The organism is Paracoccus sp. NSM (genome assembly GCF_052379855.1).
GTDB lineage: Bacteria > Pseudomonadota > Alphaproteobacteria > Rhodobacterales > Rhodobacteraceae > Paracoccus.
In genome coordinates this window covers 557,510-613,141 of the sequence record NZ_JBQTCG010000001.1, presented here as the reverse complement: position 1 = coordinate 613,141, position 55,632 = coordinate 557,510, and the positions used below count along the sequence as shown (strand labels likewise).

The 55,632-nt window shown below is 67.9% G+C and carries 54 protein-coding genes, 1 tRNA gene and 1 pseudogene (1 of these 56 running past the window's edge); 29 read left to right on the top strand and 27 right to left on the bottom strand.

The window, feature by feature from the left end:
- On the top strand, positions 1–917 hold the 3' portion of the coding sequence (locus ACTZWU_RS02955) for a lytic transglycosylase domain-containing protein (protein WP_444735894.1). It extends 28 nt beyond the left edge of the window; the window shows 917 of its 945 coding nt (coding positions 29–945); its start codon lies beyond the left edge, outside the window; the stop codon is at positions 915–917.
- A 6-nt stretch (positions 918–923) separates the two neighbouring features.
- On the opposite strand, the gene ACTZWU_RS02950 is transcribed toward ACTZWU_RS02955, so the two are convergent.
- Positions 924–3,116, bottom strand: a complete 2,193-nt coding sequence (locus ACTZWU_RS02950) for a primosomal protein N' (protein ID WP_444735846.1) — start codon at positions 3,114–3,116, stop codon at positions 924–926.
- 114 nt (positions 3,117–3,230) lie between these two features.
- Between ACTZWU_RS02950 and fsa the strand changes: the two genes are divergently transcribed.
- The 5 genes from fsa (at position 3,231) to ACTZWU_RS02925 (ending at position 7,049) form a co-directional block, all read left to right on the top strand.
- Entirely contained in the window at positions 3,231–3,884 is a 654-nt protein-coding gene (fsa, locus tag ACTZWU_RS02945; RefSeq protein ID WP_304616637.1) for a fructose-6-phosphate aldolase, read from the top strand.
- Between the two features lie 17 nt (positions 3,885–3,901).
- A complete protein-coding gene (locus ACTZWU_RS02940) occupies positions 3,902–4,603 on the top strand; it encodes a DUF484 family protein (RefSeq protein ID WP_444735845.1) in 702 nt (233 codons plus the stop codon).
- A complete protein-coding gene (locus ACTZWU_RS02935; protein ID WP_444735844.1) occupies positions 4,600–5,538 on the top strand; it encodes a tyrosine recombinase XerC in 939 nt (312 codons plus the stop codon). The genes ACTZWU_RS02940 and ACTZWU_RS02935 overlap by 4 nt, the downstream gene beginning before the upstream one ends.
- A gap of 66 nt (positions 5,539–5,604) precedes the next feature.
- A complete protein-coding gene (gene msrA, locus ACTZWU_RS02930; protein ID WP_444735843.1) occupies positions 5,605–6,180 on the top strand; it encodes a peptide-methionine (S)-S-oxide reductase MsrA in 576 nt (191 codons plus the stop codon).
- Entirely contained in the window at positions 6,180–7,049 is an 870-nt protein-coding gene (locus tag ACTZWU_RS02925; RefSeq protein ID WP_444735842.1) for a 50S ribosomal protein L11 methyltransferase, read from the top strand. The genes msrA and ACTZWU_RS02925 overlap by 1 nt, the downstream gene beginning before the upstream one ends.
- Before the next feature lie 87 nt (positions 7,050–7,136).
- Here the strand turns inward: ACTZWU_RS02925 and ACTZWU_RS02920 are convergent, their stop codons facing one another.
- Positions 7,137–7,466, bottom strand: coding sequence for a DUF1127 domain-containing protein (locus ACTZWU_RS02920; protein ID WP_444735841.1), 330 nt, complete (start codon positions 7,464–7,466; stop codon positions 7,137–7,139).
- A gap of 40 nt (positions 7,467–7,506) precedes the next feature.
- The gene (locus ACTZWU_RS02915; protein ID WP_444735840.1) at positions 7,507–8,232 is read right to left on the bottom strand and encodes a 16S rRNA (uracil(1498)-N(3))-methyltransferase; all 726 of its coding nucleotides are present in this window, start codon (positions 8,230–8,232) and stop codon (positions 7,507–7,509) included.
- Positions 8,233–8,246: 14 nt separating this feature from the next.
- On the opposite strand from ACTZWU_RS02915, the gene ubiA reads away from it, so the two are divergent.
- The 3 genes from ubiA (at position 8,247) to ACTZWU_RS02900 (ending at position 11,715) form a co-directional block, all read left to right on the top strand.
- A complete protein-coding gene (gene ubiA, locus ACTZWU_RS02910; protein WP_444735839.1) occupies positions 8,247–9,185 on the top strand; it encodes a 4-hydroxybenzoate octaprenyltransferase in 939 nt (312 codons plus the stop codon).
- 62 nt (positions 9,186–9,247) lie between these two features.
- Positions 9,248–11,389 (top strand): OmpA family protein, encoded by a 2,142-nt coding sequence (locus tag ACTZWU_RS02905; RefSeq protein ID WP_444735838.1) that lies wholly within the window; start codon positions 9,248–9,250, stop codon positions 11,387–11,389.
- A complete protein-coding gene (locus ACTZWU_RS02900; RefSeq protein ID WP_444735837.1) occupies positions 11,386–11,715 on the top strand; it encodes a hypothetical protein in 330 nt (109 codons plus the stop codon). Before ACTZWU_RS02905 ends, ACTZWU_RS02900 begins: the two co-directional genes overlap by 4 nt.
- A gap of 135 nt (positions 11,716–11,850) precedes the next feature.
- Here ACTZWU_RS02900 and ACTZWU_RS02895 read toward each other — a convergent pair whose 3' ends face one another.
- The 3 genes from ACTZWU_RS02895 to smpB form a co-directional block, all read right to left on the bottom strand.
- The gene (locus ACTZWU_RS02895) at positions 11,851–13,032 is read right to left on the bottom strand and encodes an amino acid aminotransferase (RefSeq protein ID WP_444735836.1); all 1,182 of its coding nucleotides are present in this window, start codon (positions 13,030–13,032) and stop codon (positions 11,851–11,853) included.
- A complete protein-coding gene (gene sseA / locus ACTZWU_RS02890; protein WP_444735835.1) occupies positions 13,032–13,886 on the bottom strand; it encodes a 3-mercaptopyruvate sulfurtransferase in 855 nt (284 codons plus the stop codon). Before sseA ends, ACTZWU_RS02895 begins: the two co-directional genes overlap by 1 nt.
- Positions 13,887–13,948: 62 nt before the next feature.
- Positions 13,949–14,422, bottom strand: coding sequence for an SsrA-binding protein SmpB (gene smpB, locus ACTZWU_RS02885; RefSeq protein ID WP_444735834.1), 474 nt, complete (start codon positions 14,420–14,422; stop codon positions 13,949–13,951).
- Positions 14,423–14,523: 101 nt separating this feature from the next.
- Between smpB and ACTZWU_RS02880 the strand changes: the two genes are divergently transcribed.
- From ACTZWU_RS02880 to ACTZWU_RS02865, 4 genes are all read left to right on the top strand, one after another.
- A complete protein-coding gene (locus tag ACTZWU_RS02880) occupies positions 14,524–16,170 on the top strand; it encodes a thiamine pyrophosphate-binding protein (protein WP_444735893.1) in 1,647 nt (548 codons plus the stop codon).
- Positions 16,167–17,147, top strand: a complete 981-nt coding sequence (locus ACTZWU_RS02875; RefSeq protein WP_444735833.1) for a P1 family peptidase — start codon at positions 16,167–16,169, stop codon at positions 17,145–17,147. The genes ACTZWU_RS02880 and ACTZWU_RS02875 overlap by 4 nt, the downstream gene beginning before the upstream one ends.
- Positions 17,148–17,317: 170 nt before the next feature.
- A complete protein-coding gene (locus ACTZWU_RS02870) occupies positions 17,318–18,790 on the top strand; it encodes an NAD-dependent succinate-semialdehyde dehydrogenase (protein WP_444735832.1) in 1,473 nt (490 codons plus the stop codon).
- 103 nt (positions 18,791–18,893) lie between these two features.
- On the top strand, positions 18,894–19,154 hold the full coding sequence (locus tag ACTZWU_RS02865) for a GlsB/YeaQ/YmgE family stress response membrane protein (RefSeq protein ID WP_304616623.1): 261 nt from the start codon (positions 18,894–18,896) through the stop codon (positions 19,152–19,154).
- Between the two features lie 63 nt (positions 19,155–19,217).
- On the opposite strand, the gene ACTZWU_RS02860 is transcribed toward ACTZWU_RS02865, so the two are convergent.
- Positions 19,218–19,973, bottom strand: coding sequence for a DUF1013 domain-containing protein (locus ACTZWU_RS02860; RefSeq protein ID WP_444735831.1), 756 nt, complete (start codon positions 19,971–19,973; stop codon positions 19,218–19,220).
- 187 nt (positions 19,974–20,160) lie between these two features.
- Here ACTZWU_RS02860 and ACTZWU_RS02855 point away from each other — a divergent pair, with 187 nt between their 5' ends.
- The gene (locus ACTZWU_RS02855) at positions 20,161–20,808 is read left to right on the top strand and encodes a ribonuclease T2 family protein (protein ID WP_444735830.1); all 648 of its coding nucleotides are present in this window, start codon (positions 20,161–20,163) and stop codon (positions 20,806–20,808) included.
- Between the two features lie 106 nt (positions 20,809–20,914).
- On the opposite strand, the gene ACTZWU_RS02850 is transcribed toward ACTZWU_RS02855, so the two are convergent.
- Complete coding sequence (locus tag ACTZWU_RS02850) at positions 20,915–21,907, bottom strand: NAD(P)H-quinone oxidoreductase (RefSeq protein ID WP_444735829.1); 993 nt, start codon at positions 21,905–21,907, stop codon at positions 20,915–20,917.
- 10 nt (positions 21,908–21,917) lie between these two features.
- Positions 21,918–22,571 (bottom strand): COQ9 family protein, encoded by a 654-nt coding sequence (locus tag ACTZWU_RS02845; RefSeq protein ID WP_444735828.1) that lies wholly within the window; start codon positions 22,569–22,571, stop codon positions 21,918–21,920.
- Positions 22,572–22,666: 95 nt separating this feature from the next.
- On the opposite strand from ACTZWU_RS02845, the gene rpsU reads away from it, so the two are divergent.
- A complete protein-coding gene (gene rpsU, locus ACTZWU_RS02840) occupies positions 22,667–22,873 on the top strand; it encodes a 30S ribosomal protein S21 (protein ID WP_081994671.1) in 207 nt (68 codons plus the stop codon).
- An 84-nt stretch (positions 22,874–22,957) separates the two neighbouring features.
- Here rpsU and ACTZWU_RS02835 read toward each other — a convergent pair whose 3' ends face one another.
- Positions 22,958–23,419, bottom strand: a complete 462-nt coding sequence (locus ACTZWU_RS02835) for an Lrp/AsnC family transcriptional regulator (RefSeq protein WP_219828823.1) — start codon at positions 23,417–23,419, stop codon at positions 22,958–22,960.
- Between the two features lie 130 nt (positions 23,420–23,549).
- Here ACTZWU_RS02835 and ald point away from each other — a divergent pair, with 130 nt between their 5' ends.
- Positions 23,550–24,668, top strand: a complete 1,119-nt coding sequence (gene ald / locus ACTZWU_RS02830) for an alanine dehydrogenase (RefSeq protein ID WP_444735827.1) — start codon at positions 23,550–23,552, stop codon at positions 24,666–24,668.
- A 52-nt stretch (positions 24,669–24,720) separates the two neighbouring features.
- Here the strand turns inward: ald and mscL are convergent, their stop codons facing one another.
- The 4 genes from mscL to ACTZWU_RS02810 form a co-directional block, all read right to left on the bottom strand.
- Positions 24,721–25,164: a large conductance mechanosensitive channel protein MscL gene (gene mscL / locus ACTZWU_RS02825; protein WP_444735826.1), complete on the bottom strand. Its 444-nt coding sequence runs from the start codon at positions 25,162–25,164 to the stop codon at positions 24,721–24,723.
- A 67-nt stretch (positions 25,165–25,231) separates the two neighbouring features.
- Complete coding sequence (locus ACTZWU_RS02820) at positions 25,232–26,359, bottom strand: CaiB/BaiF CoA transferase family protein (protein WP_444735825.1); 1,128 nt, start codon at positions 26,357–26,359, stop codon at positions 25,232–25,234.
- The gene (locus tag ACTZWU_RS02815; protein ID WP_444735824.1) at positions 26,356–26,982 is read right to left on the bottom strand and encodes a DsbA family protein; all 627 of its coding nucleotides are present in this window, start codon (positions 26,980–26,982) and stop codon (positions 26,356–26,358) included. Before ACTZWU_RS02815 ends, ACTZWU_RS02820 begins: the two co-directional genes overlap by 4 nt.
- 3 nt (positions 26,983–26,985) lie before the next feature.
- The gene (locus tag ACTZWU_RS02810; protein WP_444735823.1) at positions 26,986–27,528 is read right to left on the bottom strand and encodes a DUF721 domain-containing protein; all 543 of its coding nucleotides are present in this window, start codon (positions 27,526–27,528) and stop codon (positions 26,986–26,988) included.
- A gap of 85 nt (positions 27,529–27,613) precedes the next feature.
- On the opposite strand from ACTZWU_RS02810, the gene ACTZWU_RS02805 reads away from it, so the two are divergent.
- The 3 genes from ACTZWU_RS02805 (at position 27,614) to ACTZWU_RS02795 (ending at position 30,796) form a co-directional block, all read left to right on the top strand.
- Positions 27,614–28,639, top strand: coding sequence for an A/G-specific adenine glycosylase (locus tag ACTZWU_RS02805; RefSeq protein WP_444735822.1), 1,026 nt, complete (start codon positions 27,614–27,616; stop codon positions 28,637–28,639).
- Between the two features lie 35 nt (positions 28,640–28,674).
- The gene (locus ACTZWU_RS02800) at positions 28,675–29,823 is read left to right on the top strand and encodes an alkane 1-monooxygenase (RefSeq protein ID WP_444735821.1); all 1,149 of its coding nucleotides are present in this window, start codon (positions 28,675–28,677) and stop codon (positions 29,821–29,823) included.
- Between the two features lie 217 nt (positions 29,824–30,040).
- A complete protein-coding gene (locus ACTZWU_RS02795; RefSeq protein ID WP_444735820.1) occupies positions 30,041–30,796 on the top strand; it encodes a Crp/Fnr family transcriptional regulator in 756 nt (251 codons plus the stop codon).
- 67 nt (positions 30,797–30,863) lie between these two features.
- Here ACTZWU_RS02795 and ilvC read toward each other — a convergent pair whose 3' ends face one another.
- On the bottom strand, positions 30,864–31,886 hold the full coding sequence (gene ilvC, locus ACTZWU_RS02790; RefSeq protein WP_444735819.1) for a ketol-acid reductoisomerase: 1,023 nt from the start codon (positions 31,884–31,886) through the stop codon (positions 30,864–30,866).
- Positions 31,887–32,013: 127 nt separating this feature from the next.
- On the opposite strand from ilvC, the gene ACTZWU_RS02785 reads away from it, so the two are divergent.
- Together ACTZWU_RS02785 and ACTZWU_RS02780 are read left to right on the top strand one after the other, a co-directional pair.
- Positions 32,014–32,469: an Lrp/AsnC family transcriptional regulator gene (locus ACTZWU_RS02785; protein ID WP_444735892.1), complete on the top strand. Its 456-nt coding sequence runs from the start codon at positions 32,014–32,016 to the stop codon at positions 32,467–32,469.
- Complete coding sequence (locus ACTZWU_RS02780) at positions 32,466–32,924, top strand: Lrp/AsnC family transcriptional regulator (RefSeq protein WP_444735818.1); 459 nt, start codon at positions 32,466–32,468, stop codon at positions 32,922–32,924. Before ACTZWU_RS02785 ends, ACTZWU_RS02780 begins: the two co-directional genes overlap by 4 nt.
- A 12-nt stretch (positions 32,925–32,936) precedes the next feature.
- Here ACTZWU_RS02780 and ACTZWU_RS02775 read toward each other — a convergent pair whose 3' ends face one another.
- The 3 genes and pseudogenes from ACTZWU_RS02775 to mnmD all read right to left on the bottom strand — a co-directional run bounded on the left by ACTZWU_RS02775 (position 32,937) and on the right by mnmD (position 34,327).
- Positions 32,937–33,128, bottom strand: a complete 192-nt coding sequence (locus ACTZWU_RS02775) for a hypothetical protein (RefSeq protein ID WP_444735817.1) — start codon at positions 33,126–33,128, stop codon at positions 32,937–32,939.
- Between the two features lie 70 nt (positions 33,129–33,198).
- Positions 33,199–33,518: pseudogene (locus ACTZWU_RS02770) on the bottom strand (HNH endonuclease).
- A 131-nt stretch (positions 33,519–33,649) separates the two neighbouring features.
- The gene (mnmD, locus tag ACTZWU_RS02765) at positions 33,650–34,327 is read right to left on the bottom strand and encodes a tRNA (5-methylaminomethyl-2-thiouridine)(34)-methyltransferase MnmD (protein WP_444735816.1); all 678 of its coding nucleotides are present in this window, start codon (positions 34,325–34,327) and stop codon (positions 33,650–33,652) included.
- A 29-nt stretch (positions 34,328–34,356) separates the two neighbouring features.
- Between mnmD and ACTZWU_RS02760 the strand changes: the two genes are divergently transcribed.
- The 3 genes from ACTZWU_RS02760 to katG all read left to right on the top strand — a co-directional run bounded on the left by ACTZWU_RS02760 (position 34,357) and on the right by katG (position 39,039).
- Positions 34,357–35,400, top strand: coding sequence for an NAD(P)/FAD-dependent oxidoreductase (locus tag ACTZWU_RS02760; protein ID WP_444735815.1), 1,044 nt, complete (start codon positions 34,357–34,359; stop codon positions 35,398–35,400).
- Between the two features lie 57 nt (positions 35,401–35,457).
- Positions 35,458–36,732, top strand: coding sequence for a DUF4202 family protein (locus tag ACTZWU_RS02755; protein ID WP_444735814.1), 1,275 nt, complete (start codon positions 35,458–35,460; stop codon positions 36,730–36,732).
- Positions 36,733–36,867: 135 nt separating this feature from the next.
- Positions 36,868–39,039: a catalase/peroxidase HPI gene (gene katG, locus ACTZWU_RS02750; protein WP_444735813.1), complete on the top strand. Its 2,172-nt coding sequence runs from the start codon at positions 36,868–36,870 to the stop codon at positions 39,037–39,039.
- A 208-nt stretch (positions 39,040–39,247) separates the two neighbouring features.
- Here the strand turns inward: katG and ACTZWU_RS02745 are convergent.
- Positions 39,248–39,332 (bottom strand) — tRNA-Leu (locus ACTZWU_RS02745).
- A 207-nt stretch (positions 39,333–39,539) separates the two neighbouring features.
- Here ACTZWU_RS02745 and ACTZWU_RS02740 point away from each other — a divergent pair.
- From ACTZWU_RS02740 to gltB, 5 genes are all read left to right on the top strand, one after another.
- Positions 39,540–40,529 (top strand): complex I NDUFA9 subunit family protein, encoded by a 990-nt coding sequence (locus ACTZWU_RS02740; protein ID WP_444735812.1) that lies wholly within the window; start codon positions 39,540–39,542, stop codon positions 40,527–40,529.
- A gap of 3 nt (positions 40,530–40,532) precedes the next feature.
- Complete coding sequence (locus ACTZWU_RS02735; protein WP_444735811.1) at positions 40,533–41,336, top strand: undecaprenyl-diphosphate phosphatase; 804 nt, start codon at positions 40,533–40,535, stop codon at positions 41,334–41,336.
- A gap of 151 nt (positions 41,337–41,487) precedes the next feature.
- Positions 41,488–42,972: an NAD(P)-dependent oxidoreductase gene (locus ACTZWU_RS02730; protein ID WP_444735810.1), complete on the top strand. Its 1,485-nt coding sequence runs from the start codon at positions 41,488–41,490 to the stop codon at positions 42,970–42,972.
- Positions 42,973–42,984: 12 nt separating this feature from the next.
- Positions 42,985–43,782, top strand: coding sequence for a hypothetical protein (locus ACTZWU_RS02725; protein WP_444735809.1), 798 nt, complete (start codon positions 42,985–42,987; stop codon positions 43,780–43,782).
- Positions 43,783–43,784: 2 nt separating this feature from the next.
- Positions 43,785–48,317, top strand: coding sequence for a glutamate synthase large subunit (gene gltB, locus ACTZWU_RS02720; RefSeq protein WP_444735891.1), 4,533 nt, complete (start codon positions 43,785–43,787; stop codon positions 48,315–48,317).
- Positions 48,318–48,384: 67 nt separating this feature from the next.
- Here gltB and ACTZWU_RS02715 read toward each other — a convergent pair whose 3' ends face one another.
- From ACTZWU_RS02715 to ACTZWU_RS02680, 8 genes are all read right to left on the bottom strand, one after another.
- A complete protein-coding gene (locus ACTZWU_RS02715; RefSeq protein WP_444735808.1) occupies positions 48,385–49,185 on the bottom strand; it encodes a purine-nucleoside phosphorylase in 801 nt (266 codons plus the stop codon).
- The gene (locus tag ACTZWU_RS02710; protein WP_444735890.1) at positions 49,169–50,116 is read right to left on the bottom strand and encodes an ABC transporter permease; all 948 of its coding nucleotides are present in this window, start codon (positions 50,114–50,116) and stop codon (positions 49,169–49,171) included. Before ACTZWU_RS02710 ends, ACTZWU_RS02715 begins: the two co-directional genes overlap by 17 nt.
- Positions 50,117–50,193: 77 nt before the next feature.
- The gene (locus ACTZWU_RS02705; RefSeq protein WP_444735807.1) at positions 50,194–51,297 is read right to left on the bottom strand and encodes an ABC transporter permease; all 1,104 of its coding nucleotides are present in this window, start codon (positions 51,295–51,297) and stop codon (positions 50,194–50,196) included.
- On the bottom strand, positions 51,297–52,943 hold the full coding sequence (locus ACTZWU_RS02700; protein WP_444735806.1) for an ABC transporter ATP-binding protein: 1,647 nt from the start codon (positions 52,941–52,943) through the stop codon (positions 51,297–51,299). Before ACTZWU_RS02700 ends, ACTZWU_RS02705 begins: the two co-directional genes overlap by 1 nt.
- On the bottom strand, positions 52,943–53,932 hold the full coding sequence (locus ACTZWU_RS02695; protein WP_444735805.1) for a BMP family lipoprotein: 990 nt from the start codon (positions 53,930–53,932) through the stop codon (positions 52,943–52,945). Before ACTZWU_RS02695 ends, ACTZWU_RS02700 begins: the two co-directional genes overlap by 1 nt.
- Positions 53,933–54,013: 81 nt before the next feature.
- A complete protein-coding gene (locus ACTZWU_RS02690) occupies positions 54,014–54,436 on the bottom strand; it encodes a GNAT family N-acetyltransferase (RefSeq protein ID WP_444735804.1) in 423 nt (140 codons plus the stop codon).
- On the bottom strand, positions 54,433–55,053 hold the full coding sequence (gene tsaB / locus ACTZWU_RS02685; protein ID WP_444735803.1) for a tRNA (adenosine(37)-N6)-threonylcarbamoyltransferase complex dimerization subunit type 1 TsaB: 621 nt from the start codon (positions 55,051–55,053) through the stop codon (positions 54,433–54,435). The genes ACTZWU_RS02690 and tsaB overlap by 4 nt, the downstream gene beginning before the upstream one ends.
- On the bottom strand, positions 55,046–55,606 hold the full coding sequence (locus ACTZWU_RS02680) for a NifU family protein (RefSeq protein WP_444735802.1): 561 nt from the start codon (positions 55,604–55,606) through the stop codon (positions 55,046–55,048). The genes tsaB and ACTZWU_RS02680 overlap by 8 nt, the downstream gene beginning before the upstream one ends.
- Between the last annotated feature and the right edge of the window lie 26 nt (positions 55,607–55,632).

Below are 55,632 nucleotides of genomic sequence, written 5' to 3'. Positions count from 1 at the left end.
TCCTTGCGGCGTTCCTGCTGCTTGGCCCGGCCCTTGCGGCGCCGCTGGTCGCGGCCCCGGCGGTGGACGCGCATCAGGGTCTTGGCCCTGCGCGGCCCTCTGACGACCGGCGCTGCACCGATGATGGGCGCGACTGCATCCGCATCGCCCATTACGCCGCCGATGTCTGCACGCTGATCGAGCGCAACGCGGCGGAACAGGGGCTGGACCCGAACTACCTCGCCCGTCTTCTGTGGAAGGAAAGCCGCTTCGATCCGGCGGCGATCAGCCCGGCGGGCGCGCTTGGCATCGCACAGTTCATGCCGGGCACGGCGCGTCTTTACCGGCTGGACGACCCTTTCAACCCCGCCGAGGCGATCCGCAAATCGGCCTGGTATCTCGCCCGCCTGACCGAGCAATTCGGCAACAAGGGCCTTGCCGCCGTCGCCTATAATGGCGGCGAGGCGCGGGCAGCGCGCTTTGTCGCCCGCCAGTCGGGCCTGCCCTTCGAGACGCTGGATTACGTCGAATCCATCACCGGCCATTCCGCCCATCGCTGGCGCGACAACCCGCCCGCGGCCTCGGAACTGCGGCTGGCGCTGGATGCCGGCCTGCCCTTTCACACCGCCTGTCAGCGCATGGCCGAGACGCGCAAGCTGCGCGAATTCGACACCCAGCCGCGCACCTATCCCTGGGGCGTGATCCTGGCCAGCCACCCGCAGCGGTCGGGCGCGGCCCAGCAGGTCGCGCGGCTGAACCGGACGCTTGGCCCGATCCTCGATGGCGGCAAGCGCGTGGGTTATGTCCGCAAACGCATGCAGGGCATGCCGCAGCCGGTCTATACCGCGCAGGTCGGGTTCGAGGGTCGGGCCGAGGCCGTCACCTTCTGCACCCGCTTCCAGCGTCTGGGCGGGCGCTGCATCGTCCTGCCGAACTGACCGCGCCTAGAGAAAGCTCTGCGGGTCGATATCGACCGACAGCCGCAGGTTCGTCGGCAGCTTGACGCCCTCCAGCCAATCCGCGATGGCCGCCTGCAAGGGCGCCTGACGCGGCGCGCGGATCAGCATTCGCATCCGGTGCCGCCCCCTGACGCGCGCGATCGGCGCGGGCGCAGGCCCCCAAAGCTCGGCCCCGATCGCCGCCAGAGGCGCCCCGCGCCCGGCCAGAGCGCGTGCGAAATCGGTGACGATGGCCGGGTCGGGATGGGACAGGATCACCCCGGCCAGACGCCCGAAAGGCGGCATGGCGGCAGCCTGCCGCGCCTCGGCCTCGGCGTTCCAGAAGCCCTCGTCCTCGCCCGACAGGATGGCGCGGATCACGGGATGGTCGGGCTGATGGGTCTGCAACAGCGCCAGCCCCGGCGCGACGCCCGCCTGCCGCCCTGCTCGGCCCGCCACCTGCCGCATCAGCTGGAAGCTGCGTTCCGCCGCGCGCAGATCGGCGCCTTGCAGACCCAGATCGGCGTCGATCACGCCAACCAGCGTCAGCTTGGGAAAGTTGTGACCCTTGGCCACGATCTGCGTGCCGATGATGATGTCGGCGCCGCCCTCGGCGATCCGGGCGATGGTCTCTTTCAGCGCGCGGGCCGAATGGAACAGGTCCGAGGACAGGATCTCGGCGCGGGCCTGCGGAAAGCGGGCGGCGACCTCTTCGGCGATGCGCTCGACGCCGGGACCGACGGGGGCCAGCTTGCCCTCGACCCCGCAAGAGGGGCAGGCGGTCGGGATGGGCCGCGTCTCGCCGCATTGATGGCAGACGAGGCGGTTCTGGAACCGATGCTCGACCATGCGGGCGTCGCATTGGTGGCAGCCGATCTGCTCGCCGCAGGCGCGGCAGACCGTCACCGGCGCAAAGCCCCGGCGGTTCAGGAACAGCAGCGATTGTTCCCCCCGCGCCAGCCGCGTCTCGACCGCGCGGGCCAGCGTGGGCGAGATCCAGCGCCCGGCCTCCATCGCCTCGGCGCGCAGGTCGATGGCGCGCATCTCGGGCAGGTCCGCCGTGCCGTAGCGCGAGCGCAGGTCCAGCCTGCGATACTTGCCCGAGGCCGCGTTGACCCAGCTTTCCAGCGAGGGCGTGGCCGAGGCCAGCACCACCTGCGCGCCATTGATCGAGGCGCGCAGCACCGCCATGTCGCGGGCGCTGTAGAAGACGACATCCTCCTGCTTGTAGCTGCCGTCATGTTCCTCATCGACGACGATCAGGCCCAGATCGGCAAAGGGCAGGAACAGCGCCGAGCGCGCGCCGACGACCAGCCCGACCTCGCCGCGCCCCGCCATGTGCCACAACCGGCGCCGTTCGGTGCGGGTGATGCCGCTGTGCCATTCACCGGGGCGGGCGCCAAAGCGCGCCTCGACCCGGTCCAGGAATTCGGCCGACAGCGCGATCTCGGGCAGAAGGACCAGCGCCTGACGGCCTGCGCGCAGGGTTTCGGCGACGGCTTCCAGATAGACCTCGGTCTTGCCCGATCCAGTCACGCCGCGCAGCAAGGTCGTGCCGTAGCCCCCCGCCCGGATCGCGGCGCGCAAGGCATCGGCTGCGGCCTGCTGATCGGCGTCCAGCGGCTTGCCGGGCAGCATGGGGTCAAGCCGCGGATAGGGCGCATCGCGCGGGGCCTCGATCTCGGCCAGCGCGCCCTGCGCCACCAGCCCCTTGACGACCGAGACGCCCACCCCCGCCAGCCCCGCCAGCTCGGATGCCGCAAAGCTGGCCCCGCCGTGATCGGCCATGACCTGCATCACGCGCGCCCGCGCCTCGGTCTGGCGCGCGACGGGCTGGTCGCCCGGAACGATCACGCGCCGCGCGGCGGGCGGCTGGTCCAGATCGGGGGCGCGGGTCGCCATCCGCAGCATCAGGGGCGGCGGGGTCAGCGTGTAATCCGCCGCCCGCGTCAGGAATTCGCGGAACCGCGCATCGAAGGGCGCCGCATCCAGCACCCGCGCGACAGGGCGCAGCTTGGCCAGGTCGAAATCGCCGACCCCGTCGCCCCAGACCAGCCCCAGCACCCGGCGCGGCCCAAGCGGCACCAGCACAAGCTGGCCCAGCCGGACGCCGCCCTCGGGGGCGAGGTAGTCCAGCACGCCCACAGGCTCGACCGTCAGGACGGCGATGCGGGCGCGGGGCGGAAAGAACGGGAACATCTGATCCATCGCCGCGATAAAGACGGCGCAAGGCGCGGCTTGCAAGGGGGCGCCCCTTCCGGCGGGCCGGTTTCTGCGCTATCACCCTGCCGAACCGCACGAGAGGAGACGGGCATGAAATTCTTCGTCGATACTGCCGATATCGCCGCCATCCGCGAATTGCACGAACTGGGCATGGTGGATGGCGTGACCACCAACCCCTCGCTGATCCTCAAGTCGGGCCGCGACATCGCGGAAGTCACCCGCGAGATCTGCGAACTGGTCCCCGGCCCGATCTCGGCCGAGGTCGTCGCCGCGGATGCCGAGGGCATGATCCGCGAAGGCAAGCATCTGGCGCAGATCGCCAGCAACATCGTGGTGAAGGTGCCGCTGACCTGGGACGGGCTGAAAGCCTGCCGCGCGCTGTCGGATGACGGGCACATGGTCAATGTCACGCTGTGCTTCAGCCCGGCGCAGGCGATCCTGGCCGCCAAGGCCGGCGCGACCTTCATCAGCCCCTTCATCGGGCGTCTGGACGACATCCATCTGGACGGCATGGACCTGATCGCCGACATCCGCGAGATCTACGACAATTACGGCTTCGAGACCGAGATCCTGGCCGCTTCGATCCGCAGCGTGAACCACATCGTCGAGGCCGCCAAGATCGGCGCCGACGTGATCACCGCGCCGCCCTCGGTCATCAAGTCGATGGCCAACCACGTCTTGACCGACAAGGGGCTTGAGCAGTTCAATGCCGACTGGGCCAAGACCGGCCAGAAGATCGTCTGAACCGCAAAGGGGCGCGCATGAGCACCGAAACATCGGCGGGGGCGGGGCTGTCGCCCGAGCTTCGTGACCGGCTGCTGGCCGATCCGGGGGCGATCCTCGACGACCGAGAGGTGATGCGCGCCCTTCTTGACGCCGAGCGGGCGCAGCAGGGCGAGAATGTCATCGACATCCGCGCCCGCGCCATGCAGGCGCTGGAGGACCGGCTGGACAGGCTGGAGACCACCCATGACGGGGTGATCGCGGCGGCGTTCGAGAACCAGAACGGCGTGGCGATCATCCATCGGGCGGTGATCGGCCTGCTGGAAACCGTCGATCTGGACGATCTGGTCGGCAGCCTGCAATCCGACATTGCACCCATCCTGCGGATCGAGACCCTGCGCCTGCTGATAGAGGCCGAGCCGCCGATGACCCGCCTGCCCGAGGATGTCCATATCGCGCCCCCCGGCGCGGTGGACCGGATCGTCGCGGTGGGCCGTCGCGCCCCGCGCGGCGACGATATCGTGCTGCGCGCGGCCTCGCCCATCACCCAGCCCATCCACGGCCGCGCCGTCGCCTCCGAGGCGCTTCTGCCGCTGGATCTGGGCGCGCGCCGTCCGCGTGCGCTGCTGCTGATGGGCAGCGCGGATGCCGGGCGCTTTTCTCCCGCCCATGGCACCGACCTCTTGCGGTTCTTCGGGCAGGTGCTGCGGCTGGTGCTGCTGGCCCGCCTGAGGGCATGACCGAGGGGGCGCCCCTTCTGGCGCTGGCGCCCGCCACGGCGGATGCGCTGTCCCGCTGGCTGGCGACCGAGGCCGCGACCCGCGACCGGTCCCCCCATACGATCAGCGCCTATCAGGGCGATGTGATCGCCTTTCTGCATTTCCTCGGCCGCCATTGGGGCGAGGCCGCCGCCCCCGCCCATCTGGCCGCCCTAACGCAATCGGACATGCGCGCCTTTGCGGCATCCGAGCGCGCGCGGGGCTTCGGCGCGCGGTCTCTGGCGCGGCGACAATCGGCGGTGCGGGGCTTCCTGCGATGGATCTCGGACCGCGAGGGGCATGACCTTTCAGCGGCCCTGTCCGCCCGCAGCCCGAAATTCCGCCGATCCCTGCCGCGTCCGCTGACGCCCGAACAAGCGCGCGAGACGCTGGCGCAGGTCTCGGCCGACCATCCGACGCCCTGGATCGCGGCGCGCGACGTGGCGGTGCTGACGCTGCTCTGGGGTTGCGGGCTTCGCATCAGCGAGGCGATGGCCCTGGACGGGCGCGACTGGCCCTTTGGCGAGGCGCTCTTGATCCGGGGCAAGGGCAAGCGCGAAAGGCAGGTGCCGGTCCTGCCGGTGGCCCGCGATGCGGTGGCCGATTACCTGCGCCAATGCCCCTGGACCATGGCGCCCGATCAGGCGCTCTTCCGGGGCGCGCGCGGGGGGCGGCTGGATGGCGGGCAGATCGCCACGCAGATGCGTCGGGCGCGGGCGGCGCTTGGCCTGCCCTCGACCGCGACGCCCCATGCGCTGCGCCATTCCTTCGCCACGCATCTTCTGAACGCGGGCGGCGATCTGCGCACGATCCAGGAATTGCTGGGCCATGCCAGTCTTTCCACGACGCAGGTCTATACCGGGGTGGACGATGCCCGGCTGATGGCGGCCTTCCGCGCCGCCCATCCGCGCGGCTGAGCGCCGTTGAACCCGATGCCCGCCACGGGCGTTCCCGACCCGAAAGCCCAGACGAAAGGGACCACCATGACCGACCACGCGATCTTTCACCGCCCCCTTGGCGCAGCCGTGCCGCAGGGCCACGATCAGGCGATCTTCGGGATGGGCTGCTATTGGGGCGTCGAGCGGCTGTTCTGGAAGCAGAACGGCATCTGGCTGACCGAGGTGGGCTTTGCCGGGGGCATGGTCCAGAACCCGACCTATGAGCAGGTCAAGCGCGGCGATACCGGCCATGCCGAGGTCGTGCGGATCATCTATGACAGCTCGCTGATCAGCTATGACCACCTGCTGCAATTGTTCTGGGAAAACCACGACCCGACGCAGGGCGACCGGCAGGGCAACGATATCGGCAGCCAGTATCGCAGCCTGATCATGGTGTTCAACGACAGCCAGCGCGCCGCCGCCGAGGCGTCGAAAATCGACTATGGCAACCGCCTTGCGGTGCAGGGTCATGGCGCGATCACGACCGAGATCGTCGAGGCCACCCCCTTCTGGCCCGCGCATGAGGCGCATCAGCAATATCTCCACAAGAATCCCGATGGTTATTGCGGGCTGAAGGGCACCGGGGTAGAGGCCAGCATCCCCAACCCGGACCCGATCTGATGCCCACCTATACCGCGCTGACCCACCTGCCCGGCCGCGAGGCCGCCGAAGCCCTGGCCGAGGCCTGCGAGGATCTGACCCCCGAGCCCGTCGGCACCGGCATCTTCGAGATCGAGGATGGCAGCCAGCGGTGGGAGGTTGGCGCCTATTTCACCGAGGCCCCCGACGAGATCGCGCTGGCCCTGCTGGCCGCAGCGCATGGGGCGCAGCCCTTCACCGTCTCGGAGCTGCCCGAGGTGGACTGGGTCGCCCATGTCCGCCGCGAACTGACCCCGGTGCGCGCGGGGCGCTTCTATGTACATGGCAGCCACGACGCCGACAGCGTCCCCGAGGGCGTCGAGGCCCTGTGCATCGAGGCCGCGATGGCCTTCGGCACCGGGCATCACAACACGACCAAGGGCTGCCTTGAGGCACTGGACAGGCTGGCGGTCGAGGGATTCAACGCAACCCGCATCGCCGATATCGGCTGCGGCACGGCGGTTCTGGCGATGGGGGCCGCGCGCCTCTGGCCGGTGACGGTGCTCGCCAGCGACATCGACCCGGTCGCCGTCGATGTGGCGGCGGCGAATGTCATCGCGAACGGGTTGCATGGCCGCGTCGAATGCCTCGAGGCCGCGGGCTTCGATCACCCGACGCTCCATCAGGCCGCGCCCTATGATCTGGTTCTGGCCAATATCCTCAAGCAGCCGCTGATCGATCTGACCCCCGACATGGCCCGCCATGTCGCGCCGGGCGGGCGGATCGTCATGTCGGGCATCCTGACGACGCAGGCCGACGAGGTCGCCGCCGCCTATGCGGGCGCGGGCTTCGTGCAGCCGGACCGCCGCGATCTGGGCGACTGGACGACGCTGGTGATGACGCGCGGCTGATCCACGCCATCCGGCCATGAAAAAACCCCCGCTGCCGTGGCGTCGGGGGTTCGTTCGTCAGGCGCGAGGGCCTCAGGCGCGTGGGGTTCAGAGACCGCGCGCAATCCGCTCGATGTCGGCGCGGCACAGACCGATATCGTCCAGCTCGCGGTCCGACAGGCGGTTCAGTTCGCGGCGGGTCACGCGGGCTTCCTGCCAACCAGCCACCAGCGAAGTGATGCGCGCGACAATCCCCGCACCTCCGACAGCCGTATTGGCGCGGTTCGCTTCGATCATCGACATCTTGTCACCTGTTTTCAGATTGCCCTGTCTGCGGGCAGTTTTCGGATAAGCCGCAGATAATCCGTGCAGGATGCAAAGAGTAGCCGCGAAAGAGGCATCCCCGCCATGCACTTTCTGCATGTGCAAACGCAGCATGACGCCGGCACTCTGACCGATTTCGCAGCATTTTACCCGGTCAGCTACCCATCCAGTCGCCAAGCGCCGCCTGCCACAACGTCAGCGCCGCCACTGCTGCCGTATCGGCGCGCAGGATTCGCGGCCCCAGACTGACCGGCGTGACGAAGGGCAGGCCCGAAAGCCGCTTGCGTTCGGCGGCAGAGAACCCGCCCTCGGGGCCGATCAGGATGGCCCAAGGCCCGCGCGGCAACCCGGCCAGCGCCTCGGCCACGCCCACGCGCGCCTCGTCAGCCCAGAGGATGCGGCGCGACGCGTCCCACCCGTCCAAGAGCCGCGACAGGGGCGCCAGATCGGCCAGTTCGGGAACGAAGGTGCCGCCGCATTGCTCGGCCGCCTCGACGGCATGGGCCTGAAGCCGGTCCTGCCGGATGCGTTCGGAATTGGTGTGGTCGGTCTGCACGGGCAGGATGCGCGCCGCGCCCATCTCGGTCGCCTTCTCGACGATGAAATCGGTGCGCGCCTTCTTGATCGGCGCGAACAGCAACCAAAGATCCGGCGGGTCGCGCTGCGGTCCGGTCTGTTCCAGCGCGGTGACGCTGCCGCCGCGCTTGCCGGCCTCATCCAGTCGCGCCGACCATGCGCCGTCGCGGCCATTGAACACGGTGATCTCGTCCCCCGCGCGCAATCGCATGACGCCCGACAGGTAATGCGCCTGCGCCGCGTCCAGCGGCACGGCTTGTCCCTCGGACAGGGGGTGATCTATGAACAGCCTGATCCTTGCCATGATGGGGCGACGCTATGCAAAACCGGGGCGAAAGACCAGATGTCGTGGCGGATGCCCCGCCGGGCAATTGGGTGGACCGCCATGCGCCACCCGCCACGCGGCCCTGGCTGAGGCTGAGCCGCGCCGACCGGCCCATCGGCACCTGGCTGCTGCTGATCCCCTGCTGGTGGGGGATCGGGCTGGCCATGATGGCCGACGGCCCGCGCCTGTTCGACCTGTGGATCGCGGTGGCCTGCGCGATCGGCGCCTTCGTCATGCGCGGGGCGGGCTGCACCTGGAACGACATCACCGACCGCCATATCGACGCGCAGGTGGCGCGGACCCGGTCGCGGCCCCTGCCCTCGGGGCAGGTCAGCCTGCGCGGCGCGCTGATCTGGCTGGTCGCGCAATGCCTCGTGGGGCTGGCGATCCTGCTGACGCTTGGCGCGGCGGCGATCTGGATGGGGGTCGCCTCGCTGGCGCTGGTGGCGATCTACCCCTTTGCCAAGCGCTTCACCTGGTGGCCGCAGATCTTTCTGGGGCTGGCCTTCAACTGGGGCGTGATGCTGGCCTACGCGGCGCATATGGGGCGGCTGGACGCGGCGCCGATCATCGCCTGGGTCGCAGCCATCGCCTGGACGGTGTTCTACGACACGATCTATGCCCATCAGGACGCCGAGGACGACGCGCTGATCGGCGTGAAATCCACCGCGCGCCTGTTCGGCGAGAGAAGCCCGCGCATCCTTGCGGGATTCGCGCTGGCCGCGGTCGCGGTGATGGCCGTGGCCATCCTGTGGGAGGGTCGCAATCAGTTGATCGCGCTGGCCGGACTGGCGGGTTTCGGGCTGCATCTGGCGTGGCAACTGCTCAAGTTCCAGCCCGATCAGGGGGATATCTGCCTGCGCCTCTTTCGGTCGAACCGCGATGCGGGGCTGATCCTTGCGCTGTTTCTTGCCGTGGCGGGGCTGGTCTGATTGCGCCAAGCCCGCCCGGCGGCTAGACGTTGCGCGTTTGCAACAGCGATCAGAAGCCCCGTATGACATCCTTGCGCCGCCGCCTGACCACCTCGCTTGCCGCCCTTGCCGTTCTGGGTGGGGCGGGGGGGCTGTGCTGGTGGGGCGCGCAGGCCGCCGCGACCTTCATCGAGACGCGCTCGGCCGCCGAGGTGGACGAGACGCTGTCCCGCGCGGGTCTTGACTGGGTCGAGGTCAGGACCGACGGCCTGCTGGTCGAACTGGGCGGCACAGCGCCGTCTGAACTGGACCGCTTCCGCGCCACGACCGAGGCCGCCAGCGTCGTTGACCCCTCGCGCATCCGCGATGCCATGAGCGTGGCGGCGCTGGAGGCGATGACCCCGCCCGAGTTCAAGCTGGAGCTTCTGCGCGGCGATCAGGGCATCTCGTTGATCGGGCTGGTCCCGGCGGCGACGGATCGGACGGCGCTGACCCGCGGCCTGCGGCTGGAAACCGCCACGCCCCAGATCACCGACCTGATGGAAAGCGCCGATTACCCGGTACCGCCCGATTGGGACGATGCGCTGCGGCTGGGCCTGACGGCCGCTCAGGCGCTGGCCAATGCCAAGATCTCGGTCGCGCCGGGGGTGGTCCATGTCACCGCCTTGGCCGACAGCGAGCCCGACCGCAACCGGCTGGAGGGGCTGCTACGGCGTGCAACCCCGCAGGGCGTCACCCTGACGACCGAGATTTCGGCACCGCGCCCGGTGATCGCGCCCTTCCTGTTGCGCTTCGTCATCGACGAGACCGGGCCGCATTTCGACAATTGCGCCGCCGATGACGAGGCCGCGCGCCAGCGGATCCTGGACGCGGCCCGGCAGGCGGGGATGACCGGCAACGCCTCTTGCGCGCTTGGGCTGGGCGCGCCCTCGGCCGAATGGGGCGAGGCCGCGTCCCTGTCCATCGCGGCGCTGGCCGATCTGGGCGAGGGCAGCGTAACGCTGAGCGACGGCGACATCGCCCTGCGCGTCCCGGCCAGCGTCGAGCGCCCGGCCTTCGATCAGGCCGTCGCCGCGTTGCAGGCCGGACTGCCCCCGACATTCGCGCTGATCGCCAACCGCGATCAGGACGAGGGGTCCGGGCGGATCGAGTTCCAGGCCACGCTGACCGATGGCGGCACCCTGTCGATCCGGGGCGGCATCGCGGATACCCGCATGCGCGAGGCCGTGGACAGCTTTGCCCGCTCGCGCTTTGCCGTGGCGCAAAGTGCGCTGCGCAATGACGAGGCCGTGCCGGGTGGCTGGACCGTCCGCGTGATCGCCGCGCTCGAGGCGATGGACGTGCTGCATTCGGGACAGGCCCGCGTGACCCCCGATCTGGTGACGGTGACGGGGATTTCGGGGGATAGCGAGGCGACGCGGCGCGCCTCGGGGATCCTGTCGCAGCGTCTGGGCGCGGGGGCGCGTTACGAGCTTTCGATCCGCTACGACCGGCGGCTGGACGAGGCGCTCGGGCTGCCCGATGGCGATGAATGCGTGGCGCGGCTGAACCGGGTGATGCAGGAATCCGCGATCGGGTTCGAGCCCGCCCGCGCCGCGATCGCGGGTGACCCGGCGCCCACACTGGCCAAGCTGGCCGCGATCATGGCCGATTGCGCCGATTTCCAGATCGAGGCGGGCGGCCACACCGATTCGCAGGGCTCCGAGGGGTTCAACGCCGATCTGTCGCGCGCCCGCGCGCAGGCGATCCTGACCGCGATGGCCGAGACCGGCATCGACGTCACCCACATGACCGCGCGCGGCTATGGCGAAAGCCAGCCCATCGCCACGAACGAGACCGAGGAGGGCCGCGAGGCCAATCGCCGGATCGAGTTCCGCCTGCTGTCGGCCCGTCCGGTGCAGAACGCCCCCCTGCCCGAGCCCGTCACCGTCTCGGGCGTGACGCGCGACGTGACAGAGACCCCGCCCGAGCCCGAGCAGAAGGGCCCCGAGCGCCCGGCCGATCCCGAACCGCTGCTGCCCGTGATGGGGCCGCCTATGCCCCCCGCCGAGGGGTCGGGCCTGTCGGTCAGCACGCTTGGCGCCAGCGAGGAGTTCCAGACTCTGGACGAACGCGAGGAAAACATTAGGGTGCCGATCCTGACACCGGAAGCAGACACCCCCCGCCCCTCGCCCCGCCCCTCGGCCGTGCCGGGTGCGCCAGAGGACGAAGATAGCGACGCATGAACCGTTCGGAATTCGTAGCCGCCACCGCCATCATCCTGTTTGCGGCCTTCGTGCTGGGCTGGTTCGCCTGCTGGCTGCTGGGGCGGCTGACCCGTCCGGGGCAATCCGAGATCGGCGAATTGCACAAGCTGGCCGCCGCGCTTCAAGACGCCGAGGGCCGTCGCGACGCCGCCGAGGCCCGGCTGGCCGAGCGCGAGGCCGCGATGGCGGGCCGGTTGGCGGGCAGCGAGGCGGAACTGCGCGCCACGATGGAGGCCCTGCGCGACGCGCGCAGCGAGGTCGAGGAATTGCGCGACTATATCGAAAGGGCGCTGGCGCGGCGCTAGGATTGCCCGCCTGCGGCGGGCGGAGGAAGGGGACCTTCGGCCCCCTCTTGGCCTGCGGCCAATTCACCCCCGAGGATATTTGGACCAAGGCAAAGGGCCGGGTGGGCGCGTCGCGGGGACGCGCCCTGTCGGAGTTCAGATGCCTGCGTCGATGATGGCGCGCGCAAGGACCGGGACGGTGTCGCGGTTCAGGCCCGCGATGTTGAGGCGGGAGTCGCCGACCATGTAGATGGCCGCGTCGGATTTGAGTTTGGCCACCTGTTCGGAGGTCGCGCCGAGGCGCGAGAACATGCCGCGGTGGTGGGCGATGAAGTCGAAGCGATCGGTACCGCTGAGTTCGCGCAAATCGGCGGCCAGCTGGTCGCGCAGGCCCAGCATCGTGTTGCGGACATCCTCGAGTTCGGCGGCCCAGTCGGCGCGCAGCGCGTCATCGGTCAGGATCGTGCTGACGATCCGTGCGCCGTGATCGGGCGGGAACGAGAAGTTCTGGCGGTTGAGGAAGGCCATCGCGCCTTGGGACAGGTCGCGCGCCTCGGTGTTCTGCGCCAGCGCCATCAGGAGGCCGGTGCGTTCGCGGTAGATGCCGAAATTCTTCGAGCAGGAGGCCGCGATCAGCACCTCGGGCAGGCTGCGCGCAACGAGGCGGGTGGGTTCCGCATCGGCGTCGAGCCCGTCACCAAAGCCCTGATAGGCCAGGTCGATCAGCGGGATCGCACCGGTCCTGTCGAGGATCGCGATCACCTCGGACCATTGCTCCAGCGTCAGGTTCGCGCCGGTCGGGTTGTGGCAGCAGCCATGCAGCAGCACGATGTCGCCCCTGGCGGCGCGGGCAAGGTCGGCCTTCATCCCCTCGAAATCGACGCCGCGGGTGGCTGCGTCGAAATAGCGGTATTCGCTGAACGGCACGCCCATGAACTTCATGATCGACAGGTGGTTCGGCCAGGTCGGGTCCGAGACATGGACATGCACGTCCGGGTTCGCCATGCGCGCCAGTTCCAGCGCCTGACGGATCGCGCCCGTGCCGCCGACCGAGGCGACCGAGGCCAGACGGTCCGCAGGCACCGCGCCGAGGATCATGCCCGCCAGGGCGTTGCGGTAATCGGCCTCTCCGGCCAGGCCGGTATAGGCCTTGGTCGTCTGGGTTTCCCAGATGCGCTGTTCGGCAGCCTTGACCGCGCGCATGACCGGGGTGACGCCTTGCGGGTCCTTGTAGACGCCCACGCCCAGGTCGATCTTGCCCTGACGGGTATCGGCCTTGAATTCCTCGATCAGCATCAGGATCTTGTCGGGGGCTTGCGGTTTGAGGTTGGACAGCATCAGGCGTCTCCGGTTGCGATGGTCAGGTCGGGAAAGCTGCCCCATTCGGTCCAGCTTCCGTCGTAAAGCGCGTGGTTCTGGTGGCCGATCCGTTCCAGTGCCAGGAACAGGATCGCGGCGGTCACGCCGCTGCCGCAGGTGGTGATAACGGGCCGTGCCAGATCGACGCCCGCCTGCGCGAAGGTCTCGCGCAAGTCGTCAGGGGATTTCAACGTGCCGTCCTCGTTCAGAAGCCTGCCGAAGGGCAGGTTCAGCGAGCTGGGGATATGGCCCGCGCGAAGGCCGGGGCGCGGTTCGGGCGCCTCGCCGCGAAAGCGTTCGGGGGCGCGGGCATCGACGATCTGCGGATCGCCCAGCTTGGCCGCGCGGGCGACCTGCGTCACGTCGCAGACCAGATCGGGCTGGCGGCGGGGCGTCAGGTGGCGGTCACGGATCGTGGGGGGCAGGTTGTCCAGCGCCCGACCCTCGGCCCGCCATTTGCCAAGGCCTCCGTCCAGCACGGCCACATCGCGGTATCCCATCAGGCGAAAGGTCCACCAGACTCGCGCCGCGCTGCGGACGGCGCTGTCGTCATAGATCACGACCTGTTGCCCGTCGCCCACGCCAAGCGCGCGGACACGGCTGGCGAAGGTCTCGGGCGCGGGCGCCATATGCGGCAGGGCCGAGCGCGCATCGCTGATCGCGTCGATGTCGAAAAAGCGCGCGCCGGGGATATGGGCAGCCCGATATTCGGCGCGCGCGTCGCGGCCGGTGGCGGGCATGTGCCAGCTTGCGTCGATCACCCGCAGCTGCGGGTCCTCCAGCCGCGAGGCCAGCCAGTCGGTCGAGACGAGTATCCTTGGATCGTCCTGCATCGCGGCCCCCCTTTGCGCCAATGCCGCCCCGATCTACAGGGTGGCGCGCCGGGCCGCAATGGTCAGCCCTGCTTCAGCAGCCGCTGTTTCTGCCGGTTCCAGTCGCGTTTCGCGCTGGTTTCGCGCTTGTCGGCGACCTTCTTGCCCTTGGCGACGCCGATCTTCAGCTTCACCCGGCCCTTGTGGTTGAAATACATGACCAGCGGCACAAGGGTCATCCCCTCGCGCCCGATCGCCTGCCACAGCCGCGCCAGTTCCTTACGCGAGACCAGCAGCTTGCGGCGGCGCCGTTCCTCGTGGCCGAAGACGCCGGCATGGGGCAGCGCGGCGATGTAGCCGTTGATCAGCCACAATTCGCCCCCCTCGACCGAGGCATAGCTTTCGGCGATGTTCGACTGGCCGGTGCGAAGCGACTTCACCTCGGACCCGGTCAGCACGATGCCGACCTCGAGATCGCTCTCGATGAAATAGTCGAAGCGCGCGCGCCGGTTCTCGGCGATCACCTTGTAGTTCTTGCTGTCATCGGTCTTGGCCATGGGCCTTGCAGATAGGCGCGGGCGGGGCGGCTGTAAAGGGCGACCGGTTGCGCCCGCCGCCCCGATGGGCCAGCCTGCGACCAGCAAAAGGGGGGTGCATGATGCGACATGGCGGACAGATCCTGGTCGATGCGCTGCGCGCGCATGGCGTGGGCCGGGTCTTTTCGGTGCCGGGGGAAAGCTTTCTGGCGGTGCTGGACGGGCTGCATGATGCGGGCATCCGGAACGTCGTCTGCCGCCACGAGGGCGGCGCCGCGATGATGGCCGAGGCGACGGGCAAGCTGACCGGGCGGCCCGGCATCTGTTTCGTCACGCGCGGCCCCGGCGCCACCAATGCCAGCGCGGGCGTGCATGTAGCCCAGCAGGATTCGACGCCGATGATCCTGTTCATCGGCCAGATCGCGCGCGAGGACCGCGACCGCGATGCCTTTCAGGAGGTGGATTACCGCCAGATGTTCGGCGGGCTGGCGAAGTGGGTGGCCCAGATCGACCAGACGGACCGCATCCCCGAATACATCGCCCGCGCCTTCGATCTGGCGCAATCGGGCCGCCCCGGCCCCGTCGTGCTGGCCCTGCCCGAGGACATGCTGGCCGCCCGCGCCGACATACCCGACCTGCCCCCCGCGCCCCGGCCCGTGGCGGGCATCGCGCCCGCCCAGCTTGACGCGATCCGCGACGCGCTGGCGGGCGCGGAACGCCCCCTGGTCATTCCCGGCGGCGCGCTGTGGTCGCAGGACGATGCCGACCGTCTGGCCGCCTTTGCCGAAGGCTGGGGCCTGCCCGTCGCGGTGCCGTTCCGGCGGCAGGATTACATGGACAACCGCCACCCCAATTACGCGGGCGATCTGGGCGTCGGCATGAACACCCGCATGGGCGAGGCTCTGCGGCAGGCCGATTGCATCCTGTCCCTTGGCTCGCGGATGGGGGACACGCTGACGGGGGGCTACACGCTGATGCACCCCTCGGCGCAGGGGCGGCGCATCATCCATGTCAGTGCCGCGCCGGACGAGATCGGGCGCCTGTGGCGCGCCGATCCGGGCATCCCGGCCTGCCCGCGCGCCGCGCTTCGGGCGCTGGCGGACAGCCCCGCCCCGCGCCGGTGGGACGACTGGACCGCCAGCCTGCGCGCCCATTACGAGGATTGGCAGACCCCCCGCCCCACGCCGGGCGATGTGACGATGGAACAGGTCGTCTGCTGGCTGTCCGCGAACCTGCCCGAGGATGCGATCATCACCAATGGCGCGGGCAATTACGCGGCCTTTGTCCATCGCTATTTCCGCTTCAAGCGGGCGCGGACGCAGATCGCGCCGACCTCGGGGTCGATGGGCTATGGCCTGCCTGCGGGGATTGCGGCCTCGCTGGCGCATCCGGGGCGGGTCGTGGTGACGATGGCGGGCGACGGCTGCTTCCAGATGACCCTGAACGAGCTTTCGACCGCCGCCCAGCACGGCGCGACGCCCATCGTGATCGTGGCCAATAATGGCCGCTATGGCACGATCCGGATGCATCAGGAAAAGACCTATCCGGGCCGCGTCTCGGGGACGGATCTGGCCAATCCCGATTTCGCGGCGCTGGCCCGCGCCTATGGCGGCCACGGCGAACACGTCACCCGGAACGAGGATTTCGCGGGCGCTTTTGATCGCGCCCGCGCATCCGGGCGCTTTGCCGTGATCGAACTGGCGCTGGACCCCGAGGCTCTGACCAGCTTTGCCACCCTGTCGGAAATCCGCGCCAGGGCGATGGGATGAGGCCCGGCCCCCGCAACCTGATCACCGATGTCGCCGGGCTTCGCGTCGGCCATGCCGACGATGCCGGCTTGAAATCAGGGGTGACGGTGCTGACCGCCGACGCGCCCTTTGCGGCCAGCGTGCATGTGATGGGTGGCGCGCCCGGCACGCGCGAGACCGACCTTCTGGCCCCCGACAAGCTGGTGCCGGGGGTGGATGCGCTGGTCCTGTCCGGCGGCTCGGCCTTTGGGCTGGCGGCCTGCGACGGCGTGATGGAGGCGCTGCATCAGGCCGGGCGCGGCTTTGCGGTCGGATCTGCGCGGGTGCCGATCGTGCCGGGCGCCATCGTCTTTGACCTGCTGAATGGCGGCGACAAGGACTGGCGGCAGAACCCCTATCCCGCGCTTGGCCATGCCGCGTGGCGGGCGGCGGCGGCCGATTTCGCGCTTGGCAGCCACGGCGCGGGGATCGGCGCGATGACGGGCAACCTCAAGGGCGGGGTCGGCTCGGCATCAGCGGTGCTTGGCACGGGGGCGACCATCGGCGCGCTGGTGGTGGTCAACGCGCTCGGGCAGGCGAATGTCGGGGATACCCGCCAATTCTGGGCCGCCCCGTGGGAGATGGGTGACGAATTCGGCGGCCTCGGCCTGCCCGCGTCCTTTCCCGCCACCCACGAGCCGCCGCCCGCGAAACGGCTGGGCGAGGCCACGACCATCGCCATCGTCGCCACCGATGCGGCACTGGACAAGGCGGCGCTGCAACGGCTGGCGGTCGCGTCCCATGACGGCATGGCGCGCGCGCTGGTGCCCAGCCACACGCCTCTGGACGGGGATCTGGTCTTTGCGGCCTCGACCGGGGCGCGGCCCTTGGGCGATCCGCTGGACAGCTTCGCGCTTGGCCATGCGGCGGCTGCGGTTCTGGCGCGGGCGATTGCGCGGGCGGTCTTTGCCGCCCGGCCCGCGCCCGGCGATCTGCAACCCTGCTGGTGGATGGCGTGACACGGAACGGGCGGCGCGGGGAAACGCGCCGCCCTCCAGAGAGATCGCCAAGAGGGACAGCCTGGCGATTGTCACTGGAACGCAGGCCGGGCCAATTTGGTTCAACCTGCTTTGACAACCTGTCGGGCGCATGGTCATCATGCCCCCGCAAGAACCCCGATGAGGCAGCCATGACCGCGCAAGACACCGACCTGAAGGCCCTGCTGAAAGATCCCTCGCTGCTGGAAACGCGCGCCTTCGTGGCGGGCGAATGGGTCCATGCCGATGACGGCGCGACCTTCGAGGTGACGAACCCCGCCCGCAGTGACGTGATCGCCCGCGTCGCCGATCTGGGCCGGGCCGAGACCGCCCGCGCCATCGCCGCCGCCGAGGCCGCGATGAAGGATTGGGCCGCCCGCCCCGCCAAGGAACGCGCGCAGGTCATGCGCAAATGGTTCGACCTGATGATGGCCAACCAGGACGATCTGGGCGCGATCCTGACCGCCGAGATGGGCAAGCCCCTGGCCGAGGCCAAGGGCGAGATCGCCTATGGCGCCAGCTTCATCGAATGGTTCGGCGAAGAGGCCAAGCGCATCTATGGCGAGACGATCCCCGGCCACATGCGCGACAAGCGCATCTCCGTGATCCGCCAGCCCATCGGCGTGGTGGGCTCGATCACGCCCTGGAACTTCCCCAACGCGATGATCGCGCGCAAGGCCGCGCCCGCGCTGGCGGTGGGTTGCGGCTTCGTCGCGCGCCCGGCGGCGGAAACGCCGCTTTCGGCGCTGGCCATGGCGGTTCTGGGCGAACGCGCGGGCCTGCCCAAGGGCATCCTGTCGGTCGTCACCTCGTCGCGGTCCTCGGACATCGGCAAGGAATTCTGCGAGAACCCGACGGTGCGGAAACTGACCTTCACCGGCTCGACCGAGGTGGGGCGCATCCTTCTGCGCCAGGCCGCCGATCAGGTGATGAAATGCTCGATGGAGTTGGGCGGCAACGCACCCTTCATCGTCTTTGACGACGCCGATCTGGATGCCGCGGTCGAAGGCGCGATGGCCTCGAAATTCCGCAACAACGGCCAGACCTGCGTCTGCGCGAACCGCATCTATGTGCAGGCCGGGGTCTATGACGCCTTTGCGCAGAAGCTGGCCGCCGCCGTGGACAAGCTGCGCGTGGGCGACGGGCTTGAGGAGGGCGTCACCACCGGCCCGCTGATCAACGAGGATGCTGTCGAAAAGGTCGAGGACCATATCCGCGACGTGCTGGATGGCGGCGGCGCGGTCGTCACCGGCGGCAAGCGGATCAAGGGCCTGTTCTTCGAGCCGACCGTGATGACGGGCGTGAAGGACGACATGAAGGTCTCGACCGAAGAAACCTTCGGCCCCCTCGCCCCCCTGTTCAGGTTCGAGACCGAGGACGAGGTGATTGCCAAGGCGAACGACACGATCTTTGGCCTGGCCTCGTATTTCTACGCCCGCGACATCGGCCGCATCACCCGCGTGCAGGAGGCGCTGGAATACGGCATCGTGGGCGTGAACACGGGCATCATCTCGACCGAGGTCGCGCCCTTCGGGGGCGTCAAGCAATCGGGCCTTGGCCGAGAAGGCAGCCGCCACGGGGCCGAGGATTTCCTGGAAATGAAGTATATCTGCCTGTCCGTCTGAGCCCCGCGCGCCCCTTCAGGGAACGGATCGGCCCGTTGCCGCATTAACGCTGCGACGGGCCGTCGCAGTGACGCGCCCCACAACCTGTTGAAGGGGCAAAGACATGGAAGGTTTCGGCTGGATCATGACGATCATTCTTGGTGCGCTGGCGGGCTGGATCGCCGAGCGCATCATGAAGGGCGACCACACGCTGCTGCTGAACATCGTGCTGGGCATCGTCGGCGCGCTGTTGGGCAACTGGCTGTTCCGGCTGCTGTTCGACGCCACCCTTGGCGGCATCATCGGCCAGCTGATCGTCGCGGTGATCGGCGCGGTGATCCTGATCTGGCTGGTCCGTGCCATCAGCGGCCGCAGCCGGGCCTGAGAGCATCGGCACCAGAACGCAAAAGGCCGGGCAATCGCCCGGCCTTTTTCGATGTGACGCGGCTCAGCGGCGGCCGTTGTCATCCTCGTCGTCGTCCTCGTCGTCGTTGTCCGGCAAGTTGAAGAAGCTGTCGGCGTCCAGTTCGGGCTCGGGCTTCTTCTCTTCGCGGGTCAGGCTGAAATTCTCCAGCCCGGCGATCGAGCTGGGCAGGCGCGGCTCGTCCGACATGGCCAGCGAGGTCTCGGTGCTGACCAGCATCCGGCGTTCGTCATCGGTCATCACGCCACCCTCGGCGGCCTTTTTCTTGGCGGCCTTCTGAACGGCGGCGTCCAGTTCGGTCTGACGGCACAGGCCAAGCGCGACCGGGTCGATCGGCTGCATGTTATGGATGTTCCAGTGCGTGCGCTCGCGGATCGAGGTGATGGTGGGCTTCGTCGTGCCGACCAGCTTGGCGATCTGCGCATCCGCCAGTTCCGGGTGGAACTTGACCAGCCACAGGATCGCGTTCGGGCGGTCCTGACGCTTGGACAGGGGCGTATAGCGCGGGCCGCGGCGTTTTTCCTCGCCTTCGGCGGCGGGGTTGTGCTTCAGCCGCAGCTTGTAGGCGGGGCTTTGCTCGGCGCGCTTGATCTCTTCGGGGTCAAGCTGGTTCGAGGCGACAGGGTCGTAGCCCTTCACGCCCATCGCCACATCGCCATCGGCGATGCCCTGGACCTCAAGCTCGTGCAGACCGCAGAAATCGCCGATCTGCTTGAAGCTGAGCGTGGTGTTGTCCACCAGCCAGACGGCAGTGGCCTTGGCCATCAGCGGCTTGCTCATGTCAGTCTCCTTCGCAACGTGGTCCCTGACCATGGAGGGCTTGGGCCGGGAAATCGGCTTTCGGCGGGCGCCATTCCTCGGCTGTCGGGGGAATTGCCGGGGGATATAGCGTTTTCAGGCTGCGGGGAAAAGAGGATTCATGCGCAAAGCCGCTTGCCAGCCGCTTTTGCCGCGATAGGTTCGGGCGATGTTCCATGCCCTGACCCCTGCCCTGGCGCTGATCGCCGCCCTGTCGCTGCCTTTTGCGGCGCAATCCCGCGACGTGGCGGGGCAGTTCGATTACTATGTCCTGGCGCTGTCCTGGCAGCCTGCCTGGTGCAGAAGCACCGGCGATGCGCGGGGCGCGCCGGAATGCGCGCCCGGCACGGGGCGCGGCTTTACCGTGCATGGCCTCTGGCCGCAGCACGAGGAGGGCTGGCCCGAATATTGCCGCAGCCGCCACCGCGACCCGTCGCGGCGCGAGACCGCCGCGATGGCCGATGTGATGGGCTCGGCCGGGCTGGCCTGGCATCAATGGCAGAAACACGGCCGATGCAGCGACCTGTCCGCCGACGCCTATTTCGACGCGACGCGCAGGGCGACCGCCAGCATCGCGATCCCCGAGATCCTCGACCGGCTGCCGCGCGATCTCAGCCTGCCGCCGGTGGTCGTCGAGGAGGCGATCCTCGAGGCGAACCCGGCGCTGGAGGCTGACGGCGTGACGGTGATCTGCCGCGACGGCGCGCTGACCGAATTGCGGATCTGCCTGACCCGCGATCTGGAGCCGCGCCGCTGCGCGCCCGATGTGCGGCGCGATTGCGGGCGCGCGCGGATCGTCATGGAAGCGCCGCGCTGAAGCCACGCCTGGGGGCGCCGCCCTTTGCGTCCCGCGACGGCCGGGGGCGCTTCGCCCCCCGGACCCCCAGAGGATATTTGCACCAAGGCAAAGCAGGGGCGCCCGGTCAGGTGGCGTCGGCTACCTTGAGGACGATCTTGCCGATATGTTCGCTGCTTTCCATCCGGCGATGGGCTTCGGAGGCCTGATCCAGCGGGAACTCGCTGTCGATCGTGACGCTGACCGCGCCCTGCCCGATCATCGGCCAGAGCTGCTTGCGCAGGGCGTCGGCCAGTTCGGCCTTGGCCACGTCGGATTGCGGGCGCAGGGTCGAGCCCGTCACGGTCAGGCGGTTCACCATGATCTGAGCGAAGTTCAGTTCGACCTTGGGGCCGTCGAGGAAGGCGATCATCACCAGCCGGCCATCCTGGGCGAGGGCCTTGATGTTGCGCGGGATGTAGCTGCCGCCCACCATGTCGAGGATCAGGTTCGCCCCGCCCGCATCGCGCAGGATGCGGGTGAAATCCTCGCTGCGGTAGTTGATGGCGGTGGCGCCGAGGGCGCGGATGGCGGCGCATTTCGCCTCGCTGCCGGCGGTGGCGAAGACGCGGGCGCCAAGCGCGCGGGCGACCTGAATGGCCATCATGCCGATGCCGGACGAGCCGCCATGGACAAGGAAGCGTTCGCCCCCCGTCAGGCGGCCGCGCTGGACCACGTTCGACCAGATGGTGAAGGCGGTTTCGGGCAGGCAGGCGGCCTCTCGTGCGGTCATGCCGTGGGGGATCCGCAGGGCGTGATCGGCATGACAGACCGCGTATTCGGCATAGCCACCGCCCGGCAGCAGCGCGCAGACCTGTTCGCCCTTGCGCCAGCGCGTGACGCCCGCGCCCATGCCCACGATCTCGCCGGCGCATTCGAGGCCGGGCAGGTCCGAGGCGCCGGGCGGCGGGTCATAGGCGCCCGCGCGTTGCAGCACGTCGGGGCGGTTCACGCCCGCATAGGCCAGCCGGATCAGGATCTGGTCATGGCAGGGGACCGGGACCGGGCGGGTGGTCAGGCGCAACTGGTCGGCGGCGCCGGGGGCGGCGATCTCGACCGCCTTCATCGTGTCGGGGAACATCGCACCCCCTTCAGCGGCCGTGGCCGGGCAGCGCGCGCGGTCGGGGCGCGCGGACCCAGCCGAAGGCCGCCTTGGCCAGCCTGTCGGCGCCGGGCAGCTTGCGAAGCTGCGCCTTGACCGATTCGAAGCGCATGACGCCGTCGATCCGGCGGTCGATGAAGGCGTGGGTCTCGGCCTGGCTTTCGGATTCGTCGCCCAGCCAGTAAAGCACGCTGGCCGAGATGACGCCCGACAGGATCACCCGCTTGGAATACCAGTTCAGGTCATCCGAGGGATCGCCCAGCCCCGTCCAGATGACATCGGCGCTTTCCCAGACCAGCCGCGCGGCCAGCGCGCTGTTTTGCGGCAGCGCCAGAACCGTCGCGCCCGCGCGCACCAGTTCGGGGTCGGCCAGTTCCAGCCGCCGCCAGACCGCCTGCGCCACACGGTCGCGGAAGCGGCCTTCGGGCGGGGTCTGCGACAGGGCGCGGCGCAGGGCATCGTCGCCGCGCCGGTGATAGGCCGCCGCCAGATCGGCGCCGCCGCGCGGCAGATGCACCGCGATCAGCGCCGGGTCCATCCCGATATCGCGCGCCCCTGCCTCGATGGCCTCGCGGTTCATCCCCTCGAAGGGCACATGGATCAGCGCCGCATCGATCAGCGCATCCCGGTCGGTCTGTGTCATGGCCTGCCTCGTCTCTGGACAATTGACCCCGCCGGTGATAACGGGGCGCTTCCTGCAATCTATCAACTCTAACCTAGGAAGGTGGTGACAACCACATGCAGGTCAATGTTCGCGACAACAACGTCGAACAGGCGCTTCGTGCTCTGAAGAAGAAACTTCAGCGCGAAGGTGTCTTCCGCGAAATGAAGCTCAAGCAGCATTTCGAGAAGCCGTCGGTCAAGAAAGCCCGTGAAAAGGCCGAGGCCGTTCGCCGCGCCCGCAAGCTGGCCCGTAAAAAGGCACAGCGCGAAGGCGCGCTGTAAGACGACGCGATCTTGTGTCATCCGAAAACCCCCGCGACGCCGTGTCGCGGGGGTTTTCTTTTGTGGGCAAGCCGTTGGACGGCTTTATACCGGAATCGCGGTCGTGCGGAACACCGTCCGCAGCGCGAAACTGGAATGCATCTGCGCCACGCCGGGCAGGCGCGCCAGATGCTGACGGTGGATGCGCGCGAAATCGTCGGTATCCTCGACCACGATCTTGAGCAGGTAATCCGCCGTCCCCGCCATCAGGTGACATTCCAGCACGTCGGGGATCTGGGCCACGCCGCGCTCGAACGCCTCCAGCACCTCGTCGGCCTGGCCTGACAGGGTGATTTCCACGAAAACGGTGGTCTGGCGACGCAGCGCGCGGGCATCCAGCAGCGCCACATAGGCCGAGATCACGCCCGATTCCTCGAGCCGCTGCACGCGGCGGTGGCAGGCCGAGGGCGACAGATGCACCCGCAGCGCCAGTTCGGCATTGCTGATTCGCCCCTCTTTCTGAAGCAGGGACAGGATTCGGCGGTCTATTGCGTCGAGTTCGGCCATGGGCGCAGTTTCTTCGATAATGCGGCGCCGTGCCAGAAGGATCTTGCATCCTGCCGGGCGAGGGCGGTGCATCTTCGCAGCACCTTGCGCGTTCATGCTGGCACCATGAGAAAAAACAGGGAGGAAAATCATGAAGATCGGCTGTCCGAAGGAAATCAAGCCGCAGGAATTCCGCGTGGGCCTAACCCCCGCCGCCGCGGCCGAGGCCGTGGGGCGCGGCCATCAGGTGCTGGTCGAGACCGGCGCGGGGCTTGGCGCGGGATTCGAGGATGAGGATTACACCAAGGCAGGCGCGCAGATTGCGCCCGACGCGGCCAGCGTCTTTGCCCAGGCGGATCTGGTCATCAAGGTCAAGGAACCGCAGGCGGCCGAGCGCGCGATGCTGCGCAAGGGTCAGATCCTGTTCACCTATCTGCATCTGGCCCCCGACGAGCCGCAGACCCGCGACCTGCTGAAAAGCGGCGTCACCGCCATCGCATACGAGACCGTGACCGATGCGCGGGGCGGCCTGCCTTTGCTGGCGCCGATGTCCGAGGTGGCGGGGCGTCTGGCGCCTCAGGTGGGGTCTTGGGCGCTGCAAAAGGCCAATGGCGGGCGCGGCGTGCTTCTGGGCGGGGTGCCGGGCGTCCGGCCCGCCAATGTGGTGATCATCGGCGGCGGCGTCGTGGGCGCGGCGGCGGCGCGGGTGGCGGTCGGGATGGGCGCGAATGTGACGGTCATGGACCGGTCTGTGCCGCGACTGTCCTATCTGGACGACATTTTCATGGGCAAGCTGACCACCCAGTTTGCCAGCGGCCCCGCGACGGCAGAGGCGATCACCCGCGCGGACATGGTCATCGGCGCCGTGCTGATCCCGGGCGCTGCCGCGCCCAAGCTGGTCACGCGCGAGCAGCTGGCGACCATGCCTCAGGGCGCGGTTCTGGTGGATGTGGCCATTGATCAGGGCGGCTGCTTCGAGACCTCGCGCGCGACCACGCATCAGGACCCGATCTACGAGGTGGACGGCATCATCCATTACTGCGTGGCCAACATGCCCGGCGCGGTGGCCCGCACTTCGACGCAGGCGCTTGGCAACGTGACGATGCCGCATCTGCTGGCGCTGGCCGACAAGGGCTGGCGGCAGGCTGTGACGGATGACCCGCACCTGCGCGCAGGCCTGTCCACCCATGAGGGGCAGCTGACCTCGATCCCGGTGGGCGAGGCGCTTGGCATTGACGCCATCACGCCCGAGGCGCTGCTGGGTCTCTGACGGCAAGGGCGCCGGGGCCGGCACGCCGGCCGGCCCCGGCGCGGTCGCGCGATCAGATACGGCTGGCGCGGTCGGCCAGCAGGTCGCGGATCTGGGCCAGCAGTTCCTCTTGGCTGGGGCCGGCGGGGGCGGGCTCGGCGGCTTCCTCTTTTTTGACGGCAACGGCCTGCACGCGGTTCACGGCCTTGACCAGCAGGAACACCGCCCAGGCGATGATCAGGAAATTCAGCACCGCCATCAGAAAGGCGCCATAGGCAAAGACCGCCGCGCCGGAATTGCGCGCGGCCTCGAGGCTGGCGCCATCGGGGACGGTGCCGGACAGCACAAGATACTGGTTGGTAAAGTCGATACCGCCCGTCAAGAGCCCGATGATCGGGTTGATCAGGTCACCCACGAGCGAATTGACGATGGCGGTGAAGGCCGCGCCGATGATGATGCCGACGGCCAGATCGACGACGTTGCCGCGCGCGATGAAGGTGCGGAATTCCTTGAACATGATGGTGTGCCCCATTTACCCGCGGCGTCCCGCCGCAGGCGCAGGGTGGACCGGAAATCGCGCGAAATCAATCGCTCGCGCTGTCCGGGTCGTCTTGGCCCAACGCGGGCGAGGCGCGGCCCAGATCCAGCGCCGCGTCCGAGAACGTGATCGGCAGGCGGACGCCCGGCACGCCTTCGGGGTCGATCCTGAGGCCGCGCGCGATCACCTGCGGATCGGCGAAAACATCGGCCATGTCGTTGATCGGCCCGGCGGGAACGCCCTCGGCCTCCAACGCGGCCAGCAGGTCATCGCGCCGCCAGCCCCGCGTGACGGCGGTCAGGCTGGCGGTCAGCGCCTCGCGATGGGTGATCCGCAGCGCATTGGTCGCGTAATCGGGCGCCCCGGCCAGGGCGGGCAGGCCAAGCACGGTGCAGAGCCTGCGGAACTGCGCGTCATTGCCGGTCGCAATGATGATCCAGCCATCCGCGCAATCGAAGACCGCATAGGGCACAAGGTTCGGATGCGCGTTCCCCATCCGCGCGGGTGGCGTGCCACTGGCCAGATAGTTCATCGCCTGATTGGCCATGACCGAGACGGCCACATCCAGCAGCGCCATGTCGATATGCTGCCCGCGCCCGGTCCGCCCCCGCTGATGCAGCGCGGCCAGAATGCCGGTCGCGGCATATACGCCGGTGAACAGATCGGTGACGGCCACGCCGACCTTTTGCGGCTGGGTCGAGGGATCGCCCGTCACGCTCATCAAGCCGGACATGCCCTGAATGATGTAGTCGTAGCCCGCCCGGTGCGCGTAGGGGCCGGTCTGGCCGAAACCCGTCACGCTGCAATAGATCAGGCGCGGGTTCAGCGCCGACAGGGCGGGATAATCCAGCCCGTATTTCGCAAGCCCGCCGACCTTGAAATTCTCGATCACCACATCGGCGTCGCGGACCAGATCGCGGACGCGGGCCTGCCCCTCGGGGGTGCGGAAATCGGCGATGACCGAGGCCTTGCCCCGGTTCGCCGCGTGGAAATAGGCCGCGCTGCGCTGCCCCTTGTGGTCGATGAAGGGCGGCCCCCAACGGCGCGTGTCATCGCCTTCGGGGGCTTCCACCTTGATCACCTCGGCCCCCAGATCGGCCAGGATCTGACCGGCCCAGGGCCCGGCGAGGATCCGCGCCAGTTCGACGACGCGGATACCGGCCAGAGGCGTCATTCGGCGGGCGCCGCGTCTTCCAGCTTGGTCTGGATCAGCGAACGCATGCTGTCCCAGGACTGGTTCGGCACCTTCTCGCCGCCGATGATGAAGGTCGGGGTCGCCTCGATCCCGTCGGCGGTGGCATTGGCCTGGAAGGTCGCGACAAGCTGCTCGACCTTGGCGGTGTCGTCCCAGCAGGCGGTCATCTGGTCGTCGCTGAGCCCGGCCTTGAGGCCGATGCGGCGCAGCCCTGCCGCGACCTCGTCGCCCGAGCCGCCCTGCGCCCAGGATGCCTGATCCTCGAACAACATGTGCGAGATGGCGTAATAGCGGTCATCGCCGCCGCAGCGCGCCAGAATGCCCGCCCAGAGGCCGACCTGATCGAAATAGACATCGCGCTGCACGAAACGGACCTGGCCCGTATCGATGAACTCGGCCTTCAGTTCGGGAAAGACGTTGTTGTGGAAGTTCGCGCAATGCCCGCAGGTGAAGCTGGCATATTCGATCACGGTCAGCGGCGCGTTCTCGGCGCCAAGCGCGATGTCGGGCAGGGTCTCGGGGGCGTCCTGGGCCAGCGCGGGGGCGGCAAGGGCAAGGGTGATCGCGGTGGCGGCAGGGGCCGCAAGATGGCGAAGGAACATGAATTATCCTTTCAGGGTCTTGGTCTTGTTGCGGCCCGAGACGTTCAGCGCCAGTCGCGCCATCGCCTCGGCCAGGGTCGGATCGGTGAATTGGGCGGCGATCTCGGCGGCCTTTGTCCGCATCGCCGGGTCGGGCAGAGGCGCGGCCTTGGGGCGGTGGGCAAAGCTGGCCTGCCCCTCGGCAAAGCCCTGCGCGGCGGTCTGGGTCAGCGTGACGCGCTGGATCGCGTTGTAGCCGTAGCAGGCATTCACCTTGTCGCGCAGCTCGGGCAGGCGCATCTCGACCATGGGCGCCATCGGGCCCGTGGTCAGCAGGGTCAGCGTCGCGCCGAAGGCCCCGCGCCCGTGGCTGATGCGCACGGGCCGCGTCACGGCGGCCAGATCGGCGCCCACGATCTCGGGCCAGTGGGTCAGCAGGCGTGATACGGCAAAACCCCGCCCCTCGGCCGCCTTCTGCACGCGCGCGGCCAGCAGGCTGGCGGCGGGGCGAAAGCCCTTGCCGCGACGTCCTGTCGGTCGGGTCGGATCAGGCGGGGTCTGGGACATCGTGGCCTTGGCTGCTATCACGAGGCCGAACTTAGCCAGCCCATCGCCCGGATGAAAGCGCGCCCTATGCCACAAGGCCACATAATTGCGTGACAGCAAGGTGATCGCCCCCGATCTGCTGGCCTGGTATGACCGCCATGCCCGCGTCCTGCCCTGGCGCCAGCCACCCGGAGGCGGCACGACCGACCCCTATCCCGTCTGGCTGTCCGAGGTGATGCTGCAACAGACGACGGTCGCTGCGGTGCGCGATTACTTCAGGCGCTTCACCACGCTCTGGCCGGATGTGCAGGCGCTGGCGGCGGCGGATGACGCGGCGGTCATGGCCGAGTGGGCGGGGCTTGGCTATTACGCAAGGGCGCGCAACCTGCTGGCCTGCGCGCGGCAGGTGGCGGCGGAGGGGGGCTTTCCGACGACCCGCGCGGGGTTGCAGGCCCTGCCCGGCATCGGCGCCTATACCTCGGCCGCGATCGCGGCCATCGCCTATCAGCACCCCGAAACGGTTGTGGACGGCAATGTCGAACGCGTCGTCGCCCGGCTTTTCGCCGTCCAGCAACCCCTGCCCGAGGCCAAGGCGCAACTGACCGCCCTGGCCGCCACCCTGACCCCTCAGGACCGGCCCGGCGATTACGCGCAGGCGATGATGGACCTTGGCGCGACGATCTGCACCCCGCGCAGCCCCGCCTGCGGGATCTGCCCATTGCTCGCCGTCTGCGAGGCCCGCGCGCAGGGCATCGCGGCGGACCTGCCGCGCAAGGCGCCCAAGACGCCCAAGCCCGAACGCACGGGCCTTGTCTGGGTCGCGCGTCAGGGCGATTCGGTCCTGCTGGAGCATCGTCCCGCCAAGGGGCTTCTGGGCGGGACGCTGGCCTTCCCCTCGGCCGGGTGGGACGGGCGCGACCTGCCGCCGCCCGGCCCGGCGGAATGGCGCGATCTGGGCGCGGTGCGGCATGTCTTCACCCATTTTTCGCTGGATCTGAGCGTGCGTCTGGGCGATCTGGCGGGCAACCCGACGCGCGGGGAACTGGTGCCGCTGCGACAGATCGACCGCGAGGCCCTGCCCGGCCTGATGCGAAAGGTCTGGGATATGGCGCTTCCCGCGATCCGGGGCTAGCATCGCCGCGCCTGCAACCCGTCAGGGGTGATCCGATGACCGCAAGCCCGTCCCCCGTTTCCGGCCGCCTGCCCGCCGCAGCGCCCTTCTGGCTGTCGATCGTGATGATCCCGCTGGTCGTCGTCGCCGCCACGCAGGGCGGTCTGTGGTGGATGCTGCTGCCGGGCTATGCCTGGTATGTGACCACCGCTCTGGACGGCGTCCTGGGCCTGAACGAGGAAAACCCCGACCCCGAGACCACCACCGACCGGCTGTTCTGGCACCGCGCCATCACGATCATCTGGTTCCCGCTGCAATTCGCGGCGATCTTCGGCTCGATCTGGTATGTGCAGGCGACAGGCCACCTGTCGGGGGGTGAAAAGCTGGGCCTGTTCTTCGGGATCGGCGTCCTGTCGGGCAGCATCGGCATCGTCTATGCGCACGAGCTTCTGCACCAGAAGACGCCGCTGGAACGCTGGCTGGGCGATCTGCTGCTGGCCTCGGTTCTGTATTCGCATTTCCGCACGGAACATCTGCTGGTGCATCATTCCTGGGTCTCGACCCCGCGCGACGCGGTCTCGGCCCGCTATAACGAGGGGTTCTACCGCTTCTTCTGGCGGGTGCTGACCGAGGGGCCTCGCAGCGCATGGCAGGCCGAGACGCGCTTTCTGGCGCGCGCGGGCCGCAGCAGGTGGGACAGGCGCAACCCCTTCTGGCGCTACGCGGCCTTGCAGGCGGCGATGCTGGCCCTTGCGCTGGCGCTTGGCGGCTGGGCGGGGCTTGGGCTCTTCGCGTTCCAGGCCTTCGTCGCGGTCTGGCAGCTTGAGCTGACCAATTACGTCGAACATTACGGCCTGACCCGCAAGCATCTGGGCGAGGGCCGCTATGAACCCGTGCGCCCCCGCCACAGCTGGAATGCCAGCCACACCGCGACGAACTGGCTGCTGATCAACCTGCAACGCCATTCGGACCACCACTACAAGCCCGACCGCCGCTTTCCGCTGCTGCAGACCTATTCCGAGGACGAGGCCCCGCAATTGCCAATGGGCTATCCCGCGATGACCTTCGTGGCGATGGTGCCGCCCCTCTGGCGGCGGCGGATGAACCCGCGCGTGCGGGCATGGCGCAAGCGATTCTACCCCGAGATCGACGATTGGACGCCCTATAATCGCGGCGCACTTCCGATGCCCCGCAATGCATTGTGACGTCAGAAAATCGACCGCCAATGTCGCCGAGCCGACATTCCGTTCGTAAACATTCGCTATACGAAAGAGGCAATCAACGGCGCCGTGCGCATGTAAATGGTTCCATTTTAGCGCCTTGATTGTTCCGAGCTTAGGCACTTGTCCCCTTGCATCGACCAGAAGGCTGGTTCTCTACTGAACAACGAAACAGCCTTTGGATCGGGTGCAGGGAAGCTTCGTGCGCGCAACCACAGCGGAACAGAACGGCTTTGACGCCGCGACGAATGCCGGCGTGACCGGGCCTGGCCTGCACCTGGCCGCAAGCCTGGTGCGGATCATGCGCAACCATCCCGCCGCCCTGCTGGCGGGGATCGACGTTCCGACGATGCACAGCTTTCTGTCGCGCTGCGAGACCACGCACCATGCCACCGCGCGCCAGATCATCACCCAGGGGGACGCCCTGGATCACGCCTATCTGGTGATCGGCGGCGCGGTCGAGATTTCGGTGATGGACGAAAGCGGGAATTGCCTTCTGGCCCATCTTGCCCAGGCCGGAGAGGTCGTGGGCGAAGTCGAGCTGCTCAGCCGCCGATCCTGCGTGGCCAGCGCAAGGGCGCGGGGCGGCTCGACGCTGGCGCGCTTCGATTCGGCCCTGCTGCGCGCCCACGTCCCGGCAGAGCGGCTGCTGCAGAACCTGTCGGGCGTGCTGCATGACCGGCTGAGCCGCGACAACAGCCTGCACCTGACGGCGCTGTTCTATTCGTCCGAGGATCGCATCCGCAGCCACATCCTGCGCTTCACCACGCCCGACGCGCCGCGCACCGATATCAGCCAGTCCGACCTTGCGACCTTCAGCGGCTGCTCGCGCCAGACGGTGAACCGGACGCTGGCGCAATTGCGCGACGAAGGCATCCTGCGGCTGGCGCGCGGCAGCATCACCGTGCTGGACCGAAACCGCCTGCGGCGCTTCCGCGCGCTGACCGACAAGCCCTGAACCAAACGCCCCGGAATGCAAAATGCCGGGGCGTCGACCCCGGCATTCCTCTTGTCTGGCGAAAGGCTCAGTTGCGGGCCTTGTCGACCATCTTGCCCTTGCTGATCCAGGGCATCATCTCGCGCAGCTTGGCACCGACCTGTTCGATCTGATGTTCGTCATTGGCGCGGCGCGAGGCTTTCAGCGTCGGCTGGCCGACGGCGTTCTCCAGCATGAAGTCGCGGACGAACTTGCCCTGCTGGATGTCGGTCAGCACGGCCTTCATGCGGGCCTTGGTCTCTTCGTAGGGCAGGATGCGCGGGCCGGTGACGTACTGGCCGTATTCCGCCGTGTTCGAGATCGAATAGTCCATGTTGGCGATGCCGCCCTCATAGATCAGGTCCACGATCAGCTTCACCTCGTGCAGGCACTCGAAATAGGCCATCTCGGGGGCGTAGCCCGCCTCGACCAGCGTCTCGAAGCCGCAGCGGATCAGCTCGACCAGACCGCCGCACAGCACGGCCTGCTCACCGAACAGGTCGGTCTCGCATTCCTCGCGGAAATTGGTCTCGATGATGCCCGAGCGGCCGCCGCCGATGGCCGAGCAATAGGACAGGCCGATATCCATCGCCTTGCCCGAGGCATCCTGATGCACCGCAACCAGACACGGCACGCCGCCGCCCTTGGTGTATTCGCCGCGCACCGTGTGGCCGGGGCCCTTGGGTGCCATCATGATGACGTCCACGCCCGGCTTGGGCTGGATCAGGCCGAAATGCACGTTCAGGCCGTGGGCGAAGGCGATGGCCGAGCCTTCGCGCAGGTTGTCATGGACGTATTTCTTGTAGGTCTCGGCCTGAAGTTCGTCCGGCATGGTGAACATGATCACGTCGCACCACGCGGCGGCTTCGGCGATGCCCATGACTTTGAGGCCCTCGGCCTCGGCCTTCTTGGCCGAGGGGCTGCCCTCGCGCAGGGCGACGACCAGGTTCTTGGCGCCGCTGTCGCGCAGGTTCAGCGCATGGGCATGGCCCTGGCTGCCATAGCCGAGGATCGCGACCTTCTTGTCCTTGATCAGGTTCACGTCGCAATCGCGGTCGTAGTAAACGCGCATGGTGGTATCCTTCCTATCTGCTGGCGCCTTTCTAGCGCGGCGACCGGAAAGGGATCATGCAATCCGCGCGATTTTTGGCCGCTTGGCGAAAAAATCATGCCGTGATATCCGCCAAATGATGAGTTTCATTCCAGACACCACCGATCGCCGCATACTTCGCCAGCTTCTGGGCGATCCCACCGCGGCCAACGCGACCCTCGCCGAACGCGCCGGGGTGACGACGGCCAGCCTCTGGCGGCGGCTGGAGCGGATGCGCGAGGCGGGCGTGCTGAAGGGCGTGCAGGCGCGCATCGACTGGCGCGCGATGGGCTGGGCGGTCGAGGTCAGCCTGCGCTTCACGCTGGACAAGACGAACCCGCGCGCCTTCGACGAATTTCTGGCCGCCCTGCGCGAGGTGCCCGAGGTGATCGAGATCCAGTCCTTTCTGGGCAGCGTCGATTGGCGGGCATCCGTGATCGCGCGCGACATGGCGCATTGGCAGCAGGTCTATCGCGACCGTATCCTGACCCTGCCGCATATCGCGGAACTGGACGCGCTGATGCTGGTCGCCACGATCAAGGACAGCGAGGAATTGTCGCTGTGACCGACCTCGACGCGACCGATCTGGCGCTGCTGCGCCTTCTGGCCGAAGACGCGAGCCGCAGCGCCGCCGATCTGGGCCGCGCGGTGGGCATCGGGCAGCCCGCAGCATGGCGGCGCGTCAAGCGGCTGACCGATCAGGGCGTTATCGCAGGGCGGCGCGTGGTGCTGGACCCGGCGGCGCTTGGCTTCGGGGTGACGGTCTTTCTGGGGATCAAGCTGGCCGCGAAGGGCCGCACGAGCCTAGAGGATTTCGAACGCGCCGTGACCGCCATCCCCGAGGTGCAGTTGGTCCAGCATGTTCTGGGCCAGTTCGATTACCGCCTGCGGATCACCGCCCGCGACATCAGCGACTTCGAGCGCATCCTGCGGCGGCGCATCATGACGCTGCCCGGCGTCGGGCAGGTCGAGGCGAACGTGATGCTGTCCGAGGAACGCCGCCCCGGCCCCTTGGGCTGAAACGGCGACAGGTCAGGACATCACGCGCCGTTCCATGCCGCAGCCGGACTTGCCCGCGGGGATGACGGCGGGCTTGCCGTCCTCGGCGGGCTGCGGCGTCTGGATCACGGCGGGCGCGGGGGTGGGAGTTTCGGCGCTTTGGGCCAATGCCGCAGGCGCGGCCAGCACGGCAAGGGTGATGGCGGTCAGGATCGGGCGGGTCATGGTCGTCTCCTTCTCCGGTTGAGAGGACAGGATGCACCCGAATCGCCCTGTGGCCAAAGGACAAGATGCCTCAGCGCGTGCGGCCCCCGAATCCGGGCGGTCTTTTGGCGATCCATGCCCAGAATCGCGCCAGTTCCGGATGCGCGCGCAGCGCCTCGACATTGTTATAATGGCGGGCAAGTTCGGTCTCGCGCAGGGTCTTGTGGATGGTCTTGTGGCAGATGTGGTGCAAAAGCACGGTCGGCCCGCCCTTGCCGCCGCGCAGCTTGGGATCAGGTGATGACGGCTTTGCGGCACGTCGGGCGGGATCGGGCGCAGGCAGAGCGGGCAGAGGGGATCCGGGCCAGCCTCGCTGTCATCGTCGTTGTCCTGATGATGCCTACGCCCCATGGCGCCATCAGAGCAGAGCGCGCGCCGCCGATCAAGCCGCCGGACCTTGCCGGGGGCGGTGGCGCGGCCGGGCCGCCCCATCGAGGGGCGCCCCGCCCGCCGGGGCTGCGCCCCGATCAGGCGCACCTGCCTCAGGAGGGGATCAGACGGCCGGTGCTCATGTGACGCTTGCGGCCGAAGCCGGGGCGGCGCTGGACCTGGAAGCCCGCCGCTTCCAGCGCGCGGCGCACATGGCCTGCGGCGGTGTAGGTCGCGAAACTGCCGCCCGGCGCGGTGTGGCGACCGACCTCGGCCATCACGTCACCCGACCACATCTCGGGGTTGCGGGCGGGCGAGAAGCCGTCAAGGAACCACGCATCCGCGCGATCCTGCCAGGCGGGCAAGGTCTGGCCCACATCACCGATCACCAGCGTCAGATCGACGCGCCCCACTGCGATCCGCGCCTGACCCCAGCCTTGCCGCAGGGCCTCGGCCAGAGGCGCCAGTTCGGGAAAGGCGGCATGGGCGCGCTCCATCTGGGCAACGCTCATCGGGTAGGCTTCGAAACTGGTCATGCGGACCGGCACCGGGCTCAGCGCCGCCAGCGCAAGACAATTCAGCCCCGTGCCGAAGCCCAGTTCCGCGACATGGAAGCCGGGGCGAAGCCTTGCGGGCAGGTCATTGCCGTCCAGAAACACGTGCCGCGTTTCGGCAAGCCCTCCGGCCAGGCTGAAATAGGGGTCGTCAAAGCGCGTCGAGACCGGCACGCCGCCCTCGCGCCATTCCAGCAACGGCTCGTCTTCCTGCGGCTGATCCTGTATCGGCACCATGAGAGGCTGCTAAGCGAAGGAGCGTCGGCTTGACAAGTCCCCCCAGGATCACCGTCATCGGCGCGGGCGTGTTCGGGCTGGCCTCGGCCTTTGCGCTGGCGCGGCGGGGCGCGCGCGTCACCGTGATCGAGGAACGGCAGGTCGGCGCGGGGTCATCGGGCGGGCATGTTGGTGCACTGGCCCCCCATGCACCCGAGAACTGGAACGACAAGAAGGCCCTGCAACTGGCCAGCCTGCTGGCGGCGCGGGACTTCTGGGCCGATGTCGCGCATGTGTCGGGGCGCGATCCGGGCTATGCCCGGCTGGGGCGGCTGCAACCCGTGCCCGACGCGGCCACGGCCGACAGGTTGGCCGCCCGCATCGAGGCGGCACGGCTGCGCTGGCCCGCCGATTGCGGCATGTCCCTGACCGACCGTCCAGAAAGCGCGCTGGTCCCCGACAGCCCGTCGGGCCTGTGGCTGCGCGACGGGCTGACGGCGCGGCTGTCGCCCCGCGCGGCCTGCGCGGCGCTGGCAGGGGCGCTGGACGCGCTTGGGGCGCGGATCATCGAAGGCCACCGCGCCGATCCCGACCTGATCGAGGGCCCGGCGCTGTGGGCCTGCGGCACGCCCGGACTTCTGCGGCTGAACGAGGATCTGGGGCGCAAGGTCGGGCAGGGGGTCAAGGGGCAGTCAGCGCTGCTGGACTTTGCCGCGCCACACAGCCCGCAGGTCTTTGCCGACGGGTTGCATATCGTGCCTCATGCGGATGGCACGACGGCGATCGGCTCGACCTCGGAGAACAGCTATGACCACGACCGCCCCGACGATCAGGTTCTGGCGCTGATCCAGCGCGCCCACGCGATCTGCCCTGCCCTGAACGAGGCTCCGGTGATCGAGACATGGGCCGGGCTGCGCCCGCGCGCGCAAAGCCGCGCGCCCGTCCTGGCGCCGTGGCCCGGTCGGCCCGGTCATCTGATCGCCAATGGCGGCTTCAAGATCGGCTTCGGCATGGCGCCGCTGATCGCGGATCTGGCCGCGCGCGCCCTGCTGGACGGGCAGACCGATCTGCCGCGCCTCTTTGCGTTGCCGTGACACGCCTTGCCACGGGTCGCGGCCCTTGCCAGACTGCCGCAAAGCCCGGAGAGCCGCATGAACACCAAGCTGGAAACCGTCCTTGCCGCCATTGACGCGGCCAACGCGCAGGACCCCAATCTGGACGACGGCACCCCGTCCGAACTGCTTTACGGCCAGCGCATGTCGGCCGAGCAGGAACGCCTGTTCCCGCAGGCCTCGGACGTGCTGCGGATCGCCTGTCGCGGCCAGCATATCGAACGCTGGACCCTGCCCCGCAGCGCCTATCCCGAAGGCCGCCCCGGCTATCTGCAATGGCGCCAGGAACAAGGCCGCCGCCATGCCGACCGCGTGGCCGGGCTGATGCAGGACGCGGGCTACAGCGATGACGACATCGCGCAGGCGCGCAAGCTGCTGACGAAACAGGGCCTCAAGCGCGACCCCGAGGTGCAGGCGCTCGAGGACGTGATCTGCTTCACCTTCATCCGCTGGTATCTGGGCGATTTCGCCCCCACCCAGCCCGACCACAAGCTGCCGCGCATCATCGAAAAGACCGCCCGCAAGATGTCGCCCGAGGCACGCGCGCGCGCCTTGGCCGAGTTCGACATCCCCGAGGCCTTCGCCCCCTTTTTCGCCGATGACAGCGCGCAAAGGCGGATCGACGCGGCGGTGATCGTCTCGCATGGGCAGCCCGGCGATCCCGGCCCCCAGCAGCAGGCGATCGAGGATCTGGCCGCCCGCGTCGCGGCCCACCTGCCCGGCGTCACGGTGCGCGGCGCGACGCTGGCCATGCCGGGCGCATTGGCCGCCGCCGCGACCTCGAACAGCATCATCTATCCGATGTTCATGGCCGAGGGCTGGTTCACCGGGATCGAACTGCCCCGCCGCCTGACCGAGGCGGGCGCGCCGGGGGCGCATATCACCCGGCCCTTCGGCGCCGATCCGGGCCTTGAGGCGCTGATCGTCGCACGCGCCCACAAGGCGGCAGCCGAACAGGGCTGGCGCCCGGACGAAACGACGCTGCTGCTGACCGCGCATGGCTCGCAGCGCTCGCAGGCCAGCTACACGATCACGACCGCGCTGGCCGAACGCCTGCAGCCGTATTTCGCCCGGGTGGTGACCGGCTTCGTCGAACAGGAGCCCTTCATCGCCGATGCCGCGCGCGGCCTGACCCACGCGATAAGCCTGCCATTCTTCGCGCTCCGCGCCGAACATGTGCTGGAGGACTTGCCTCAGGCGCTGGACGAGGCCGGTTTCGACGGCCCCCGCCTGGACCCGATCGGGCTGGACCCCGAGGCCCCGCGCATGATCGCGGAATCGATCCGGGCCGAGATGGCGCGCGAGACCGGCTGATAAGAAACCCTGATAATACGCGTCAGAATATCGGATTTGGCCTTATCGGCCATGTCTGCTACACGCGGCACAAGTCATTTGCGCGGCATGAACGCCGTCGCGGACACGACCCTACAGCAACCTTCGGAGGATATGATGGACGGCAACGACATCCCCTCGGGCAAATGCCCCGTGATGCATGGCGGGCTGACTGCCAGCGGCAGCTCTGTCACTGCATGGTGGCCCAACGCCCTCAACCTGGACATCCTGCACCAGCATGACAGCAAGTCGAACCCGCTTCAGGGCTTCAACTACCGCGAGGAAGTGCGCAAGCTGGATTTCGACGCCGTCAAGGCCGACGTTCACGCGCTGATGACCGACAGCCAGGACTGGTGGCCGGCCGATTGGGGCCATTACGGCGGCCTGATGATCCGTCTCGCGTGGCACTCGGCCGGGTCCTACCGCCTGGCCGATGGCCGCGGCGGCGGCGCGACGGGCAATATCCGCTTTGCGCCCCTGAATTCCTGGCCGGACAACGCCAACCTCGACAAGGCCCGCCGCCTGCTCTGGCCGATCAAGAAGAAATACGGCAACCGCCTCAGCTGGGCCGACCTGATCCTGCTGGCCGGGACGATCGCCTATGAATCGATGGGCCTGAAGACCTTCGGCTTCTCGTTCGGGCGCGAAGATATCTGGCACCCCGAAAAGGACGTCTATTGGGGCGCCGAAAAGGAATGGCTGGCGCCGTCCGACGAACGCTATGGCGACGTGGCCGACCCCTCGACCATGGAAAACCCGCTGGCCGCCGTGCAGATGGGCCTGATCTACGTGAACCCCGAAGGCGTGAACGGTCGGCCCGACCCGCTGAAGACCGCCGCGCAGGTCCGCGAGACCTTCGCCCGCATGGCCATGAACGATGAGGAAACCGCCGCCCTGACCGCCGGTGGCCACACGGTCGGCAAGGCCCACGGCAATGGCCGCGCGGAAAACCTCGGGCCCAGCCCCGAGGGCGCGGAACTGCACGAGGGCGGCCTTGGCTGGATGAACCACCATACCCGCAGCGTGGGCCGCGACACCGTGACCTCGGGGATCGAGGGCGCCTGGACCACCAACCCGACCAAGTGGGACAACGGCTATTTCGACCTGCTGTTCGGTTATGAATGGGAACTGCGCAAATCGCCCGCGGGCGCCTGGCAGTGGATGCCCATCGACATCCGCGAAGAGGACATGCCCGTCGATGTCGAGGACCCCTCGATCCGCACCATGCCGATGATGACGGATGCCGACATGGCCATGAAGATGGACCCGACCTACCGGGCCATCTGCGAACGCTTCCGCGACGACCACGCCTATTTCTCGGATTGCTTCGCCCGCGCCTGGTTCAAGCTGACCCACCGCGATCTGGGCCCGAATGTCCGCTATATCGGCCCCGACGCCCCGACCGAGGAACTGGTCTGGCAGGACCCGGTCCCGGCAGGCCGCACCGATTACGACGTCGCCACCGTCAAGGCCCGCATCGCCGCCAGCGGCCTGACCCTCGCAGAGATGGTCTCGACCGCATGGGACAGCGCGCGCACCTTCCGCCAGTCCGACCTGCGCGGCGGCGCGAATGGCGCCCGCATCCGCCTGGCCCCGCAGAAGGACTGGGAGGGGAACGAGCCCGCCCGCCTGCAAAAGGTCCTGTCGGTGCTGGAACCGATCGCGGCGGAAACCGGCGCCTCGCTGGCCGACGTGATCGTTCTGGCGGGCAATCTGGGCGTCGAACAGGCGGCTCAGGCCGCTGGCGTCGCGCTGGAACTGCCCTTCACCCCGGGACGTGGCGACGCGACCGAGGCGCAGACCGACGCGGCCTCCTTCGCCTCGCTGGAACCGCTGGCGGATGGCTTCCGCAACTGGTCGAAACAGGACTACGTTGTCTCGCCCGAGGAAATGATGCTCGACCGCGCTCAGCTTCTGGGCCTGACCGCGCATGAGATGACCTGCCTGATCGGCGGCATGCGCGCCATGGGCACGAATCACGGCGGCAGCAAGCACGGGGTCTTCACCGACCGCGAAGGCGCGCTGACGACGGATTTCTTCGACAACTTGACGAACATGGCCTGGAAATGGGTGCCGCGCGCTGACGGGCATTACGAATTGCGCGACCGCAAGACCGGCGAGGTCAAGTGGACGGCGACCCGCGTCGATCTGGTCTTCGGCTCGAACTCGATCCTGCGCGCCTATGCCGAACTCTACGCGCAAGACGACAACCGCGAGAAATTCGTCCAGGATTTCGCGACCGTCTGGACCAAGGTGATGAACGCCGACCGCTTCGACCTGGCGGCCTGATCGCCACCCCAGGACAAGCCAAGGGCCGCCCCACCGGGCGGCCCTTTTGCATGTCCATGCTTTGCCTTGGGCGAAATATCCTCGGGGGGAGTCGCGGCACGCGACGGGGGGCAGACAGCCCCCCCTGCCCGCGCCCCACAGCGCGTAACCCATTGAAAGACAGGCCAAAAAGCAAAAACGCCGCAGCAATGATGCTGCGGCGTTTTTATGGTGCCCAGGAGAGGACTCGAACCTCCACGCCTTGCGGCACACGGACCTGAACCGTGCGCGTCTACCAATTCCGCCACCTGGGCAGGTGGTCTGAGCGGCTGATTAAAGACAGTCTCGGGGGGCGTCAATGGGGGTCGTGAAAGTTTTTTGAAACTTCTTTCCGGCACAGCGGACGGGTCCCGCGATGCAGCGGCGAAGACCGGCATGCGGCGTCAGGCTGGCTTGCCGCAACGGCGCGGTTTCGCTATGCCTCGCCCAGATACAGCGGCATGATTGAAGGAGCAGGCTCCATGGCGAAACTGGTCACGATCTTCGGCGGATCGGGCTTTGTCGGCCGACAGGTCGCCCAGCAGATGGCCCGTGACGGCTGGCGCGTCCGCGTTGCGGTCCGCCGCCCGGACGAGGCGCTGTTCACCCGCGCCTATGGCGTCGTGGGCCAGGTGGTCCCGGTCCTCTGCAACATCCGCGACGAGGCCTCGGTCCGCGCCGCGCTCAGCGGTGCCGATGCCGCCGTGAACTGCGTGAACATCCTGCACCCGCAGGGCAAGAGCAACTTCACGACCGTCTTCGAGACCGGCGCCGAGATCGTAGCGCGCCTCTCGGCCGAGATGGGCGTGGCGCGTCTGGTCCACCTGTCGGGCCTTGGCATCGACCCGGATTCGAAAAGCCGCTACATCGCGTCGAAATCGCGTGGCGAGGCCGCCGTCCTGGCGGCGCGCCCTGATGCGATCGTGCTGCGCCCCTCGGTCATCTTCGGACCCGATGACAATTTCTACAATCGTCTTGCCCCGATGACGCGGCGCGGGCCGTTCATGCCGGTGCTGGCGGGCCATGTGAAGATGCAGCCCGTCTATGTCGAGGACGTGGCCCAGGCCGCCGCCAAGGCTGCCAAGGGCGAGGCCGAGCCCGGCATCTATGAACTGGGCGGCCCCGACGTGCTGACCATGCGCCAGATCTCGGAGCAGGTGCAGAAATCGGTGGGCCGCAAGAAGGTGATGCTGCCGGTCCCGCAGCTCTTCGCCCGGATGGGGGCGACGATGCTGGACATCGCGCAGATGCTGACCGGGGGGCTGTTCACAAACAACATCCTCAGCCGCGACCAGCTGCTGCTGCTGACGCGCGACAACGTGGTCGGCGGCGGGCATCCGGGCTTTGCCGAACTGGGCATCCAGCCCGTCTCGGCCGAGGCGGTGATCGACAGCTATCTCTGGCCCTTCCGTCCGTCGGGCCAGTATCACACGGCGAACCAGTCGGCCAAGAACCTGCGCGGCCAGCCCTAAGCCATGGAACCGAACACGATTGCTGCCGCGGTGCTCGGGGTTCTCGAGGGCCTGACCGAGTTCATTCCCGTCTCGTCTACCGGCCACATCCTGCTGGCAGGTCATTTCCTGGGCTTCCACTCGCCCGGCCGCGCCTTCGAGGTGATCATCCAGCTTGGCGCGATCATGGCGATCCTGGGGGTCTATGCCTCGCGGATCGTGCAGATCCTGCGCGACGCCCCGACCGAGCCGGGCGCGCGCCGCTTCGTCGCCGCAGTGCTGGTCGCCTTTCTGCCCGCAGCGGTGATCGGCGTATTCGCGCATGGCTTCATCAAGACGGTTCTCTTCGAGACGCCGATGCTGATCGCGGTCATGCTGATCCTCGGCGGATTCATCCTGCTTTGGGTAGACCGGCGGGCCGTCACCCCCGTCTATAGCCGGGCCGAGGATTTCCCGCTGCCGATGGCGCTGAAGGTCGGCTTCATCCAGTGCCTTGCGATGATCCCCGGCGTCTCGCGGTCGGGCGCAACCATCGTGGGCGCGCTGCTTCTGGGGGCCGACAAACGCTCGGCGGCCGAGTTCTCGTTCTTTCTGGCGATGCCCACGATGCTGGGCGCCTTTGTCTACGATCTCTACAAGAATCAGGACGTCCTGCATGGCGAGGCGCTTGGCAATATCGTGGTCGGCTTCGTCTTTGCCTTCCTCTCGGCCATTTTCGTGGTGCGCTGGCTGCTGGGCTATGTCTCGCATCACGGATACGCGCTGTTCGCCTGGTGGCGCATCGCCGTCGGAAGTGTTTCTTTACTTGCACTTATAGCAATTGGGTAACCTATACTGACATTCAAACCGCAGCGCAGCATCCTTTCCGGGTCGCGCCGCGGTTAAAAAGTCGCTTTTAGGTCAGGTTTGCTGACTTTTCATTCAAATCGCCTTGGTTTATCTGGTCTGCACACGGTCTTTCACGGAAGGTTGCGCAGCCATGGCCACGCAGAAGATGCTCAAGTTCGTCTCGACCCCGCGCGAGATGCCCGAGAAACGCTCGGCTGCCGAACGCAGCGAGGACTTCCGCGAGATCTATCAGGAATTCGCCGCCCAGAAGGCCGCCGAACAGGCGGGCCGCTGCAGCCAGTGCGGCGTGCCCTATTGCCAGTCGCATTGCCCGCTGCACAACAACATCCCCGACTGGCTGCGCCTGACCGCCGAAGGCCGCCTGCGCGAGGCCTACGAGGTCAGCCAGTCCACCAACACCTTCCCCGAGATCTGCGGCCGCATCTGCCCGCAGGACCGCCTGTGCGAAGGCAATTGCGTGATCGAGCAATCGGGCCACGGCACAGTCACGATCGGCGCGATCGAGAAATACATCACCGATACCGCATGGGAGGAAGGCTGGGTCCAGCCCTCGGCCCCGGTGCAAGAGCGTGCGGAATCGGTGGGCATCATCGGCGCCGGTCCGGGCGGTCTGGCCGCCGCCGAAGCCCTGCGCCGCAAGGGTTTTCAGGTGACGGTCTATGACCGCTACGACCGCGCGGGCGGGCTGATGACCTACGGCATTCCCGGCTTCAAGCTGGAAAAGGACGTGGTGATGCGCCGCAACAAGCTGCTCGAGGACAGCGGCGTCGAATTCGTGCTGAACTGCAAGGTCGGCGAGGATATCAGCTTCGACGCGATCCGCGGCAAGCACGACGCCGTGCTGATCGCCACGGGTGTCTACAAGACCCGCGACCTGGACATCGACAATGCCGATGCGGGCGGCGTGGTGCGTGCGCTGGACTATCTGACGGCCTCGAACAAGGTCGATCTGGGCGACGAGGTCCCCGATTTCGAGGATGGAGAGCTGAACGCCAAGGGCAAGCGCGTCATCGTCATCGGCGGCGGCGACACGGCGATGGATTGCGTCCGCACCGCCATCCGGCAGGGCGCGCAATCGGTCAAATGCCTCTATCGGCGCGACCGGGCCAACATGCCGGGCAGCCAGCGCGAAGTGCAAAACGCCGAGGAAGAAGGCGTTGAATTCGTGTGGCTTTCCGCGCCCGGCGCCTTTACCGGTCATGTCACCGGCGTGGCCGCGACCGCGCAAGAGGCCGATGTTGACGGCCTGCCGCAGATCGCCTCGGTCCGCATCCAGAAGATGCGTCTGGGCCAGGCCGACGTGACCGGCCGCCAGAGCCCCGAGTTGATCGAGGGCGCCGATTACGACGAGCCCGCCGATCTGGTCATCAAGGCGCTTGGCTTCGAGCCCGAGGACCTGCCCAAGCTGTGGGGCGTCGAGGGTCTGGAAGTCACCCGTTGGGGGACGATCAAGGCGAATTTCCAGACGCACCACACCTCGATCCCCGGCGTCTTTGCGGTGGGCGACATCGTGCGCGGCGCGAGCCTTGTGGTCTGGGCGATCCGCGATGGCCGCGAGGCCGCGGATTCGATCGAGGGCTTCCTGACGGGCGAGGCCCGCATGGCCGCGGAATAGGCCGCACCGACCATGCAGAACAGGGTCACGGATCGTGCACAGAACGTACACCGGCAACGCACGCTGGCCGTTGCGCGGCCAGTTGCGCCTGTCGGGCTTGCGTCAGGGCTGCTGACGCTTCTGGCGCTTGCCGGGGCCTGGGCGCTGAGCGCCCTGCCCGGCCATGCGGCCAGCTTCACGCCTCCGGCCGGGTGCCGGCTGGAGGTGACGGTGCAAAGCCGTGGCTGTTCGGTCAGCCAGTATTATCGTTGCGACGCCGACCCCGAGGGTTGGCAGCGCAGCGCGATCTTCGACCGCGACGGCCTGCGCCACCTGTCCACCATCGACGCCGAGACGCGCTGGATGGAAAGCCAGAACCCGCGCTTCGGCGTCATGGACCGGCTGGTCGAGCAGGCCGAAAGCCATGCCAGCTTTTCGCGCCTGCTGGAAACCGGGCGCGACGATTTCGACTTCATGACCGAATCGAACACGGGCGAGCGTCTGCGCTTTCAGGGCCATGACGTGCTGACCGGCGAGACGGTCGAGATCGACGGCGTCACGCTGGAGCGCACGCGATTCGAGGTCGTCACGCTCAGCGCCTCGGGCGAGGTGCTGATGGAACGCAGCGGGCAGCAATTCATCAGCCGCGAATTCGGCCGCTTCTATGGCGGCATCGAGACGACGACCGACTGGACCGGCGCCCGGCAAGAGACGAATGACAGCCCCGTCACCTTTTCACGCCCCGGCGAACCCGGCTTTGGCGCCACCACCCCACAATATGACTGCGATCAGCTGATGACGCAGATCCTGCAGGAAAGGGCCGCATCATGACCATGGATTGGCAAGCACAGGAAGAAGCCCGCCGCGCATGGATGGACAAGAACAGCCTGTATCGCGAAGAGGACGAGCATTCGTCCTGCGGCGTGGGCTTCGTGGTCGATCTGGGCGGCAAGCCCTCGCGCAAGGTGGTGCAGAACGGGATCGACGCGCTCAAGGCGATCTGGCATCGCGGCGCGGTGGATGCGGACGGCAAGACCGGCGACGGCGCGGGCATCCATGTGCAGATCCCGGTGCCCTTCTTCTATGACCAGATCCGCCGCACCGGCCACGAGCCCGACAAGTCCAAGCTGATCGCCGTGGGTCAGGTGTTCCTGCCGCGCACGAACTTTGCCGCTCAGGAAGCCTGCCGGACCATCGTGGAATCCGAGGTTCTGCGGATGGGCCATTACATCTATGGCTGGCGCCATGTGCCAGTGAACGTGGGCGTTCTGGGCGAAAAGGCCAACGCCACCCGCCCCGAGATCGAGCAGATCCTGATCCGCTGCGAGAAGGACATCGACCATGTCCAGTTCGAGCGCGAGCTTTACATCATCCGCCGCCGGATCGAGAAGGCCGCGGTCGCGGCCCAGGTCGCGGGGCTTTACTTCTGTTCGCTGTCCTGCCGGTCGATCATCTACAAGGGCATGATGCTGGCCGAGCAGGTCGCGGAATTCTATCCCGACCTCAAGGACGAGCGGTTCGAATCCGCCTTTGCGATCTATCACCAGCGCTATTCCACCAACACCTTCCCGCAATGGTGGCTGGCCCAGCCCTTCCGGATGCTGGCCCATAACGGCGAGATCAACACGCTGAAGGGCAACCTCAACTGGCTGAAAAGTCACGAGATCCGCATGGCCTCGTCGGCCTTTGGCGACATGGCCGAGGATATCAAGCCGATCGTGCCTGCGGGGTCGTCCGACTCGGCGGCGCTGGATGCGGTGTTCGAGGTTCTGGTGCGTTCGGGCCGCAGCGCGCCGATGACCAAGACGATGCTGGTCCCGGAAAGCTGGTCCAAGGCCACGACCGACATGCCCAAGGCCTGGGCCGACATGTATGCCTATTGCAACGCCGTGATGGAGCCCTGGGACGGCCCCGCCGCCCTGGCCATGACCGACGGGCGTTGGGTCTGCGGCGGTCTGGACCGCAACGGGCTGCGTCCGATGCGCTATGTCGTGACGGGCGACAATCTGGTCATCGCGGGTTCCGAGGTCGGCATGGTCCCGGTCAACGAAAGCAATGTCCGTGAAAAGGGCGCGCTTGGGCCGGGCCAGATGATCGCGGTCGATATGTGGGAGGGCAAGCTTTACCACGACACGGCGATCAAGGATCGTCTGGCGGGCAGCCAGCCCTTCGGCGAGTGGATCGAGAAGGTCGTCGAGCTGAACGACATGATGCGCGAGCTGCCCGAGCCGGTGCGTTTCGAGGGTGACGAACTGCGCCGCCGTCAGGCCGCTGCGGGCTTCACGCTGGAAGAGCTGGAGCATGTGCTGGCGCCGATGGCCGAAGATGGCAAGGAAGCCATCGCCTCGATGGGCGACGACACGCCGCCTGCGGTCCTGTCCAAGCAATACCGCCCGATGAGCCATTTCTTCCGGCAGAACTTCAGCCAGGTGACGAACCCGCCCATCGACTCGCTTCGCGAGACGCGGGTGATGAGCCTCAAGACCCGGTTCGGCAACCTCAAGAACGTGCTGGACGAATCCAGCGCCCAGACGGAAATTCTGGTTCTGGAAAGCCCCTTCGTCGCCAATGGCGAATTCACCGAGATGATGCGCATGTTCGGCGAGACGGTGACGGTGATCGACTGCACCTTTGCAGACGATGCCGGCCCGGATGCCCTGGGCGAGGGTCTGGCGCGCATCCGCGCCGAGGCCGAGGATGCCGTGCGTTCGGGCGCGGGCCATCTGGTCCTGACCGACGAGGCGCAGGGCGCGGACCGCGTCGCGATGCCGATGATCCTGGCGACCAGCGCGGTGCATTCCTGGCTGACGCGCAAGGGGCTGCGGACCTTCTGTTCGCTGAACGTGCGCGCCGCCGAATGCATCGACCCGCATTACTTCGCGGTGCTGATCGGCTGCGGCGCGACCACGGTGAACCCCTATCTGGCGCAGGACAGCATCGCCGACCGCATCGCGCGCGGCCTGCTGGAGGGCAGCCTGATCGACAACATGCGCCGCTACCGCGATGCGGTGGATGCGGGCCTTCTGAAGATCATGGCCAAGATGGGGATTTCGGTCCTGTCCTCTTATCGGGGCGGTCTGAACTTTGAAGCCGTGGGCCTGTCACGCGCCATGGTGGCCGAGTACTTCCCCGGCATGCATTCGCGCATCTCGGGGATCGGCCTGCACGGTCTTCAGGCCAAGCTGGAGGACCTGCATCACGCGGCCTTCCACGGCAATGCGGCGGAATTGCTGCCGGTCGGCGGCTTCTACAAGCTGCGCCGCTCGGGCGAGAAACACGCCTGGGAAGCCAACACGATGAAGCTGTTGCAGGTCGCCTGCGAAAAGGCGTCCTATGATGTCTGGAAGCAGTTCAGCGCGACCATGCGGGCGAACCCGCCGATCCACATTCGCGATCTCTTGGACATCAAGCCCCTGGGCAAGCCGGTGCCGATCGAGGAGGTGGAATCGATCACCTCGATCCGCAAGCGTTTCGTGACGCCGGGCATGTCGCTTGGGGCGCTGTCGCCCGAAGCGCATATGACGCTGAACATCGCGATGAACCGCATCGGCGCCAAGTCCGACAGCGGCGAGGGCGGCGAGGACCCGGCGCATAGCCACCCGCTGCCGAACGGCGACAACCCCTGCGCCAAGATCAAGCAGGTCGCCTCGGGGCGGTTCGGCGTCACCGCCGAATACCTGAACGCCTGCGAAGAGCTGGAGATCAAGGTCGCGCAGGGCGCCAAGCCCGGCGAGGGCGGGCAGCTGCCCGGCATGAAGGTCACCAAGCTGATCGCGCGGCTGCGTCACTCGACGCCGGGCGTGACGCTGATCAGCCCGCCGCCGCACCACGATATCTACAGCATCGAGGATCTGGCGCAGCTGATCTATGACCTGAAGCAGATCAACCCGCGCGCCAAGATCACGGTGAAGCTGGTGGCCTCGTCGGGCGTCGGCACGATTGCGGCAGGCGTGGCCAAGGCCAAGGCCGACGTGATCCTGATCAGCGGCCATAACGGCGGCACGGGGGCCTCGCCCGCAACCTCGATCAAGTTCGCGGGTCTGCCGTGGGAGATGGGCCTGACCGAGGCGCATCAGGTTCTGGCCATGAACCGCCTGCGCGAGCGGGTCACGCTGCGGACAGATGGCGGGCTTCGCACGGGCCGCGACATCGTCATGGCGGCGATGATGGGCGCCGAGGAATACGGCATCGGCACCGCCGCCCTGATCGCCATGGGCTGCATCATGGTGCGCCAGTGCCAGTCGAACACCTGCCCCGTGGGCGTCTGCACGCAGGACGAAAAGCTGCGGGCGATGTTCACCGGCAGCGCGGACAAGGTGGTGAACCTGATCACCTTCTACGCGCAGGAGGTGCGCGAGATCCTGGCATCCATCGGCGCGCGGTCCATGGACGAGATCATCGGTCGTGCCGATCTGCTGACGCAGGTCAGTCGTGGCGCCGCGCATCTGGACGATCTGGACCTGAACCCGCTGCTGATCACCGTCGATGGGTCGGAGAAGATCGTCTATGACCGCAGCAAGCCCCGCAATGCGGTGATGGACACGCTGGACGCGGAAATCATCCGCGACGCCGAGCGGTTCTTTACCGATGGCGAGAAGATGCAGCTGTCCTATGCGGTCCGGAACACCCTGCGGACCATCGGCACGCGCACGTCCAGCATGATCGTCCAGAAATACGGGATGCGGAACAACCTTCAGGCCGATCACCTGACGGTGCGCCTGACGGGCAGCGCGGGCCAGTCGCTTGGCGCCTTTGCCGCGCCGGGGCTGAAGCTGGAAGTCTCGGGCGATGCCAATGACTACGTCGGCAAGGGCCTGTCGGGCGGCACGATCGTCGTGCGTCCGCCGATGGCCAGCCCGCTGGTCGCCGCCGAGAACACGATCATCGGCAATACCGTGCTTTACGGTGCGACCGCCGGTTATCTGTTCGCGGCGGGCCGCGCGGGCGAGCGTTTCGCGGTGCGGAACTCGGGCGCGCATGTCGTGATCGAGGGCTGCGGCTCGAACGGGTGCGAATACATGACCGGCGGGGTCGCGGTGATCCTTGGGCGGATCGGCGCGAACTTCGGCGCCGGGATGACCGGCGGGATGGCCTATCTTTACGACCCCGAGGGCGTGGCGCGCGATTACATCAACGCCGAGACGCTGGTCCTGTGCCCCGTCACGCAGGATCACTGGGAAGCGCAACTGAAGGGCCTGATCGAGCGTCACTTTGCCGAGACCCGGTCGCGCCGGGCCGAAGAGATCCTGTCGAAATGGGACGAGGAGAAATCCAACTTCCTGCAGGTCTGCCCGCGCGAGATGCTGGCCCATCTGAGCCATCCCATCGCCGCGGTGGAAACGCCGAGCGCCGTTCCCGCCGAATAAGGCTGAAGGCAGGCATGAAAAAAGGCGCGGTCCCTTCGGGGGCCGCGCCTTCTGCGTTTCGGGGGGCTCAGGCGTCGCGCAGGAAGCGGCGCAGGACCTGTTCCAGCTTGGCCGCGCCAAGGGGGGCCATCGCCTTGGTGTGGTCGTGGCTGATCGCCTCGTCCGACAGGCCCGCGCCCATATTGGTGACGACCGAGATCGCCGCACAGCGCAGCCCCAGAAAGCGCGACAGGATGATTTCCGGCACGGTGGACATGCCCACCGCATCGGCGCCCAGAATGCGGGCGGCGCGGATCTCGGCCGGGGTCTCGAAGCTGGGGCCCGAGAACCAGCAATAGACGCCCTCGGGCAGCTCGACCCCCTCGGCCAGGGCGGCCTCGGTCAGGGCGGCGCGCATCTGGACGTCATGCGCGTCGGTCAGGGGGACGAAGCGGGCATCCGTCGGCTCGCCGATCAGGGGGTTGGTGCCGGCAAAGGCGATATGGTCGCTGAGCAGCATCAGCCCGCCGGGCGGGATGTCGGGGCGCAGAGACCCCGCGGCATTGGTCAGGATCAGCCGCTGGCAGCCAAGCGCGGCCAGCACCTCGAGCGGCAGGCGCATCACGTCCGCCTGCCCCTTTTCGTAGTAATGCGCCCGCCCGCCAAAGACCGCGACGCGGCGGCCTTCCAGCTGGCCGATCGCCAGTTGCGGCACATGGCCCGACACGCCCGCATGGGGAAAGCCGGGCAGGTCGGAATAGGGGATCGCGACGCCCTCGACCTTGGCGGCCAGATGGCCGAGGCCAGACCCCAGGATCAGGCCGTATTCAGGCGCCGCCTCGCCCGCGCGGTCGCGGATGAGGGCGGCGAGATCAGCGCTCTTTGACATAGGGTTCTCCGCCCGCGCGCGGCGGGATGGCACGGCCCACGAAGCCCGCCAGGATGATGACGGTCAGGATATAGGGCAGCGCGTTCATGAATTGCGACGGCACGTTGACAAGCCCGAGGTCGAGATTGGGATAGAGGTTGGCGATGGCTTCCAGCAGGCCGAACAGGAAGGTCGCGAACAGCGCCTGCCAGGGGCGCCATTTGGCGAAGATCAGCGCGGCCAGCGCGATGAAGCCCCGCCCGGCGGTCATGTCCTTGACGAAGCCCGCCGAGAGGCCGGTCGCCAGATAGGCCCCCGCGATCCCGGTCAGCACGCCGCAGATCATCACGGCGGTGAAACGCAGCCGCGTGACCGAGATCCCCGCCGTATCGACCGAGGCCGGGTTTTCCCCCACCGCGCGCAAGCGCAGGCCAAAGCGCGTGCGGAACAGGACCCACCACGTCAGCGGCACGGCCAGCAGCGCGACATAGACGAGGATCGTGTGGCCCGACAGAAGCTGCGAATAAAGCGGGCCGATCAGCGGCACCTCGCGCAGTTCGGGCGCGAAGGGCAGCGTGATGGGCTGAAAGCGCGCATCCCCCTGCAAGGGCGGCGTGCGCCCGCCAAGCGAAAAGGCGTTCTGGCCGATCAGCACGGTCAGCCCCGCCGCAAGGAAGTTCAGCGCCACGCCAGAGATCAGCTGATTGCCCCGGAACGTGATCGAGGCGACCCCGTGGATCAGCGACATCGCCATCGCCCCCGCGATCCCCGCGATCAGGCCCAGCCATGCGCTGCCGGTGACGAAGGCGACCGCGGCCGCCGTGAAGGCGGCCATCAACATCTTGCCTTCCAGCCCGATGTCGAAGACGCCCGCGCGTTCGGAATAAAGCCCCGCCAGACAGGCCAGCAGCAAGGGCGTCATCAGGCGGATCGCGCTGTTGATGCCCTGCATCGCGGCACTCTGGTCGGCCAGGACCCAGATCAGGCAGATCCCCAGGACGAGGATGGCGGTCAGGCTGTCGGCCAGCTTCATCGCGCCTGCCCTCCGTTGCGGCGCAGGGCCAGGAACAGGCGTTCCAGCGGCATCCGCACCATGTTGTCCAGCGCCCCGGTGAACAGGATCACCAGCGCCTGAATGACGACGATCAGCTCACGCGGGATCGATGTCCACAGCGCCAGCTCTCCGCCGCCCTGATAGAGGAACCCGAACAGCAGCGCGGCCAGGAAGATGCCGAACGGGTGGTTGCGGCCCATCAGCGCCACGGCGATGCCGATGAAGCCCGCGCCCTCGACCGCGTTCAGGACCAGACGGCCGGATTCGCCCATCACGTTGTTGATCGCCATCATCCCGGCCAGACCGCCCGAGATCAGCATGGCGACGATGGTGATGCGGACCGGACTGATCCCGGCATAGACCGCGCCGCGTTCGGATTTGCCAAGCGCCCGGATCTCGTAGCCAAGGCGGGTGCGCCAGATCAGCGCCCAGACCAGCACGCAGGCCAGCACGGCGACCAGAAAGGTGATGTTGACCGGCGTGTTGCGCCCCCAGGCGATCCCGACCGAGGCGGCCAGTTCGCTGAGGCGCGGCAGCGCGGTTTCCGCCGGAAAGCGAGCCGAGGCCGGGTCCATGCTGCCCACCGGGCGCAGCAGGTTGACCAGCACATAGCTGAGCACGGCGGCGGCAATGAAGTTGAACATGATCGTGGTGATCACGATATGGCTGCCGCGTTTCGCCTGAAGCCAGGCCGGGATGAAGGCCCAGGCCGCGCCGAAGGCCGCAGCGCCCAGCATCGCCACCGGCAGGGCCAGCGCCCAATGCGGCAGCGGCAGGTAAAGCAACACCAGCGCCACGCCAAGCCCGCCCATCGCGGCCTGCCCCTCGCCGCCGATGTTGAACAGGGCCGCGTGGTAGGCGACCATCACCGCCAGCCCGGTAAAGATGAAGTTCGTCGCGTAATAGAGCGTGAAGCCCCAGCCATAGCTGGAGCCAAGCGCCCCCTCGACCATCGTGGTCAGGGCCATCCAGGGGCTTTCCCCGATGGCCAGGATGACCAGCGCGGAAATCCCCATCGCAAGGATCAATGAGATCAGCGGCGTCAGGATGACATCCGCCCATTTCGGCATCTTGTCCATCAGGCAGGCCCTTCCGGCAAAGCGTCCTGCGTCACGCCGGGGGGGATGCCGGCGCTGTCAGGGGTGTTTTCGGTATCGGTGATCCCGGCCATCAGCAGGCCCAGTTCGCCCGTGGTGGTCTGGTCGGGCAGGCGTTCGCCCATGATGCGGCCATCGAACATGACGGCCACGCGGTCGGACAGGGACAGGATCTCGTCCAGCTCGACCGAGACCAGCAGGATCGCCTTGCCCGCGTCGCGCAGTTCCACGATGCGCTTGTGGATGAACTCGATCGCGCCAATATCGACGCCGCGCGTGGGCTGGCCGATCAGCAGCAGGTCGGGGTTACGCTCGATCTCGCGCGCGACGACAATCTTCTGCTGGTTCCCGCCCGAGAAATTGCGCGCCGCAAGCTGCGGATCGCGGGGGCGGACGTCGAAACGCTCCATCTTGGCCTCGGCGTCGCGGCGGATGGCGTCATTGTCCATCAGCGCGCCCTTGTTGAATTCGGGCGCGTCATGCCAGCCGAAGGCCACGTTTTCCCAGGCGGCGAAATCCATGATCAGCCCCTCGACCTGACGGTCCTCGGGGATGTGGCCGATGCCCTCGCGGCGGCGCTGGCGCGCATCGCAACCGCGCCCCGACAAGGGCAGAGGGCCGCCGTTCATCCGCACCTCGCCCGAGACGCGCGCGCCCTTTTCGGGATAGCCGCCAAGGATTTCAAGAAGTTGCGTCTGGCCATTGCCCGACACCCCGGCAATGCCCAGGATCTCGCCCGCGCGGATGTCGAAGCTGACCTGACGCAGACGCTCGACCCCGTCGGCATCGACCATGGTCAGGTCGCGCACTTCCAGCACCGGGGCGGCGGGACGGGCGGGCGCCTTGGCGACATTCAGCAGCACCTTGCGCCCTACCATCAGTTCGGCCAATTCCTCGGGGCTGGTCTCGGCGGTCCGGACCGAGGCGACCATCTCGCCGCGCCGCATGACCGAGACGTTGTCGGTGATCTCCATGATCTCGCGCAGCTTGTGGGTGATCAGGATGATCGTCTTGCCCTCGGCTTTCAGCCCTTCCAGGATGCGGAACAGGTGGTCGGCCTCGGCGGGGGTCAGCACGCCGGTGGGTTCGTCAAGAATCAGGATGTCGGCCTGGCGGTACAGCGCCTTGAGGATCTCGACCCGCTGCTGGTGGCCGACGGACAGGTTCTCGATCACCTCGTCGGGGTCCACGTTCAGCTGGTATTCGGCGGCCAGACGCTTCAGCACGCCGCGCGCCTTGGACAGCGACGGGCGCAAGAGGGCGCCGTCCTCGACACCGAGGATGATGTTTTCCAGCACGGTGAAGTTCTGGACCAGCTTGAAATGCTGGAAGACCATGCCGATGCCCGCGCGGATCGCGGTCTGGCTGTCGGCAATCGTGATCGGCTGGCCGTTGACCAGAATCTGCCCCTCATCGGGCTTGTAGAAGCCGTAGAGGATCGACATCAGCGTCGATTTGCCCGCGCCGTTCTCGCCGATGATGCCGTGGATCGTGCCCTTGGGGACAATCAGGTTGATGTCGCGGTTCGCCTGAACCGGCCCGAACGCCTTCGAGATGCCGCGCAGCTCGATGGCAGCGGGGGCGGCCGCGTCCGGCCGCCCCCCCGTCATGTCGCCTTGCGTGGCCATCACGAGGCCGGGCAGGTGTTGTCGGTCATGTAGTCATGCACCGCGACCTCGCCCGAGGCGATGGCCGCGCGGGCCTCGTCAACGGCGGCCTGCATCTCGGCGGTGACCAGATCGGCGTTGTTCTCGTCGATGGCGACATCCACGCCGCCTGCGGCCAGATCCATCACGCGGATGCCCGGCTCGAGGTCGGTGCCTGCGGTGAAGGCCTCGAACACGGCGTTGTCCACGCGCTTGACCATCGAGGTCAGCACCTGCCCCGGATGCAGCGCGTTCTGGTTGCTGTCCACGCCGACCGACAGGATGCCCTCGTCCGCCGCCGCCTGAAGCACGCCGATGCCGGTGCCGCCCGCTGCCGCATAGATCACGTCCGCGCCCTGCGAGATCTGCGCGCGCGCCAGTTCACCGCCGCGCACCGGGTCGTTCCAGGCGGCGGGGGTGGTGCCGGTGAAGTTCATCACCACGGTGCCTTCGGGCTGGACCGACCTGAAGCCCTGCGCGAAGCCGCAATGGAACTTGTGGATCAGCGGGATATCCATGCCGCCGATGAAGCCCACGGTCCCCGATTCCGAGGCCATGCCCGCCATCACGCCCGCCAGATAGCTGCCCTGTTCCTCGGTGAAGACGACCGATTGCACGTTGGGCTGATCGACGACCATGTCGATGATGGCGAATTTCGTGTCCGGGTAATCCGGCGCGACCTGGCCCAGCACGTCGCCAAAGGCGAAGCCAGCCATGACGATCGGGTTCGACCCCGATTCCGCCAGACGGCGCAGGGCCTGTTCGCGCTGCGCCTCCGACTGCATCTCCAGCTCGCGATAGGTGCCGCCGGTTTCCTCGGCCCAACGCTGCGCGCCCATGAAGGCGGCCTCGTTAAAGGATTTGTCGAACTTGCCGCCAAGGTCATAGATCAGCGCCGGATCGGCCAGAGCAGCGCCCGCGCCGAAAGCCGTCAGGGCCACGCCCGCCAGAAGCGATTTTTTCAGGGACATGAAGGACCTCATCCTGTTTCTGCGGGCGCGTTGATCGGGCCCGGTTGGTGGTTGCGATTAGGGCGCATCGTCCGGGGGCGGTCAACTGCCTTCTTGGGGCGCAGTCAGGTCCAGCCGCATCACGATCGCGTCCTCGGCAGGCCCGTAATAGCGCGGCCTGCGACCGGCCTCCAGCCACCCACCGGCGGCATAGAGCGCCCGTGCCGCGACGTTCCCGGCCGCGACCTCCAGAAAGGCCGTGTCGGCGCCCATCAGGCGGGCAGATGCCGCAAATTCCGCCAAGAGCGCGCGCCCGGCGCCCCGCCTGCGGCTGTCGGGATCGACCGCCAGCGTCAGAAGCTCGGCCTCACCCGCCAGCGCGCGGCCCAGCAGGAACCCCTCGGCGCGGGTCAGCAGAAAGGCGCCCTGCCCCGCCAGCAGATCGGCGAATTCGGTGCCCGTCCAGGGACGCGGCACGGTGAAGCAGCGCGCATGCAGCGCGGCCAACGCGGCGGGGTCGCTCACGGCAGGATGACCGGCGCCGGGTCGCGGGCCGGGGCGGCATCGGCGGGGCGCAGATAAAAGGGCGCGGGGCGCGGCAGGTCCGGGCGGTCGGCCGCGCGGGCCGCCAGATGCGCCACGGCCTCGGCCAGGGGGACAACCGGCGAAGCCGGCGCGGGGCCGGGCGGCAGCGCGCCGGTCGCGGCTTGCCGCGGCCGGCTCCCCCCCTCCGCTTCGGGCGATGCCGTCAGCGGGGTCACGCTGAAATCCTGCCAGATCACCGCGCCGCCGCGTCCTTCCAGCACCACCCGGCAGGGCCGCGCCACGCCATAGGCCGCGGCCTCGGTCGCCGTCACCCCCACCGCAGGCACGCCAAGCGCCAGCGCCAGCCCGCGTGCCGCCGCCACCGCCACGCGGATGCCGGTGAAGTTGCCCGGCCCGACGCCCACCCCGATCGCGTCCAGATCGCGCCAGCCCAGGCCTGCCTCGGCCAGAACCTCCTCCAGCATGGGCATCAGCCGCTCGGCCTGTCCCTTGGCCATCGGTTCGTGGCGCGAGGCCAGAACCCTGTCGCCGCGCAGCAAAGCGGCCGCGCAATGCGCGGCCGATGTGTCGAAACCCAATGTGACGCGGTCAGGCAACCGGGCGCACCTCCAGCACTTCGGGGATGTAGTGGCGCAACAGATTCTCGATCCCCATCTTCAGCGTCAGGGTCGATGACGGGCAGCCCGCGCAGGCGCCCTGCATGTGCAGATAGACGATGCCGCGGTCAAAGCCGTGGAACGTGATGTCGCCGCCATCCTGCGCCACCGCCGGGCGGACGCGGGTATCCAGCAATTCCTTGATCTGCACGACGATCTCGGCATCCGGCCCGTCATGGGCGGCGTGACCGCCCGCATCCTCGCCGCCCGCATCCAGAGCCGGGGCGCCCGACTGGAAATGCTCCATGATCGCGCCCAGAACCGAGGGTTTCAGGTGGTCCCACTGGACCGCGTCGGCCTTGGTCACGGTGACGAAATCGCGACCCAGGAACACCCCCGCGACGCCATCCACCGCAAAGATGCGGCGCGCCAGCGGCGATGCCGAAGCCGCCTCGACCGAGGGGAAATCGGCCGTTCCGCTGCCCAGCACTGTCTCGCCGGGCAGGAACTTCAGGGTGGCGGGGTTCGGCGTGGTCTCGGTCTGGATGAACATGGCGGTGCTCCTTTGACGCCGATATG

Coding starts and splice junctions, on each gene's coding strand:
- ACTZWU_RS02950 (WP_444735846.1), bottom strand. CDS start 3,116: ATGTTCCCGTTCTTTCCGCCCCGCGCCCGCATCGCCGTCCTGACGGTC.
- fsa (WP_304616637.1), top strand. CDS start 3,231: ATGAAATTCTTCGTCGATACTGCCGATATCGCCGCCATCCGCGAATTG.
- ACTZWU_RS02940 (WP_444735845.1), top strand. CDS start 3,902: ATGAGCACCGAAACATCGGCGGGGGCGGGGCTGTCGCCCGAGCTTCGT.
- ACTZWU_RS02935 (WP_444735844.1), top strand. CDS start 4,600: ATGACCGAGGGGGCGCCCCTTCTGGCGCTGGCGCCCGCCACGGCGGAT.
- msrA (WP_444735843.1), top strand. CDS start 5,605: ATGACCGACCACGCGATCTTTCACCGCCCCCTTGGCGCAGCCGTGCCG.
- ACTZWU_RS02925 (WP_444735842.1), top strand. CDS start 6,180: ATGCCCACCTATACCGCGCTGACCCACCTGCCCGGCCGCGAGGCCGCC.
- ACTZWU_RS02920 (WP_444735841.1), bottom strand. CDS start 7,466: ATGCTGCGTTTGCACATGCAGAAAGTGCATGGCGGGGATGCCTCTTTC.
- ACTZWU_RS02915 (WP_444735840.1), bottom strand. CDS start 8,232: ATGGCAAGGATCAGGCTGTTCATAGATCACCCCCTGTCCGAGGGACAA.
- ubiA (WP_444735839.1), top strand. CDS start 8,247: ATGCAAAACCGGGGCGAAAGACCAGATGTCGTGGCGGATGCCCCGCCG.
- ACTZWU_RS02905 (WP_444735838.1), top strand. CDS start 9,248: ATGACATCCTTGCGCCGCCGCCTGACCACCTCGCTTGCCGCCCTTGCC.
- ACTZWU_RS02900 (WP_444735837.1), top strand. CDS start 11,386: ATGAACCGTTCGGAATTCGTAGCCGCCACCGCCATCATCCTGTTTGCG.
- ACTZWU_RS02895 (WP_444735836.1), bottom strand. CDS start 13,032: ATGCTGTCCAACCTCAAACCGCAAGCCCCCGACAAGATCCTGATGCTG.
- sseA (WP_444735835.1), bottom strand. CDS start 13,886: ATGCAGGACGATCCAAGGATACTCGTCTCGACCGACTGGCTGGCCTCG.
- smpB (WP_444735834.1), bottom strand. CDS start 14,422: ATGGCCAAGACCGATGACAGCAAGAACTACAAGGTGATCGCCGAGAAC.
- ACTZWU_RS02880 (WP_444735893.1), top strand. CDS start 14,524: ATGCGACATGGCGGACAGATCCTGGTCGATGCGCTGCGCGCGCATGGC.
- ACTZWU_RS02875 (WP_444735833.1), top strand. CDS start 16,167: ATGAGGCCCGGCCCCCGCAACCTGATCACCGATGTCGCCGGGCTTCGC.
- ACTZWU_RS02870 (WP_444735832.1), top strand. CDS start 17,318: ATGACCGCGCAAGACACCGACCTGAAGGCCCTGCTGAAAGATCCCTCG.
- ACTZWU_RS02865 (WP_304616623.1), top strand. CDS start 18,894: ATGGAAGGTTTCGGCTGGATCATGACGATCATTCTTGGTGCGCTGGCG.
- ACTZWU_RS02860 (WP_444735831.1), bottom strand. CDS start 19,973: ATGAGCAAGCCGCTGATGGCCAAGGCCACTGCCGTCTGGCTGGTGGAC.
- ACTZWU_RS02855 (WP_444735830.1), top strand. CDS start 20,161: ATGTTCCATGCCCTGACCCCTGCCCTGGCGCTGATCGCCGCCCTGTCG.
- ACTZWU_RS02850 (WP_444735829.1), bottom strand. CDS start 21,907: ATGTTCCCCGACACGATGAAGGCGGTCGAGATCGCCGCCCCCGGCGCC.
- ACTZWU_RS02845 (WP_444735828.1), bottom strand. CDS start 22,571: ATGACACAGACCGACCGGGATGCGCTGATCGATGCGGCGCTGATCCAT.
- rpsU (WP_081994671.1), top strand. CDS start 22,667: ATGCAGGTCAATGTTCGCGACAACAACGTCGAACAGGCGCTTCGTGCT.
- ACTZWU_RS02835 (WP_219828823.1), bottom strand. CDS start 23,419: ATGGCCGAACTCGACGCAATAGACCGCCGAATCCTGTCCCTGCTTCAG.
- ald (WP_444735827.1), top strand. CDS start 23,550: ATGAAGATCGGCTGTCCGAAGGAAATCAAGCCGCAGGAATTCCGCGTG.
- mscL (WP_444735826.1), bottom strand. CDS start 25,164: ATGTTCAAGGAATTCCGCACCTTCATCGCGCGCGGCAACGTCGTCGAT.
- ACTZWU_RS02820 (WP_444735825.1), bottom strand. CDS start 26,359: ATGACGCCTCTGGCCGGTATCCGCGTCGTCGAACTGGCGCGGATCCTC.
- ACTZWU_RS02815 (WP_444735824.1), bottom strand. CDS start 26,982: ATGTTCCTTCGCCATCTTGCGGCCCCTGCCGCCACCGCGATCACCCTT.
- ACTZWU_RS02810 (WP_444735823.1), bottom strand. CDS start 27,528: ATGTCCCAGACCCCGCCTGATCCGACCCGACCGACAGGACGTCGCGGC.
- ACTZWU_RS02800 (WP_444735821.1), top strand. CDS start 28,675: ATGACCGCAAGCCCGTCCCCCGTTTCCGGCCGCCTGCCCGCCGCAGCG.
- ilvC (WP_444735819.1), bottom strand. CDS start 31,886: ATGCGCGTTTACTACGACCGCGATTGCGACGTGAACCTGATCAAGGAC.
- ACTZWU_RS02775 (WP_444735817.1), bottom strand. CDS start 33,128: ATGACCCGCCCGATCCTGACCGCCATCACCCTTGCCGTGCTGGCCGCG.
- mnmD (WP_444735816.1), bottom strand. CDS start 34,327: ATGGTGCCGATACAGGATCAGCCGCAGGAAGACGAGCCGTTGCTGGAA.
- ACTZWU_RS02755 (WP_444735814.1), top strand. CDS start 35,458: ATGAACACCAAGCTGGAAACCGTCCTTGCCGCCATTGACGCGGCCAAC.
- katG (WP_444735813.1), top strand. CDS start 36,868: ATGGACGGCAACGACATCCCCTCGGGCAAATGCCCCGTGATGCATGGC.
- ACTZWU_RS02740 (WP_444735812.1), top strand. CDS start 39,540: ATGGCGAAACTGGTCACGATCTTCGGCGGATCGGGCTTTGTCGGCCGA.
- ACTZWU_RS02735 (WP_444735811.1), top strand. CDS start 40,533: ATGGAACCGAACACGATTGCTGCCGCGGTGCTCGGGGTTCTCGAGGGC.
- ACTZWU_RS02730 (WP_444735810.1), top strand. CDS start 41,488: ATGGCCACGCAGAAGATGCTCAAGTTCGTCTCGACCCCGCGCGAGATG.
- ACTZWU_RS02725 (WP_444735809.1), top strand. CDS start 42,985: ATGCAGAACAGGGTCACGGATCGTGCACAGAACGTACACCGGCAACGC.
- gltB (WP_444735891.1), top strand. CDS start 43,785: ATGGATTGGCAAGCACAGGAAGAAGCCCGCCGCGCATGGATGGACAAG.
- ACTZWU_RS02715 (WP_444735808.1), bottom strand. CDS start 49,185: ATGTCAAAGAGCGCTGATCTCGCCGCCCTCATCCGCGACCGCGCGGGC.
- ACTZWU_RS02710 (WP_444735890.1), bottom strand. CDS start 50,116: ATGCAGGGCATCAACAGCGCGATCCGCCTGATGACGCCCTTGCTGCTG.
- ACTZWU_RS02705 (WP_444735807.1), bottom strand. CDS start 51,297: ATGGACAAGATGCCGAAATGGGCGGATGTCATCCTGACGCCGCTGATC.
- ACTZWU_RS02700 (WP_444735806.1), bottom strand. CDS start 52,943: ATGGCCACGCAAGGCGACATGACGGGGGGGCGGCCGGACGCGGCCGCC.
- ACTZWU_RS02695 (WP_444735805.1), bottom strand. CDS start 53,932: ATGTCCCTGAAAAAATCGCTTCTGGCGGGCGTGGCCCTGACGGCTTTC.
- ACTZWU_RS02680 (WP_444735802.1), bottom strand. CDS start 55,606: ATGTTCATCCAGACCGAGACCACGCCGAACCCCGCCACCCTGAAGTTC.